This is a genomic window from Bradyrhizobium macuxiense (assembly GCF_001542415.1).
In the GTDB taxonomy this organism is placed as follows: domain Bacteria; phylum Pseudomonadota; class Alphaproteobacteria; order Rhizobiales; family Xanthobacteraceae; genus Bradyrhizobium; species Bradyrhizobium macuxiense.
In genome coordinates this window covers 124,461-182,131 of sequence record NZ_LNCU01000107.1, presented here as the reverse complement: position 1 = coordinate 182,131, position 57,671 = coordinate 124,461, and the positions used below count along the sequence as shown (strand labels likewise).

Here is a 57,671-nt window from a genome sequence, read left to right as displayed (position 1 = left end):
TACTTGGAGAAGTCGAGATAGAGATTCGCAGCGACGAAGCGCTTCGGCCAGGTGATACCCTCGAACTCCAGGCCCAGCTTACTTCGAACCGTACTGCCGGCACCATCAGCACCAACAAGCCAGCCACTGCGGAACTCGAGTTCTCCGCTAGGTCCAACGGCTTGAACCGACACACCTTCGGCGTCTTGTGTGATGTCAGTGACGTTGACGCCCCAGTGAACAGCCGCGTTCGGATAGGCAGCGAGCTTTCGCAGCGCGATCTCTGCGAGCAAATGCTGACCGAGGTGGAGATTATAGGGAAACTTCGTGCGCCCTTCCAAAACATCCAAGCTGTATTCGATACGGTCGCCGGTCAGATATTCAATATAGCAATAGTCCTGCTTTGAAAATCCGACTTGAAGTGCTTCCTCTAGTAGCCCCAACTCCGACAAGCCTTCAAGACAAGACCAGTGATAAGCGATCGCGCGCGGCGACGATATGACACCTTTCGCTCGTTCCAATACGTTGACGGCGATTCCGGACTTCGCCAATCCAAGAGCCGCTAATAGCCCGACAGGGCCAGCGCCGACGATTGTGACGGCTTTTGCAGAGCTCATGATCATGCTCCCCTCTTATGAACTTGGCCCTTCTACGGAATTTACCGTTGCCGAAAAATGTCTTCAGCACAGAACAGACGTTCCAGGGCTGAATGAATGGGTTCGTTGCGCAGATCCGGCGAGACTGGTCCCCGCGGCCAGTCCGCAGGGACTCGAATACATTCTTCCATCGATCACTCTGGAGTCGCCTCGGCGCCGCGCACTGGCCCGAACAATTCCCAGTGCTCGCCTTTGAAGCGCATCATTCGCATCTGCTCGATCGGCGCAAAATCGGTCGGCGAAGTGTTTATTGTGATTCCGGGTAAAAGCGTGTCCGTCGTGAATTCTTTCAGGCTTGCCGCCTGCTTCATGACGTTCGCGCGGGTGAGATTGTCGCCACACATCTCGAGCACTTTAACGAGTGTTTGCGCGACTCCGTAACCGTGGACAATGCTTCCATCGGTTTTGTCAGCGCCCGGCATGTATTTGTCGACGAACGACGACCATTTCTTCATGCCGGGATCATCCTTCCACTGAGGATCAGCTCCTTCTTTGTTGTAAGCAGCCGACAGAACTCCTTGGGCATTCTCGAAGCCGGCGGGCTTCATTACACTGCCAACGAAGGATGCGCCGTTATTGACGATCTGCAACGGCTTCCAGCCGAGTTCAGCGGTCTTTCTGATAGCTTGAGCACCAGACTTAATCGTCGCGAATATGAAAAGAACATCGGGATTGGCCGCTTTGATCTTGACGATGTGAGAGTCGATCGACGGCTCGGTCACCTCGTAGCTTTCTTCCATGATGATCATCGAGGCAGCTTTGGCCCCAAGACCCTCCTTGATGCCCTTTAGGTAGTCCTTTCCGAAGTCATCATTCTGATAGAAGATCGCGATCTTCGCGTCCGGCTTTTCCTTCATCAGCCATTTCGCGTAGATCTGAGCTTCCGTTTGAAACCCGAGCTGCCAACCCATGGTCCAAGGAAAATTACTCGGATCATTCCACTTCGCGGCGCCGCTTGCGACAAAGAGTTGCGGCACCTTCTTGGCATTTAGGAACTTTTGAATAGCGGAGTTGGTCGGCGTACCGAGCGGGCTGAACACGAAGAGCACCTCGTCACTCTCGATGAGCTTGCGAGCCTGCTCGACGGCCTTCGGCGGCGAGTAGGCGTCGTCATAGGAGATGAAGTTGATCTTGCGGCCGTTGATGCCACCATTATCGTTGACCATCTTGAAATACGCTTCTTCGGTCTTGCCCACTATGCTGTAGGGCGACGCCGGTCCGCTATAGGGCATGAGATTGCCGATCTTGATCTCGGTGTCGGTCGCGCCGGTGTCGTATTTCTTTTGGGCCAGAGCTGCGCCGGATGTGAAAGCTGCGAATGTCACCAAAAGAGCGATTGGTAGCCTCATCGAAAGCATCTTGATTTCCTTTCCTAGTTTTAGGTGTTTCTCAATCTTCGCATCAGCTCTAGGCCGATCATCCCAATCTGCCTTGCGCCACGATGCCGCTCGCCGAAGGCGACGGGCAGCGTGATGACGAAGGAGGCCGCGGAGCGCACGCCCGTTGTGCCGACTGCCAGGAAGCAAATGTCGTAAACATCACCATCTCGTCCTTGCCCGAAGTTGAGATGGTCGACTGGTGGTAGAGATCATGACCACCGCGAGCGCCTTACAGGCGTGGATGGCGCCGGTGGCAATCCCAGCCAGGACTTGGTTGGTGAAACGCTCCATCGTGCCGGCTCCTCAGGAGCCCGGACAGGATTTACGGATTTCTTCGTCCTTCGCGATGTCCTTGGCGTTGCCCGCCATCACGATGCGTCCGGTCTCAATCACATAGACCTGGTCGACGAGCTCTAGCGCAAGCTGGGCGTTCTGCTCGACAACCAGGATCGACACCTTGTCCTCGCGGTTGATCTTGCCGAGTATCCCAAATAGGTCGCGCACGATCAGCGGGGCAAGGCCGAAAGTGGGCTCATCTAACAACATCAAGCGCGGCCGCAGCATCAGCGCACGCGCGACCGTCAGCATCTGCTGCTCGCCGCCGGAGAGCGTACCGGCCTGTTGGGTGTGCCGCCGCTTCAGGACCGGGAAATAGTTGTAGATACGCTCGATGTCGGAGCCGATCTGGAATTTGTTCTTTCGGGTGATGGCCCCGAGCTGGAGATTCTCTTGCACTGTCATGTTGATCAAGGCGCCACGCCCCTGTGGGATGTGGGCGATTCCCAGGCGCGCGACCTTCCCAATCGATCGGCCGACAAGCGGCTTACCGTCGAACTCGATCGCGCCGGTGAAGCGCACCATGTTGCAGATCGCTCGCAGCGTCGTGGTCTTGCCGGCGCCGTTGGCGCCGAGCAGCGCCGTCAGCGAGCCCTCGTTGAGCGAGAAGGACAGGCCATGGAGCGCCTGCACCTTGCCGTAATAGGCACGCAGGTCCTTGACGTTAAGCAGCATCGTCATTGGTCCTTGCCCTTGAGATAAGCCTCGATGACGTCGAGCTGCTCGCGAACGTTGAACGATGCACATCGGTTTGGCCATCGCCTAGTCAATCCGATCATCCCAGCCTTCGTCGCCGCGTGGAGGCATCGTTGCGAACTCCAAGAACACCTTAAACCGACGATATCTCAATGATCGACGCAGCGGCATGGCCGCCTCCGAGGAGCGGCGAGCACCTGCCTGAGATCGCCAGGCACCTTGCGGTACTCCCATCGTCGTCCGGTACGCAGCATGGACCTTTGATAAGCTCGTACCAACATCTCCGTATACGTCAACGTAACTGCGGTCGCATCCATCACCGCGACATGATCGAGCTCTCGAATGCCCCAATGCACGGTCAGCTCGTTCAACACGCCCTCTCCTGGAATAATGATGTCCGCCCCGGCCTCGATCGCTCTGCGAGCGGCCATCTCAAAAGCCGCCCTGACCTTCTCAGGCTCGTCAAAGGCGCGCTGTAGATCAAATTCATTGAAGGCCGGATCGAGGCTAGCGATCTCTATGACGCGTGCATTCAGTTTGTGGCGGTCCACACACTCTCTCAGCATCCGCACACCTGCTGGCGAGATCGTCACGATTCCGATCTGCGGGGCAACCGAACAGCCGGCCAGGAGACAACTCTCCATCATTGACGTGACCGGGATATCGAGAGTCGCTCGGGCGTCGCGCAGCGCGAGCTCGGCAAACGAAGCGATCATAACAGCGTCGAATCCTTCGGACTCGGCATGTTCGAGCTGCGCAAGCACAACATTCGCAACACGGCTCCTCTCGCGCGGATACTCGAGAGCCAGCGCGGGAGAGGAGGAGCCATAAGTCCCGATCGGTACTCCATGCAGCACGACCTCGACCCCCGGGCTCGCAACCGCCGCGAAGCGGCGCGACAGCGATTCGGCATAGTGAGGAAGCGCTTCGAGTTCTGTGACGGACTGGTGCCAAATGCGCATCTTATCGCTCGCTACACGGCCACTCGTCAGCGCGTTAGACTCTGTTTGACGCAGTGTCTTTTGAGACATCCCCGCATCGTCTCTACGACCTCTTTGGAGGCCTCCAGGATTGACTTGTGTCCACAGGGAAGGCTCTCAAGCTCGGCATTGGGAATGAGCTGGGCCATCTCGTTATTGATGCTCGGCTGCGCGAGAAGATAATCGTCTCCCGTGATTACGGGGGCTTGCGCCAACGAGCGGTCAGGAATGCCAGCGCAGTTCTGACTAAAGTGTCCTCTCCACGAGCCCGCCCAAGCCGACGGGCAGACGGCCCTCCGCCCGGTGACGCTGTCTACAAGAGACATGGTTAGCCTTTTTGTTTGCTCCCTAACGTGCACATCTCTAGTCGTGCACTCGCCTTCAATAAAGGCTCCAATTGCAAGACATTCTTTCTTGAATCGGACGAATACGAGAGAGCATTACTCGCAAAATTACTGCGTGTAGACGCAACGCGGAGGCTCAATTAAATCCCCAAACATCTCATGGGGAGCCGGCCACCACCTGCTCGGCGACTACTCCATCCATTTTCGCTCGTAGTCGAGCCGAGCGAAGTGCGCGAGGAGAAAGTCCATGAAAACGCGGATTTTGGCAGGCTGATGCTTGCGTGTGTGGCATGCCATGTTGATGACGACGGGAGGCAGCTCCCAATCAGCGAGGACTGGCACAAGGCGGCCCGCCTTGACGTCCTCATAGATCGTATACATCGGTTGAAGCAGGATGCCGCCCCCCTCAAGTGCAGCTGCGCACAGCACTCGGCCTTCGGTGGCCAGCAGTGCCGGCCTGAGGCGTACCGTCTCGATCGTATCCCCCCGCGAAAAGCTGTGCGGATGAAACTCTCGTGAGAAGCCATAGATGAGGGTGGGGTGTTGCTCCAACTCCTTGGGCGTCGTCGGCGCGCCGTACTCGGCGAGGTATTTCGGAGAGGCGACGGGCACGTAACGAGCTCGCGCGAGCTTGCGCACGGTGATGCCCGAGTCCGGCTCGACGGGACGGGTGCGCACGGCGATATCCACGCCCGACTCGATTGCATCCTCATGGTGCTTAGTTGTAATAATATGAACGGAGATGCCGGGATACGAGCGCCGAAATTCGGGAACGACCGGCGCAATATGCATCATCGCAAATGAAGGCGAACTGGTGAGCGACAGTACGCCAGAAGGTTGTGCACTGTACTCGCTGACACATGCGTCGGCGTCCGCGATGCCCGCGAGCAACTCCACGCAATGTTGAAGGTACGCGCGACCAGCTTCCGTCAGCCAGAGTCGACGAGTTGTTCTCTCGAGTAGCCGAGCTCCTAACCTCTGTTCCAGCTGACTGAGACAGCGACTTGCTACCGGATCCGATAGACCAAGTTTTTCTGCTGCGCGCGTGATGCTTCCAAGCTCTACAGCCTGAACAAACAGCTCCATTTGAGTCAGGCGATCCACAGGACTTTTCCAGGCGCGTGAAGCCAACGTGTAGGTGTTGCTTCCAATGTTGCGAACCTCGAAGCTCTTCTGACGTACTGACTCAATTTCTGTCGGTTCTGCGTTTGATCCGGCTGGCACTGATACTTCGCAATCGATCGACGATCGCCGCCGGCGAAGGATACTCAGGGCTCGCTCGGTACTTGACGGTGAAGTCATTTGCAAAGCCTCAATGGTCTCCAAGCCCCACAAGCTGAGAGACAGTCTCGGTCAGGCATTTATGGTACAGCCCGGCCGCTTGATCAAACATCCGCGCCGCCAGTCATAGGCACTGAAGCGCAAGTCCTGCTGCGTCAGCTTGGTCCATATTGGCCTCCTCATCTAGAGAGGCAGCCATCTGGAATCGGAGTCTTCGCCCAATGGGCTAGATAAGGTTGCTTTCGATCTGGAACGAGCGCTAGAGCGATAGCACAGCCCCCTCTTCCAGCCCCTTGCTTCTTTCAGACTAGCTGTCGTCATGACCAAGAACAAATGATACCCGCGAAATACACCCTTTCCATATATGAAAGAATATATACCTTATAATTGAGGCGCGTCTCATGCACATTCAACGATTGTACTATCTGTGGTTTCTATGGATGAACGCCGGGCTAGCAGGCCAGACCTGAAGCTGAGCCCGGACCGGCCAATGTCAGACACCGATCTCCTCCCAAGTCCTTGACAGATGGGCCCAGATCTTGAGAGCGCCACGAAGGTGGGACGCTTCAAAGTGGATAGTGCACCATGTTACGCCATCGTCCGCGTCGCTTTAGCGACTACTAGCAACGATATGCGGTTATCGGGAGCTGTCATTCGGCTCTTGTATTACCGCAACAATCAGGGAAGAATATTTTGCCAAAGAATGCGGCATCTCACGAAGACGTCCGCCGACTCGGATGCGACCGTGCGTAACGAATTAAGTGAACGGCAAAAGCAGTTGGGCGAATTTCTGCGATACATGCGCGAGCATGTATCGCCTGAGGAGATCGGACTTTCTCGTAGCGCCCGCCGTCGCACGCCGGGATTGCGCAGGGAAGAGGTAGCCGAAATTATCGGAGTGAGCACGGACTGGTACGCGTGGCTTGAGCAGGGCCGAGATGTGCATCCGTCGGAACAGGTCGTAAATCGACTTGGTCAAGCCTTCCGCTTAAGCGTCGATCAGATAACGTATCTTGGCCGACTTGCCCGGCCGCGCTCTAAGTCTTTCGAGGAAACGTCGGTTCCCGCGCGCCTCATCGAGTTGATCAATTCCTTCCCGTTTCAGCCAGCTTATATAAGGAATCTTCGCTGGGATATCCTCGCTTCCAACGCGGCGCACAGCAAGGTTTTCGATCACTGTCACAACTCGACGTCCGAACTTCCGAATATGCTCAGGCTATTCTTCACTGACCCCCGCTTCCGCGAAGTCACACTGAATTGGGACGAAATTGCCCAAGAGGTCGTAGCGAAGTTTAGAGCGGACTGGAGCTGGAATCCTGAGGACGAAGGTTCTGTGGAGCTGGTACGGGAATTGGAGGCAAAGAGTCCGGAGTTTTCGAAGTGGTGGACTCAGTATAGCACAAAAGAGAAGCTTACTTATCCCTTAGAATTACAGCATCCAGTCGGAGGACGCATAAGCCTCGATAGGGTTACGATGCATCCAGAAGGCGAGCTGCGACAAAGCGTTGTTGTGTACCTGCCCGCCGGGGCCGCTTCTATGAAGACAATCATAGCGCTCTGCAAGTAGACCTGATTTGTGATGGACTCTGAGGGTGACCGGACCGGTCCAGATCCAGCGATCAGCGGAGTGATCTACGATCAGTCATGCTGGTCCGTATGTTGGATGCTTGCGGCAGCCTCCGCAGGCCGGATGTAAGAATATCGTAGCAGCAGGGCGAAGCAGCAGGTACCCATCTTCACCAAGCGTGGCGCCCCGGTGGCGGCGCCGGAACGAACAGGCTATATGGGAGCCAACATCGAGCGTCCGCGGTCGTCCTGAACTGTACCACACGAGCCGCGCCATCTCTTTGCTTTAAACAGGATCAGATCTTTTGAACCGGACCTTAATGTCGGGAGCCACCCTCCAATGAAGAGCCGCTCCGAGGAAGTTGCCCAGACCTTTCGCCTCTTGAGGGCGTTTCGTTCGTTGCGAAATCCCGCCGACCGGCACCGCGCCGTCGAAATGGTCGAGGCACTGTTGGCAAAAAACGACACTCAGGAGATGCGGTACTCGACTGGCGACCAGACGACCCACGCGTTGGATAAGCTTTGAACTTTTGAGGCAAGGGCAGTAGTTGCCGCCCACCTAGGTTGGTTGACTAGGCACCGAAGTTTGAGTTCTGCGCTGCTTCGCACGATCCATCTTGACGAGGGCTTGGTCAAGCGTTTCTCCTTTGCAAGTCCCGCCGTCGCGGTCCACTTGGTGCCACTACGCTCACGGCGGCGCTAACTGAGGGCGGGAACTGTCTCACTGATCGCCATCTCAACTAGTTCGATCATTTCTTTCACTTGGATATGCCCTGCACCTTGGACCGCAGCTGCAGCTTCTCGAAACATGACAACGTCCTTCGGACAGGCGACAACAAAATACTTCACATCGGGAAGTTCTAATGCCTCTCTCATTCTCTGATGACTTGGACGCTCCTCCGAGCCGGGACTTGCCATCCAGATCCGTCCTCCGCCGGCGCCGCAACAAAAGCTGTTCGAGCGATTACGAGGCATCTCGATCAATTTGATCCCGATCGCCTGCATGATCGCTCGTGGGGCATCCGTCACTTCAGTGTAACGCGAGAGATTGCACGGATCATGATATGTCGCAATGGCGTCCAGAGGATGCGAGATCGGGATACGACCGCTCTCAATAAGTTCGGCAAGAAGCTCCGTATAATGACGCACGCGATATTCACCGCCAAATTCCGGATATTCGAACTTGAGGGTATTGTAGGTGTGCGGATCCGTCGTGATGATCTCTTTGAACCGAGCCTGGCCGAGCGCGGCCAGGTTATTCTCGATCAGCATCTGGAAGAGACCCTCCTCTCCAACCCTGCGAACGTCATTGCCGGAATTCTGCTCTGCTTCATAAAGAATACCGAAATCGACGCCCGTTCTATGCAGGATTCGCGCGACGCTGCGTGTGATTTCCTGCAAACCAGGATCGAACGACGCGTAGTCGCCGACGAACCAGAGATACTCTACCGGCTCTTTTCGGGCGTCCTTGATCCTGAAAGGAAGAGCTTGAGTCCATTTCGCTCTGTTCTGCGCTGCTTCACCGAACGAGTTGCCGGAGCTTCCAATCTTCTCTAACGTTTTCTGAAGATTGGGCTCCATAACCCCCTGTTCGACTAGATTTCGCCGCATCTGAACTATCAGCGGAACATGTTCGATCCCCACCGGACAGGCCTCCATACACGCCATGCACGTCGTGCAAGCCCAGAGGACCTCTGGCTTGATGAGACCACCGCCGGCACTGCCGTCGTGAGCTAGACTCGTCTCATGTAACAGACTCCCGCCGCCCAGCTTCGCTTCAGCCTGCTCCCTAAGATCGAGGATCACATCGCGAGGTGAAAGCTGCCAGCCACCTGCGCGCGCAGGGCACGCAACGTGACAACGCCCACACTTGGTGCAAGCATCAAGGTTCAGCCGGTCCTTCCATGTGAGGTCCTCCAACCTTTGATAGCCTAGCCCAGCTACGTCCTCAGAGATCGCGGGCAATCGCTTACCAGCCACGGGATCGCGGACAAGCAGGTTGGCCGAGTCGACAAGGATGTGGATGGCCTTGGAATATGGGATGTAAGCGATGAACGTAAAGACCAGGATGGCGTGCAGCCACCAACAATAGAAGTGGAGCTGGTTTGCGTCCGCGCGCGAAAGACCAACCGCGCTCAGCCCGTTGGCTAGTTGCCAGCCAACGAACGACCATACTTCGAAGTCCGGCCTGTCGGCCAGGATACGGAGTGCCTCTGTAACGAAGCCGGTTGCACCGATGAGAAAGAGTATCGCCAAGAAAATGGTATCGTCCCGGACGTAACCGAGACGACTGTAGGTACCGGCCTTTCGGTCCGCGCGCGAATAGTCAAACTGGGGCTGGGTGCTCCAGCGTCGAGCCGCCATGATTGCAAGCCCGACCAGGAGTGCTAGGCCCATCAAGTCCAGCGTGGCTGAGAACCACAGATAGAACACGCCTTTCCAGAAATGGATGCCGAATAGCCCCAATACGTCGTGATCGATCCAAATCGTTATTGTGCCGGCTAAGAGAGTGAGAAAGCCGAAAAAGATCAGGACGTGGGCCCACCCCGCCAAGGCATTTCGCTTCCTCAGCTTGGAATGGCTCAACACAACCAGGGCAGTCTCGCGGACTCGGGCCCAAGTCAACCCATGTTGTGCAACCGCCCGGCCCCCGCGATATTTTGCGACGCGTAGCCAGACCCCATACGCGAAGATCCCGACACTAATCAAAGCGGTCAGGTAGAAGATCCCGATCGAAAGGACGGAGAAGTGCCGGAAGATCTCCCGCGCTGGGACGATCGAATATTCCACTGGTTCCTCACCTTCTTAATTATCATCGCGCGATATGCTGCTGTCGTTGGCGCGCCGCGGTTCGCCGGTCGCGGCGGTCAGATATAGACGACCTTCCGCGGCTCGAATGCCGGCCACCACTTCATGTAGCCCAAATCGTCGGCGATCGCGTTAGCCGCGTTGTAGCCGGGCGCGCCAATGGCGAAGCCGCCGGGATGAGCAGATGCGCCGCACAGGTACAGTTTGTCGATGATCGTCCGGTACTTCGACATGCCGGCGAACGGCCGGTTGAAGCCGAGCTGTTCGGGCGTGATCTTGCCATGGCAGATGTCGCCCTGAATCATGCTCGGCAGATAGGTTTCGATGTCCACCGGCGTGTAAGCGAAGCGGCCCAGCACGTTGTCATCGGTCATGTTCGGCGCGTATTCCCGGAACTTATCCATCATTTTGTCCGCCAAATCGTTCGCCACGTCCACCCAACGCGCCGCGCCTCCATCGGCGAGCTCAAACGGCGCGAGCAGGCTGAGGGAAGCAGTGCAACCACCGGGAGGGGCCTGCGACGGATCATGCGTGGAGAAGATACCGGCGGCTAGACCGGTGATGTCGGGAATTCTCCCGGCGCGCACCTGCTCGCCCATCCGCGGAGTATCTTCATCGCGCTCAAACCCGATCCCGTAGCGGAGCCCATCATTAATCATCGGATCGCGCTCGGCGATCTTGAACTTCGGGCGCTCCTTCAACGACAGGAAGACACGGAACAGTGCAAGTTCGCTGAATTGAAGGCCGGCGACCTTTTGCTGCACTTCGACAGGAAGCTTATCGTCACCGACCATGTACAGGAACGTGTGGATCGGATCGATCGAGGACGCGACGAAATGATCGGCACGGAATTCCCGGCCGTCGTTGAGTACGATGCCCTTCGCCGTGCCGTTTTCGACGATGATCCGCTGCACTGGCGCGCCAGTGAAGATCTGGCCGCCGTTTTCCTGAACGACCCGCGCGATCCCCTCCGCGGCGACGCGGGTGCCCCCCCTTACGATCGCTGTCTTCCCTGCCAGCCAGCAGGCGACGTTGCAGAAAACAAAGGGCGGAATGCCCTTAGTCGTGATTTCGTATTCGGACATGATCGTCGAGCGCAGAAATAGGTCGCGGCACAGCGCCGTCTCGAACGTTTCCATCGCGAACTCAAGCGGGCTGTAATCCTTCACGAGCCGGACATATTCGGCGCCGCTCGGCATTTTCTTCAAGTCGTCTTCCCACTGGTCTGGCGGCTTCGGCGCCGAGTAGAGTTCGGGCAGGCCGAAATCGAGCAGCCAGTCCTTCCACTGATAAGCGAGCTTGCGATACGCCGCCGCATCCTTTTTCGAGAACCTGCTAATTGACTCGATCGTCGCTTCCAGATCCTGGTGTTGGACGAAGTAACTGTCATGCTTGACGATGATGTGCCGAGCCTGCGGGTAGATGTAAGAGACGCCATAACGGTCGAGCTGCAGATCGTAATGAATCGGGCTCTCGTGCAACTTGGTGTAGATGGCGTGCGTGTTGTGCTTGAAGCCCGGAACTGACAGTTCCTCGGTCGCGAAGCCCCCGCCGACCGTTAGCTTGGATTCGAATACGGCGACTTTAACGCCAGCCTTTGCGAGGTAGGCAGCTGTGATAAGGCCGTTGTGGCCGCCACCGATGATGATACCGTCGAACCGCGTGTTGCTCATTTTATTTCTCCTGATGTTGCGTGCGCGTCTACGCGGTTCGCGTCGATTTTACTTCCGTTGTAATGAGCGGCAGGAGTTCAAGTAGGTCTCCAACAATGCCAATGTCGGCTATTCTGAAGATCGGTGCATCGGGATCTTTGTTGATCGCGACGATTGTTCCCGATTCCTTCATACCGTGAACATGTTCCACCGCACCGGAGATCCCGCAAGCAATGTAGAGCTTCGGCTTCACTGTGGTTCCTGAAAGACCGACTTGCGAACTCGAGGTGAACCATCCGATGTCTACCAGGGGACGCGAGCAAGCCGACACGCCCCCAACCGCCGCTGCCAATGCTTCGACGAGCGCGAAATTCTCCTTTTCGCCCACGCCGCGGCCGCCGGCCACGACAATATCCGCCTTCGCGATGTCAACCCCCGAACGAGTGGGTGCGATTGTTTTGAGTGGCCGGATCCGGCGATCTTCGGCGTACTCGACCTCAATAGCGATCACCTGCCCGCCCCCCTTTAGATCGGGCTGCCGAGCACCGCTCTGCTGAATTGTCGCGACGATTATTCCACCTTCGACGGCGACCTTCGCGTTGACTCGACCGCGGTACATTGGGCGTAAAAAGTGAGTCGCCCCAGCTTCGCACTGAACATCAAAGCAATTGCTGATCAGGCTTGTGCCTAGCTTGGCGCTCAGCCGAGCGGCTAGATCCATACCGATATGAGTGTGGCCGAATAAGACTGCACAGGGGTCGATCTCCACTACGAGCTTCTGTAGGGCGCCTAGGACCGTAAGCGGATCGTAGTCAGCATGGCGCGGCGCGTCCGCAACTCGCACCTCATCGACATACTGTCCAAGTTCGCCAGCTACCTCGGCGATATCATTCCCGACGAGCAGGCACACAACACGTCCCCCCTGGTTCGCGGCTAGCTTCGCCCCGGCGGTGATCAGCGAGGCGTTCGACGCCTCCGTCTGTCCAGCGCCCGCTTCGCAATAGACAACGACATCGATCGAACCCATTTCAGATGACCCCCTTCTCAACGAGGTTTGCGACAAGAGTTCGCACGGCTTCGGCGGGCGCCCCGTCGAGCATTTGGCATTGTCCGCTATTCTCGGGATACGACAGTTCGGCGATGCTCATACGACTTGCCTGCCGAGACGCAATTTTCATTGCTTCGAGAGACATGGATTCAATCTTCCGCGAACGCGCTTTTACGATCGCCATGATTGACGAGTAGCGCACCGGCCGGATACCGAACTGCACAGTGCACAAGCAGGGCAGGTCGACTTCAAATTCTTCTTTATAGCCACCGCCAAGCTCACGTGTGACGACGGCCGTCTTCTTGTCGGCGCTCACGTTAACCTGCGTTACGGCTGAGATGACGGGAATGCCGAGATGTTCAGCTAGAGCGATCCCAAACAGCCCCTGCAAATCATCATCCGCCTGAATGCCGGTAAATATCAAATCGAAACCCTGCTTCTTCACGACCTCCGCTGCGGCCGCCACGTTGAGGGCTGTATCTGTCCCGTGGGATCCCTCAGTGAGCACGTGGATTCCATGGTCTACGCCCTTGGCGTAAGCGACATGCAGCGCTGCTTGAGCACGCCGCGGTCCGATCGTGACGGCTGTTACGGTGCCCTGGTGAACGAAGCGTTGGTAAAGGGCTTCTTCGATCGCGTAGAGATCCGTCTCATTGGCCTCGTAGGCAAGGCCCTCTTCCTCGATGCCTCTTTTCGTAACTGCGATTCGCGGCGTCGCGCCAGACGACGGCACATGTTTAACGAAAGTGATGATTTTCATGACCACTCCAATCGGTGCGCAGAAAGTTCGAGAAGATCGGCTACCAATCCGCCTACGGAACGAGCGCTCCAAAGCTGACCGGCGCGACCTCGGTGCTCAGATCATCGCCCAGCCACCATCGATGATGATCGTTTGGCCGGTGATAAAAGACGAGTCATCGCTGGCGAGGAAGCTCGCCGCACCAGCTATATCTTCCGGCACTTCATCGCGCTTGATGGACAACGCTCTCATGTTGTCGCGCCGGAAAGCCTCCACCCTCTCAGTCTGCCTGGCGATCCGCTCTGTCAGGGTGAAGCCTGGCGCAATGGCATTGACGGTAATGTTGTCATTGCCGAGCTCTCGCGCCAGTGCTCGCGTGAAGCCGATCATCGCGCCCTTGCTTGAGACATAGTGCAAGAGAAACGGTACGCCCTGATGGAAGGTAGCCGAAACGATGTTGATGATGCGGCCGCGCTTGAGTGTGCGCATTGGGGGTACGGTGGCGCGGCTCAGCATATACGGGCCGAGGGTATTGACATCCATCATGCGACGCCATTCCGCTGGACCGATCTGGTCGAAGGGGCGTGGTGGTGCGGTCATCGCCGCATTATTCACTAGAATGTCAATGCGACCGAAAGCAGAAAGCGCCTGCTCGACGGCCGATTGCACGTCAGTTTCAGACGAGACGTCGGCACGGATAGCAAGTGTCCTGGAGCCGCTGGCTGCGACTTCAGCCGCTGTGACGTCAGAGTCGGAGATATCGACTAACGCGACGTCAGCGCCTTCGGCAGCCAGTCGCATGGCAATAGCTTTGCCGATCCCTGCATTTGCACCCGTGACCAGTGCACATCTACCGCGGAGCCTCATAGTTTCCCCCTTACTGCTGATCGTCTATGCCGCCCGAGCGCGACGATCTCGCCAGCCGGTTTCCCCGCATCTGGCTGGTACAATCGACAATGTGACGCCAGTATGCGCGTTACCTGCGTTCATCAAGTAAGCAGATTGTCCTAGAATACCGCACTCCTAGTCTCCGCAGAGAGCCGCCGGCGCGTGGCAAACGGACCGATTTGCCAAGGGTTGGCGTGCATTTCGCAAAATAGTTTCGGGACTTTCTGAGCCGCTATCCGATGAACTCCGTTAGTCGCGCGATATTGGCTTTGACATGTTCGGAGCGGTTACGGAGATGGCCTATCGGCCGTCCTTGCATGTCAGTTCGCACCGGATCCTGCGAATCCGCAGATTCGGCTCACCCTTGAGCGCGGCGGCCACTCGCTAGCCTAACGCCGCTAATGTCACTCGCCGATCCGTCAGCCATAAGCCTCCCCAAGTGATCTCCGGCGATCCAGCTGTACTTGGCTCACGCTCGTCACCATCAGCTGTCACGCGACGAACATATTTCTAGAGCGCTGCAAAACGAACCTCCCGCTCCGAAGGCCGTTACCCTGCCGGAAACCTAAAAGCCGTGACGAACATTTGCTGCGGCAAACGCTCTTGGGAGGTGTGAGCGCTGGAGGAAGCAATCCGGGATCGAGACCGTCACTGATTTTCGAGATCGCGCGCCGGCAACTGCCGTGACTGTGGAGATCGCAGGCCAGCTAAACAGCGCGCTCGGCCAAAAGCGGATGCCAAGTCGACGGGAGTGCGAGGAAGGTGGTAGCGGAGGTCAGTTACATGGCTAGACACATCCGGCCCGAAGACACTTGTAATAGAGCGTACACGGCTTGTTTCCATAAACCCTGTTATCCACCCGGGGGTCAGCTTAACTCGCAGTCCGGGCGGCAACTGGGCAAAGGAGTGACGGTCATGGATGTCGACAAGCTCTCAAGGCGGTAGGTCCACGTTCACGAATGTGTCGTGTCCGCTCGATGCCCTTTCCGAAAAAACTGAAGTGCGTTGCCGCGCATGATTTGGTCAATAAGGTCATGGGTATTCTCAAGAGCGATCCAGCCCTCAGCGACCAACTGCGAGAGCGCCTGTGCGATTCCACGGCGCGCTACGAACGCGTGGCCATAAATTGGCTCGACAGCGACATAGTCGCCGCCGAAGGTGAAGATCTTGTTGGACGGAACTGCCATCAGAAATTCCTTCAGAAAGCGAACGCCCGCCACAGGATTGATAATCCATGCCCAGCACATGTCGATCGCGGCGTTAGGGTAGTGTTTGGCCAAAGCGATAAACTCGTGCTCGTATGGATAGCCGATGTGCATTAGAACGAATCGGGTTTCTGGAAATTCCTGCAATAGACGGCAGACGTCTGCGGCATTGCTGCGGGTACGACCGAGCTGCATCACGCCGTAGCCAGCCAAAACGCCTGTGTGCAGCTTGCACCGGTAGGCCGCACTCGCCAGCCTCGTCCACGCAATAGCGGAACAGATAATCTTGCAGCGCCTTGAGGTCGTCAGGACCGAGAGCATGTAATGCGCCGACTCGGTCGGCATGGTGGGGAAATAGCCTTGACGCATGTGCTTTGGTGACCGGCTCGAAATCGAGTGCACGCGAATAGGCAATTTGCGATTTTACAGCGACGGCTTTGGCGCCGTATGTTGCGAAATAGAAGTCGATGACGTCGAGCCACTCATCGAGCGTGGTCGGGCGTCTGCCTGTCTCTGCCTCCACCCACGCAAAGTCGGCGGCACTACACCGGCACAATTGAAGGATGCTTATGTCGTGATCGAGTAACTCTGGCTGTTCGGTCTCCATAAAGATGCGCTGTAGCGAATTGACATGACAACCCTTGATGTTTGCTAGGTCGAAAATGCGTGCATAAAAGCCAGGCTGAATGGTTTCACGGTATTTCTCGGCGATGCGGGGCAGGCTCTCGATAGTCAGGTCGTCCTCACCATAAACGCCGCGAAACGTATGGCACGAGTCAGCTTTGCGGAGCTTGATTACTTCATTCCTCCACTTCAAAGAGCCGCCGTGCTCCTTTCCCAAACCATCCTTCAAACGGACAGCGAGGACGAAACACTTGAGGATATTTGAGGAAAAAGATCCTCGGCTCCAGGGCATGGATTTAGCCGGAAACGAATTATCATCTCCTTCGGCAAGTCTTGGCGGCAAGGTCTTCGGGCGCTCACTCCGTCTATTCTCAGAAATTGAAAGCAAAATGCACGGCCATTGCCGAAAACCTATTGGCGAATCGCAACTCACTCTACCTACCCAAGTCGGACCAAGTGGCTCGTTGGGGAGCTGCCGACTCTTGGGGATCGAGGGTCTGCATTAACGCAGCCGCGTAACTAAACACTCCACCTCTTACGGGGCATAGGACCTCATCACGTATCGGACCGTCCAGATGCTCCGGCCCATGTCTTAAGGCTCTCCTGCGCGCGCTTCACGCCAACCGTTGGTTAGAGTCGATACTCGGCTCTGAAGAGAAATCTTGAATGACGCTCCGTTTGCGGATGGTCTACCGTCAACGCGTGGGCGCCCTGTACGAGAGCCTGCAAAGTGAAGGCGAGAGAACCGAGACGGCGGAGGTTTGCGCGCGTTGGTCGATCAGATAACGCTCGTTCCCGATGGCGAAAAGCTAGCGATCGTGTTGCGGGGCGACTTGGCCGCGGTCCTGCGCTTTGCGGCGGGCAAGAAAAACCCCGACTTCTTTTCGGAGACCGGCGCTCTGGATGACTTGCTGTCGCAAGCATCGGTGGTTGCGGGGAGGCGCAATCACGAGACCAACATTGGGTCCAGAATAGGATTCGACCAAGATTGCCGCCGCCAGCTGTTGTTCTCAGACTGCCGACCCCATTTTCTTGTATCTTTCGCGCACAGTTGCTCGCTACTAACCGACCTTGGGCTTCGCCCTGCGAGTTTCACTTACATCAAACCAACGGACCAACTACCTTGCAAGTGTCCAAATGCGTCTGGATGGTGGCCGCCGCGAGTTCGTGACCAATGAAGATGAGGACGGTACGGCGGGNTCAAACGGCCGCCAAACCGTCCCGCCGCCGATTTGAATGGCCCCCTGAACTCCCTGAACTACCAATCTGCTGCGGTGCTGAACCGAATGCACAATGCCCTTGCAGCGCCATAGCCTCGGCCCGTAGAGCGCCAACAGCGCATCGAGCGCCTGGTTAAGCCGATCCAGATCCAGTGGAGCGTCACAGTTGAAAACGCAGGTCGTGAGACCCCGGGTGTGCTTCGCGACGAGCGTTGGACGGAGACGCAGATCGGTACCGCTTCGTTGCAGGGTGCGATTGATCTCGTCGGACGGCACGTGATCGTTCGAAAACCCCCGCACGTCAAACATATGGGCCATCAGCGCCTGGATATCGGAGCGGTGCAGGTCGCCCGCAACGATCAGCGCACGGGGATTTGCGGTTGCCAGTTCCTCCTCCAGCGTTTCCCGCTCTGCTTCAGGTACGAGATCAGACTTGCTAACGATGACCCTGTCCGCATAGCCCAGCTGCGAACGAAACTCTGGCCGTTCGGCCTCGATCTTGGCATTAAGCGCGTCGACGACAGCTACGACGCCATCGAGATGAAATAGGGATTCGATCGCCGTTTCGGCCCTTCTGGGCTCGGCATGGGTCTGATGATAAGTCGTGCGATTGAGCAGGGCAGTCGGGCTGCATGCCTACTAACAATGGTTGCAAAAGGACTATTGGACCGTCAGAGGGCGGAGAACAGTTGGCTATGCGGAAAAAAGCATGAAGGTGGGACCTGGTCGATAATTAGATTGCATCAGAAGGAATAAAGTTCTGAATAAGCGCGCGGGGCGGTCCCATAGCGACGACGAAACAGTCTACTGAAATGCGACGGATCATTGAATCCCCACCGCAGCGCAATGTCGGTGATCGACTCGGCGGATTTCCTTGTCTCCAAGTCCATTCGACAACGATCCAGACGTCGCTGCCGGACCCAATCCGAAAGCGTTGTTCCGTTTTGAGCGAACAGCAACTGCAGATACCGTGTCGAAATGCCAAACGCGGCAGCAACCCCATTTGAACCGATGTCGGGATCTCGGAGATTGTCTTCCAGATGTCGGATGATCCCTTCGAAGAGTACTGAACCGCGATCACTTGAGCAGTCATCGCCTTTTGACCGGATTGCTCGCAACAACAAGTCCAAGCCGGCCTCGACGGCCAATGATGTGTGCGCATCCGACAGGGTATTGACCTGCTGCGATAGGATCTCGAAATAACCGGCGAGCAAGGCGCCGAAACCATGATCGCGTGAGAAATGCAGACCGTCTGCCGAAACGAGATCGGGCCATGCGTTGTAGATGCGATCGATCGGAACAATGATCATCAGCTTGCGCAGGCGATCCATTACCTCGAAGGCTACATCGTGCTGATCATTCCACACGATCGTATCGCCCCGCTCGAATACCGATGCCCCGCGCCGGTCGATTCCCCGCTCCCGCCCCTCCGTGATGAACATTACCACTACAAAACGTAAATCCGTAGCGTGGTGGACACCTTCGCAGCCTCTATCCAGTCGCATGTCGAGGACGCGCATCGTGTTCAGTTGACGCTGCCAATTGCTTGATGGCCGAGAACACGTCTCTTCGCAAGGTTTGAGAGTCCATGCCGAAAGCGGATCGACCTGTGGCTTCCACCCGGCCACCTCCCCGTGCCTCGATGCAATCCCTTCTCTCACGTGTCCTCCAGACATTGCACAACGCCCATTACCGCGATGCGGTGTGTTCAGTTCGCTGCCATACGGTACCGATTGCGCTCCCGTGCGAGAACCTGTACGAGTTCCCGACTATAGTCCCCAGCTGTTCCATCGCCAGAGAACAATGCCGTACATAGGCTCAAGGAGGACTTTAGAATGGCAGATCCAACGTCACCAGCCAAGGACGATATTTCCTTTAAAACCAATGACGGAACCATTCTTCGTGGCTGGCATTTCCACCCGCGAACTCAGGATGCCTCTCCCGCACCTCTCGTTGTGCTGCACCACGGCTTCAGCGGGGTGAAGGAGAGCTATCTGGACCGGTATGGGCGCTTTTTCAGCGATGCGGGTCTTGGTGTCCTCGTCTACGATCCCCGAAGTCTGGGAGAAAGCGACGGCCGCGTACGGCAGGAGATCGACCCCCTCCAGCAACTCGCAGACTTTCAGGATGCGGTCACCTACGCACTGACATTGCCGCGCGTCGATCCGAACCGACTGGGAGCTTGGGGCTCCAGCTACGGCGGTGGAATCGCGATCCAGGCGGCGGCGCTTGACCAGCGGATTCGCTGCGTCGTCGCCCAGGTCCCATTCCTGAGCGGCGGGGCAATCTGGAGTCAGATACCGGTGGAAGCACGCGAACATCTTTCGAAATGGTTCGCCGCGGAGCGATCAGCACGCGCAGCAGGTGAAAAGCCAATGATGCTACCCGTCGTCGCCGAGGATCCGGACAAGACACCCTGCATCCTCGCCACGAGGGATGCTTGGGATTGGTCCATGAAGACGGCTGCCATTTCTCCGACCTGGAGGAACGAGGTCACGGTGCGGAGCTTGGAGCTGACTTTCAGCTTCGAGCCGATCGCCTACATTCATCGCGTGGCCCCCCGTCCCCTCATGCTCATTGGAGCCGAACAGGACAATTTGATGCCGATCGAAGCGACGCGACAGGCCTTGGAACGGGTCAATGGGCCCAAGGAGTTCGTATCGTTAGCATGCGGACACTTTGCGCCTTACACCGAGTGCTTCGATCAGTCTGCTTCGGCGGCGTGCCGCTGGTTTTTGAAGCACTTCGAGCGCCCGTGCTAGGTAGAAATTCCATAGTACGGTAGCGGCTATGGAGACGACGGCCAGGCAGGCCGTCGTCGAAGAAGCCCCTTCCCCCGGAGGTGCCGTTATCTGCTATGGATCGAGCCGCCCAAAGCGGCATCGCTGCCCGGCCAGCTCGGATATGGCGTAATCGTATCCGGTCGACGCTCGGAGCTCTGCCGCGGCTGATTCGTATCGATGGCGAGGCTGCGCTGCTCAGCATTTGCAAGCGACATCGACGGAGCAATGCGGACTGCTCGCCGATCGAATCGTACATCTTCAGCCACGCGACAAGCAGGCTGCTCGCAGTTGTGGGGAAGCTCCCGAGCCTAACGATGGGTTTTCCGGCGCATGCCTCAATCCGCCAGCCCAATATCGAGGCCGCAGTCGATCGTCGCATACCCGCCGCCAAATGTCGTCGCACGAGTATGCCGGCGAATTCCATTTGCAGGCCTGGAAAGTCTTCACACTTAGCGCGGCTTTCAGCCCAAACGTTGACACGCGCTGGGGAGGCGAGTTGCTGACCGCATCGAACCCTTCCAACAGCGCAACCCAGAAGCACAGGCCACGGATCGTCCACGGATGACCGGAGAACGGATCTTGGTTCAGGAACGCGCGAACGTCGACGCTGAGCCCTCGGTCAGAAAGCCCTCTCTCGGCACTGCGTTGTTGACCGAGGCTTCGCCGTTGGAGCCCGCGGCCGTCGACGAGATGTACGACCGCGGGGCGAGGCTGAAGTAACGGAAGGCGAGCCCGGTCAGCATGGTTTGCACCGAGCTGCATGAGCTCGAGGCCGCGATCGCGGATCCGGATCGTTCAACGAGATCATCGCGCGCACGATTTCTCCAAAGCGCGCGCACGGTCGGTAGCTAACGTCCACAAATGGCCTCAAGTCGCTGATCCCGCAGGGGCACTGCGAGCCGCGTCAGCGGGACCGCTGGACTCTGAAACACCCGCCATTCTCGCCGATCATCAAGGACGGCAAAATGTGCGTCCCGAAACATCCGTGGGGCCTCGCTGGGATCGCTCCTACTCGGATCGAGTCTCGTTGCAGGGGCTGACTCTGGCTCACGCTTCAGGTCAGCGGCATGCCCACATAGCTTTCCGCTATGGTCGTCGCTGCCGCGCGCGAGGTAGTGACGAGATCGAGCTCGGCGAGTTGGCGCCTTAGGTCGAACTCGCTTCCATCGTGGAAGCGGTGCAGCATTGAGGTCATCCACCACGAGAAATGCTGCGCCCGCCATACCCGGCGCAAGGCCGTACGCGAGTAATCGCCCAGAGGGTCTGTCGAACCGGTCGCATAGTGGGATGACAAGGCCCGCGCGAGAACATGCACGTCGGCCGCCGCGAGATTAAGGCCCTTCGCTCCGGTCGGTGGGACCGAATGCGCGGCGTCGCCCGCCAGGAAGAGCCGGCCGTGCTGCATAGGCTCACATACGAAGGAGCGCAGAGGAATTATGCCCTTCTGGAAGATGGGCCCCTGCTTCAGCTGAAACCCGTTCCCGACGGTGCGGGCTTGAAGCTCGTTCCAGATGCGGTCGTCCGACCAATTATCGACCGACTCGCTGGGATCGCATTGAAAATACATCCGCTGTACATCGGGCGAACGGGTGCTGATCAGGGCGAAGCCGCGGTCGTGATGGGCGTAGATCAACTCGTCCGCGGAGGGAGGAGCCTTAGCCAGGATGCCGAACCACCCGAATGGATAGACGCGAAAGTAATCCTTCCGCACGTGACTCTCCGGGACCGAGCCGCGGCTGATGCCGTAGCCACCGTCGCAGCCGGCGATAAAATCGCAGTCGAGCTCTCTGGCCTCTCCGTTTTTGGTGATGAAACGGATCTTCGGCCGGTCGGAGGTGATGTCGACGAGGCCGGTGGCCCTGGCCTCGAAATGAATCTCGGCACCTGTGCGTAGGCGCAGCGCAATAAGATCTTTGAGGACCTCATGCTGAGCGTAGACCGTGATGACCCGCCCGTTCGCAAGGTCGTGCAGGTTGATGCGGTGGCTACGCCCCGCGAAGCGAAGCTCGAAGCCGTGATGCACGAACCCCTCGCGCTCCATCCGCTCGCCGGCGCCGATCTCCGTCATGAGGTCGACCGTGGACTGCTCAAGAACCCCTGCCCGGATCGTCGCTTCGATGGCCTCGCGCGTGCGGCTCTCGATGATGACTGAATCGATCCCGAACAGATGAAGCATGTGGGACAGGAGCAGGCCGGCGGGACCCGCTCCAATAATGCCGACTTGTGTTCGCATCCAGTTGCCTCCTATCTTGTAGTGCGACGCGGGCCAAAAAAGTCCGCCGCGTGTGGTCAAACGCTCAATCGTGACCATGAACTTGTCAGGCGCGCCCAGCCAGCACACGCGCGTTCTCGCGCCCGATCCTTGGAAGAAGTCGCGCCGCCACGGCCGCAGCGAACAGCACGCCGCGAACGACGTCTAAATCTACTCGCATCCGGTCAGCAGAACTTCCAAGCGCTTCGGTCAGCGCCCCCTGACTTCGATAGTCGATACCAAGCATCGAGGCACAACAATCAGAGCCCCGGTGAAGCGATCATCTTGCACACCAGTCATCGGCATATGCTGCTTCCGGCCCCCCCTGCCACGCTGCCCCGTGGCGTTCGTGATTAATTGAAGTCTAGCGCACTGTCGTCGCGAGCGTGCGTCCGCAACACGATGATATTCATGCCAGCTTGAGAAGGCGCGCCGCGTTCTCCTTGAGGATCAGCGGACGGATCTCGTCCTTAATCTCGATCTTCTCGAAGTCCGACAACCAGCGCTCCGGCGTGATCATCGGCCAGTCGGAACCAAATAGCACCTTCCTGCGGAGCAACGTGTTGCAGTACCGAACGAGGATCTGCGGGAAATATTTCGGCGACCAGCCCGACAGGTCGATGTAAACATTCGGCTTATGGGTCGCGACTGACAGCGCCTCCTCCTGCCACGGGAACGAGGGATGCGCCATGATGATCGGCATGTCCGGAAAATCGACGGCGACATCGTCGAGATACATCGGGTTCGAATATTTAAGCCGCATGCCGTTGCCGGCGCGCATGCCGGAGCCGACGCCGGTCTGCCCCGTGTGGAACAGCGCAGGCTTGCCGGTTTCGGCGATCGCCTCATAGAGCGGATAGGCAAGGCGGTCGTTGGGAAAGAACCCCTGCATCGTCGGATGAAACTTAAAACCCTGTACGCCGAATTCATTGACGAGACGGCGCGCCTCCCGAGCACCCATCTTCCCTTTGTGGGGATCAATCGATGCAAAAGGGATCAGAACGTCGCTGTTATCGGCCGCAAGTTGAGCCACTTCCTCGTTCCTGTAGCGGCGATAGCCGGTCTCCCGTTCGGCATCCACGGGAAAGATCACCGCCGCGATATTTTGGTGGCGATAGTGTGCCGCTGTCAGCGGAACGGTTGGCGGATGAGTCCATGGCGCGCCGAAATACTTCGCCATGGTCGATTGAAGGTCGTCGTAACCGTCGTCCGCATGACAGCCGCACGGCTCTTCCGCATGCGTGTGAATGTCGATCGCGCGAATTTTTTTGATGTCCACCATGCAGGCTCCCTATAAGCGCACAACTGCGGGATCGTCGTCGTCATAAAGCCGCTCAACCAGCGCCTGTCGGTGCGTCAATATCTTGCGCGCGTTGATACTGCCCTTTGCGGTCAGCTCACCCTCGCTCATCGACGGAGGATTGGCGAGCATTAGCGCCCGCACCACGCGGGTCGATGAACTGGTGGCGTGGTTCGCCATCGCGGCCAGCCGCGGCTGAATCAGGCCGCGCACGGCTTCTGCGCTTAAGGCACCGCCTATGTCGCCGGAATTGAGTACGGCATCGTTTATTGAGCCTGGATGTGGAAAGATGAGCAGGCCGAGCTCGTTGCGGTCTTGACCAGTGACGACGACATCCAGCGCGACATCGGCGAAATGCTTAAGCGCATCGAGACGGACATTTGTTGCCCGCACCCACGTGCCGCTCATCAGCTTGAAGTCTTCCGAGATGCGACCGTCGTAGCGAAGGCCAGCATTCGCGTCCTCCGGGTCAATGAATGTTACCGCATCATTTGTGATGAGAAAGCCATCCTCATCGAAGGCCTCCTTCGTTTTATCCGGCTCGTGGAAATAGCCCTTGAGCACATTGGGTCCGGAGACGCGAAGCTCGTAACGACCCTCCTCGCCTGGGATGAGCTTGGCGGTCACAGCAGGCAGCGGCACGCCGATATTACCGGGGCGGTCGACCGACTGATGCGTCTGTGTTGCGGAAGGCGCGGTCTCCGACATACCCCAACCCGAGAACATTAGCGGCACCTCGCCGCGCACCTCTTTGGCAAATTTCGCAAGCGCTGACCAAATGTCCTGCGTCACCGACGCGGCCGCGTAGAAGATCAGGTCGCAATCGCCGAGATAAGCGCGCTTAAGACTCTCGTCCTTCTCCATTGCTGCTACGAGCTGCGCGAAGCCGATCGGCACGTTGAATGCCAAGTTGCAGGTATGGTCGCGGATGTTACGGATCGAGGCTGCAAATCCAGCCTTAGTCGGCTTGCCTTCGTCGATATAGAGGCTGCCGCCGTTTGCGAGCATCATATTGAAGTTGTGGCTACCGCCGAAGACATGGTTCCAGGGAAGCCAATCGACGATTTTTGGCGGACGCGCGCTGATGACCGGCATGGCCGCGGCCATCTGCGCTTGGTTGACGCACAGCATCCCGTGCGTGGTGAGCACGCCTTTCGGGTTCGCCGTCGAGCCGGAGGTAAAGATAATCTTTGCCAGTGTATCGGGGCCGACGGCTGCGTGCGCCGCGTTCAGATCCACGCTTTTGTCGCCTTTGAGCAGGTCGCCGAATGTTGTCGCGCCCCCGGTTGCGTTGCGCGTTACAACCCTCTCGACGCTGTTCATGAACGGCAGCGCGAGAGCCCCACCGTAAGCGCCGCCATCTTCTGCAAACACCATTGCGGGACGAACCGTCTCGATAGCATATTGCAGGCGCGGATAGGCGTCCGGGACCAGCGAATACTGCTCCGCCAGCGGCACGATTGGCGCGCCGATGTATTGCGCAGCGAGCGCCAGGATCGCGTGATCGACACCATTTCCCGAAATGATGGCGATCGGCTTCTCGGGTCCGAGCCCCCGCGCCAGAAGCGAAGATGCCAAGGCCCGTACCTGCTGCAGCAGCTCGCCATAGCGCAGCTCGCGCCAGCCCTCGCCCGAGCGCTCCGCGACGAACACGCGGTCGGGCGCCGCCCCCGCCCATTGGTGGAGCCATGCGCCTGTGTTGCGGACAACGGGCCCGAGCGGCACGCGCGAGCGAAGAAGTATCGTGCCATCAGGACGATCTTCACGGGCGACGTCATGCGGGATGTAGGTCGGCATGTTCCGCGCTCCTTATGGGAGACCTTCGCTGGCTGCCTTCAACCTCAGCAGCCTCACGAGCGCATCGTCGCGCTGTCGCACCATTTCCACCAAATCGCGCGCGCCGATCTCGTCGGCAACCCCGGCCATGACGCGGTTGCCAAGGTCGCCGTCGACCGACAGACTGCCAAGGTCACGCCACATGCCCTCGGTCGCCTGCCACAGCGGCTTTTCGAACAGCGCGCCAATGCCGTCCTTTCCGCCCGACAGATGCAGGTTGAGGAACGGTCCGAGCAGCGACCACCGCAGACCCGGACCATGGGCGATGGCCGCATCGACGTCCGCAACACTTGCCACACCGGACGACACGAGATGAAAGGCTTCCTGCCAGAGCGCGGCCTGCAGTCGATTCGCGACGTGCCCCTTGCTCTCGCGCCGCAAGCGGATCGGATGCTTTCTCATGGCCCGATAGAACGCGAGCGCCCGTTCAATGGCGCCCTCTGAGGTAAGCTTGCCGCCGCCGACCTCAACCAGCGGGATGAGGTGTGGCGGATTGAAGGGGTGGCCGAGAACGACGCGTTCCGGATGACGCCCGCAAGCATCTTGGAATTCGCCGATGGTAATCGTCGACGCGCTGGTGGCAATCAGCGACTCCGCTGGCGCGGCCTCATCCAACCGGCGGAATAGATCACGCTTGACGTCGAGGCGCTCCGGGCCACTCTCCTGGACGAAGTCGGCTGCGGCAACGGCGTCTTCCAGCGACTCTACGAATCGCAATCGATCGAGCGACGCGTCGGGTGAAAGCCCAATTTGCTCCATGACAACCCATTGCGCCGCCACTGTTCGGCGCAGCTCTTTTTCCGCACCGGTTGCCGGGTCAGCGGCAATCACGTCCATGCCGCGCGCGAGAAAAGCCGTCGCCCAACTCGCGCCGATAACACCAGTTCCGATAATCGCAACTGTCTGGATAGCTTGCGTCATGGTGTTCGGACCTCGTGCACCCCAGATTCGCATCTAAGCGTTGTGCTGGACCTTTGAGGCCTTACCCTCCAAGAAGGCGTGGAGGCGTTCTTTGGCTCCAGCATCACCCTGGGCAACACCCGCCATCAAAGCTTCAAGCAAATAGCCCGCCTCCGGCCCGCTCTCCGCGATACGCGGAAGGGCTTGGATCAGCGCAAAATTCGTGAGTGGGGCGTTGCCGGCCATCTTGTGGGCGAGCTCTATCGCCCTGGCTAGGCCTTCACCTCGGGGGACGACATATTGGGAAAGACCGATCGCGCCGCCCTGCTCGGCGTCATAGGTGCGGCCAGTCAACATCATGTCCATCATGCGTGCGACCCCGATGAGTTTCGGCACGCGTACAGATGCCCCACCACCGACATAAATGCCCCGGATTCCTTCAGGGAGCGCGTAAAAAGCGGACGCCTCCGCTATCCGGATATGCGCCGCCGCCGCGAGTTCCAAACCACCGCCAATGACCGCGCCGTGCAGGACTGCCACGACGGGCAATGAGCCAAACTCGATCGACTCGAAAGCGCGGTGCCAAGACCGGGAGTGCATAACGCCCTCGGCGACGCTACGCTCTGTCAACTCCGACAAGTCGAGCCCAGCGCAGAAGTGATTGCCCTGGCCGGCGAGCACGACCGCCTTGACGCGGCTCGGCGGCGAGCTGAACCAACGTTGCAAAGAAAATACCGCCTCGTCGTTTAGCGCGTTGCGCTTCTCGGGACGCGCGAGGCGTACGATCGCAATGGAATCCTGCAATTCGACTGCAAGGCAATCCAGCCCTGGCAGACGCCCATTTTCGGCTTTGTCCATTGCGTTGACTCCTAGCCCGTTTCGCGACGGTTGGGGTACGGGAACGAGCCCAACCTCGAATTGTTAGTTATGTTTCATAAACAAATTAGTCAAGCGCTTTCACGCTTCAACCTGAGCGCGACGAATGACCAAAATTACGAAAACCTGTCGAGCTTACGCATCAATGCAACGAATATCTTGTACTCAGACGCGGACAACGGCTGAAGAAGAAGCTTGTCAAGCTCGCAATGGACCTCCCACATTTCCTCAAACGCCTTCAGCCCTTCTTTTGTCGCGAAAAGCATACTCGCGCGCAGTTCCTTTTTGTCCCGCCTGCGCTCCACGAACTTATCTGCTACTAGCGCGTTCACGAGGGTGGCGATATTTGACGGCTTGACACGCAACTCCTCCGTGAGCGCGCCCGGCCGCACCCCAGGGTTGTTCACGATTAGCACGAGAACGCTGAATCGTGCTGGCGTCATGCCCAGCCCAGCAAAATGTCGATGGAATCCGTCGAACGCGCTGAGCTGAGCCATGCGAACGAGAAAAGAAGGGCTGTCCCGCAGCGGTGACTGTATAGCGGTCCCGGCGTTCGCGTCCGCCGCTCGGTGCGCGCGAGTAAGACCGCGACGAAGCTTTCGAGCCATGATTTATCCTCTAGAAATCGGTTCGCTTTATATTAGGTTCTGTAGCAGTCAGATAGGTTGGTCGGCTACGTGCGGCGGGCCACAGTGTGCAGAACTGTGAGAGTGCCCGAACCGCAGCAATCAGCGGCGGTGCCTGCATATGTATGCAGGACACTGGTCCCGACATAATGAAATGGATTTTCGAATGCGGAGCGTGCGCAGATTGGGTCGCAGTCGCCAACCTCTCGTTTACTGGCGTTGGCATCACTTGCCAGACCCGGAATTGGACTCTGCTGTAAACCTCGCCCCGGCACTCATCTAACCAACCTAACGCGCCGCTCGCCAGCACCGCCAGGATCCAGAGCGCGATCGCGCCAGACTCATTAGCGCGCATGCCTAGCTCCGAGCTACTTAAGTCATTTCAACGTGGGCGCCAAAAGAGAGGTTATGGAGCGAAGTAAAGACCGAGATCAATCCAAACTGTTCAAACCAACGGGCGCCCGTTTAGACGGGGACTTGATGACATCCGAACGCTCCAATCCCGTTGCCTGCGGAGAAGCAGCCGGTTTGGTGAAGTCGGCGCTCGGCGCCAAGCTAGATACTGATCTCCGCTATCTCCTCATTTGAGCCCGTGGCGCTGGCAGCGCTTCCACAGTCCAGATCGTCCTGTATCGCTCAATGAGGGAGCTTTTTGCCGGCAAGGGTCTTTATCGCGTACTTTTTGCGCACCGGCCCTAGGACACTTCAAGGCCACAGCCTCGTACCCCACATCCAAGATTGTTCGCAGAGACGTATCCTCGTCCAACATGCTGGCGAAAGCGCCCATGAAGGTCTCGCCGGCGCCGGTGACGTCGACGCGCGTAATCGGAGAATACATCACCACGTGTCCACGCACGGCCGCTTGCGTCCTGATCGCGGAGGTGCCGTCGGTACCGACCGCAGCCCAGCCATGATCCAGTGCCGCGTCTCGGCCGGGTCGATTACATCGTCGATCTCGAACGCAGATGCGATCGAGACCGCTTTACCGTCCCCATAGAGCTGCGCGACCTTCTCCTTGAAAAATCGCTCGCGCGCGACCGGATCGGTGATCGCCTGCATTTCCTTGCGAAACCCGAGGCGAACGTAGCCCTCAAGGCCCATGCCGCCGAATTCGGCGGTAGGCCAGGCCACCGTGAACAATGAGGCGTGGAAGCTTCCACCGATCATCGACTGAGCGCCGAGACCGTAACCCTTCCGCAGCACGATGCCGAATAGCGGCACGGTGAGGCTGGCCCCAGTGACGAACATGCGGGCAACATGACGCACCATTGCGGTCTTCTCCGCCTCCGGTCCGACCATGAAGCCCGGCGTGTCGCAGAGTGAGACAATTGGAATATCGAATGCGTCGCAGAGCTGCATGAAGCGTGCGGCCTTGTCGCTGGCCGGCGTATCTATCGCGCCGCCGAGATGCTTCGGGTTATTGGCAATCAGCCCGAACGGCTTGCCTTCGATACGGATGAATGCGGTGATCATGCCGATACCGAAGTCACGGCGGATTTCCAGCACAGATCCCTCGTCAGCAAGCAGTTCGATCACGCTGCGGATATCGTAGACGCGGAGTCGGTTTTCCGGAATGGCGCGGCGCAGCAGCCGCTGGTCGCTGATCTCCCAGTGCTGCGCCGGACCTTGAAAATAGGAGAGATACTGCTGCGCGATGCGGGTGGCCTCCTCCTCGTCCTCGACCAGAATATCGATTACGCCGTTCGGCGCCTGGAACGAGACGGGCCCGACCTCGGCCGGATGGTACACGCCGAGCCCGCCTCCCTCGATCATGGCCGGGCCGGCCATGCCGATGGACGCGTTCCTGGTGGCGATGATGACATCGCAGCAACCTAGCATCGCGGCGTTGCCGGCGAAGCAATAGCCCGAGACGATGCCGACCACAGGAACGAGGCCCGAAAGCTTGGCGAATTCCACAAACGAGAGTCCATCGAGGCATGTCATGCCGAGCCAATCGGTGTCGCCGGGACGGCCGCCGCCGCCTTCGGCATAGAACACCAGCGGAACCCGCCACCGCACGGCGAGCGCCAACATGCGGTCAATCTTCTTGTGGTTCATGAGCCCCTGGGTGCCGGCGAGCACGGTGAAGTCGTAGGCGACGACCATGCAGCGCGCATCCTTGGTACCGACATTGCCGGCGTTGATGGTGGCGATGCCGGTGATCAGGCCGTCCGCGGGGGTGTTCTTGATCAGGTCGTCGAGCGTACGCCGGCGACGCTGAGCTGCGATTGTCAGTGCGCCGTATTCCACAAAGGATCCGGGATCGACCAGGTGGGCGATGTTTTCCCGCGCGGTACGCTGATTGGTCTTGCGCCGTCGCTCCACCGACGTCGGGCGGTTCTCGTCGAGCGTGCTAGCGTGGCGCGCGATCGTTTCCGCCAGATCGGGACGAACGTTGTCGAGGTCGACGATGGTTTCCTCTTCGGTGTGGTCGGCATCGACATCGACCTCAATCGGTTCGAAGAACAGTATCGGGTCGCCGGGCATCAGCGTGACGCCGTCGCCAGCGGCCACCTTGGTGATCCGTCCCCCCTCGGGCGCGGTCACGAGATGCTCCATCTTCATGGATTCGATCACCGCAATCTGCTGTCCGGGTCGCACCAGATCGCCCACCTTGACGTCGATCGCCACCACAGTGCCTTGCAACGGTGTGGGGAGTGCGGCCGCCCCCGCAGGCACCGCAATGATGCTGGCTGCAGCCGCGGACGGCGTCTCCGTCGCGGCAGAGCCCGCCCCGAAGAACAATGGCCGGGCAGCGGCCTTGCTCGCGGCGACGAGTTCAACCACGTGGGCATCAATGAAGCTTGTGCTGATACGGTTCGCCACGAACTCAGGATGCGCCAGGATCGCCTGCAGGAACGGAATGTTGGTCCCGACGCCACTGATGCGGAATTCACGCAGCGCGCGCGCCGCCATCGTCACCGCCTCACGCCAACGCGCGACTGGCGTGTGCACGATCACCTTGGCGAGCAGCGAGTCGAAGGCGACGCTGGTCTTGTAGCCGCTGTACCCGAACGTATCAACGCGCACGCCAGGACCGGAAGGCGGATCGAACACCTCGAGCACGCCGCTGGTCGGCTGTGTCGCACCGGTCTCGTTCATGGTCTCCATGTTGACGCGAAGCTGGATCGCATAGCCACGTGGCGCGGGCACATTCGGTTGGGCGAGACCGAGCGAGGCAAGCGTCGCGCCAGCCGCGACCGCGAGCTGTGCGGCTACAAGATCCATGCCTAGCACTTCTTCTGTGACGGTATGCTCAACCTGCAGGCGCGGATTAGCCTCGATGAAGGCGAAGGCCGCGGCGTCGCCCGAGGTTTCTCCATCGACCAAAAATTCGAAGGTGCCCAGGCTGTCATATTTTGCCGCCGTAGCAAGCTGCTTCGCCGCCTCTAGGATGCGCCGGCGCAGGTCATCGGAAAGCGACGGGCTCGGTGCCACCTCTATGACTTTTTGGTTGCGGCGCTGTACTGTGCATTCGCGCTCCCCAAGTTGGCTGATCATGCCGTGACGGTCGCCGAGAATTTGCACCTCAATATGGCGCGCTTTGCGGATCAGGCGCTCAAGATAGACGCCGTCGTTACCGAAAGCTGCCTTCGCCTCGGACTGGCAACGGGCGTAGGCTTCCTCGAGCTTGGCAGCGTCTTCGACGATGCGCATGCCGCGGCCGCCGCCGCCTGCCATGGCCTTGATCATCACCGCGCCGCCCTTGCCAAGTGACGCAAAGAAGGCTTTTGCATCCGCTATTGTCGTGGGACCGACGGTGCCATCGATCACGGGTACACGATGAAGTTCCGCTAGGCGCTTTGCCGCGACCTTGTCACCGAACAAGTCGAGCGCTTCGGGCGAAGGACCGACGAAGGTGATATTTTCCTCGGCGCAGCGACGTGCCAGCTCGGCGTTCTCGCTGAGGAAGCCGTAGCCCGGATGCAGGGCGTCGCATCCCGTTGCCTTTGCCGCTGTGACGACCGCCTCGATGTCGAGATAGGCTCGCGCGCCGCGGCCGGGGATCTCGTACGCCTCGTCCGCGGACCGCACATGCAGGGACAGCGCGTCGTCCCCGGGGTGGATCGCGACGGTTCCAATGCCGGCATCGACAGCGGCGCGGGCGATGCGAACGGCGATCTCCCCACGATTTGCGATCAGGAGCTTGCGAAATGACCTCACGCTTTCCAACATGATAATTTAGATTTACCTCGTCATCCGAGCCGACGGATCGACATTATCCGTTCAACTCCTGCTTCTTCACCTTGCCCGTTGCGGTCATTGGCAACGCCTCGATGATCCGTACCTCCGGCACCTTGTAGGCGGCCATGCGATCCTTGCACCATGCCTGCAGCTGTTCAGTGGTGATGGTGCCCTTGGCTTCCGGCTTGAGCTGGATATAGGCGACTGGACTCTGGCCGCGCTCGGTATCCTCACGTCCGATCACGCCGGAGCCAAGCACGGCGGGATGCTGGCCGAGCAGCGCCTCGATCTCAGACGGAAACACGCTCATGCCTTTCACCTTCAGCATTTCCTTGCTGCGGCCGAGGAAGTGGATGAAGCCGTCGGTATCGATCAGCCCAATGTCGCCGGTGCGCAGCCAGCCATCAACTAGCGCTTCCGCGGTTTCCTGCGGTTTATTCAAGTAGCTTTTCATTAGTGACGGCGTGCGGATGCGGATCTCTCCTTCGGCGCCAATCGGCACGAGCGCACCCGTCTCGAAATCTGTGATCTTGAACTCGGCACCGGGCACCGGCAGGCCGACAAAGATCGGCTGCGAGCTAAGATCAAGATCATCGTCCTGGAAGCCCGTGGTGAAGGTGTTCGCGGTATGAGTCTCGGTCATGCCCCACCCGATCTCGGCAAGAATGGTGCCCGTCGTTTCCTTCCAGCGTCGGCGGTAGTCAGCGTTCAGCTTCTTCACGAAGGAGACAACCCGGACCTGCCGCAGGGAGGAGAGATCGAACTCCTTGAATCGCGAGTGATCTATCAGCTCGACTGCGCCGTCGACCGGCATCACGGTCAGCGTCACGTTATGCTTCTGGATCGCCGAAAGCACGCCGAGTGCATCCCAGCGCGCGAGCAGCACCAGTGTGGCGCCGGCGAACAGCGGGAAGATCAGTCCTAGGTTTTCACCCGCAATCCAGAATTCCGGAAAGAACGACAGGAAGATGCTCTTTTCGCTAATTTCGAGCGCGATGCCGCAGTTGGCGGCGGCGGTGTAGACCATATCGCGCTGGGTGTGGACGCAGCCCTTTGGCATGCCGGTGGTGCCGCCAGTGTAGTTCAGTGCGGCAACGTCATCGAGCCCGGCTGGCGGTAATGGCGTCACGTCTCCGAGTGCGGCAAGTTCAGGCAAAAGGTCGGTCGCACCGGCAAACGCGAGGCGTGGAGTGCAGATCGAGTCCGGCACCGGAACCGTCGGATTGATGGGAATGACATCGGCAAAGCTCGTGAAGATCACCTCGCGCAGCTTGGTATTGGCCTTGACCTGGTCGATCATTTCAACCAACTGATCGAGCCCGACGATCACTTTGGCGTCGGTGTCGTTGAGCACGTATTCGAGCTCGAAGGCACGCGACAGCGGTGACACCGGCACATACACTGCGCCGAGCTTCAAGATGCCGAAGAAGACAATGTGGAACTGCGGGCAGTTCGGCATGAACACCGCAACGCGGTCGCCCTTGCGGACGCTTTTCGACGCAAGCAACGCGGCAAAGCGGTCGCTCTGACGATCGAGTTCGGCATAGGTCAGCACGTTGCCATAGAAAATGATCGCAGGATGCTCAGGCTGGCGCTTCGCCCAGGAGCGGAGATACTCGCTCAGGGCGATTTCGCCGTACCGATACTGCGGCTCGCGCGGGGTGCCCTTCGGCCACGCCTTGCCCCAAAGTCCGTGAAGCTGTTCTAGATAATCCTTTTCGTCCAAACCAGCCATCATGCTCATCTTCCTTTGCACCGCGTATTCTCAACTTAGTTCGAACATGCCGCGGAATTTGAGATTCCCGAGGCAAGGATTACGGCTTCGCGATTCGATGTCTCTTCGCGCAAAGGCGGTGTGCTGGAATACGTACGGCGGCTCCTCAAGTCCAAAGGGCATCGGCGATGATCCATCGGCTCAAGGAGCTCATGACATAACATCGGCTACATTTCTCTGAAACTAAGAGTCGCGGGTGTACGCAGGAGTGCGTCGAGCGTTGGAGATCGCAAAATGTTTAGGTGCGTCTCATTCCAAGACTTCCACCACCATCAATCGGGATTTGCGCACCAGTGATGTAGCTGGATGCCTGGGAAGCGAGGAACAGCGCGAGCCCCTTCAGGTCGTCAGCGCTACCGATGCGCCCGATTGGAATCATGTCGCCAATTGACTTCTGAATTTGCGGTTGCTTGAGCCAGCCGCCTCCTATGTTCGTAACAATGAACCCAGGTGCGATGGCGTTCACGCGAATGTTGAAATGGGCCAGTTCGAGAGCAGCATTGCGGGCCAGATGCGCCGCACCTGCCTTCGCAGCCATGTATGCGGCCCCCACCATGCCCTCGTTAAGGTACGCAGCAACGGACGTAGTAACGACTATGCTACCTCCACCGCTTCCTTTCATGTGACGCGCGGCCGCGCGAATGGTTGCAAAGACGCCATTCAGATTGACGTCAATGTTTCGATCCCAACGCTCGTCCTCATAATTCTCGATCGCGCCTTCCTGCGACCGGGTACCATCCGGGTTGGAGAACCCAATGCCGGGGTCAATTCCGGCATTGGCAAAAACCACATCAACCTTGCCAAATTCCGCGGCGATGTGGGCGAACGCCTGATCGATCTCTTTGCGATTTGTTACATCGAGTTCACGACCGCGAACATCGAATCCTTTCGCTGATAGACGGTTGACTTGCAAGTTCAAAGAGTTCGAATCCAGATCGAGGATTGCAACCCGGGCGCCGCCTTCGGCCAATGCTTCAGCAAAAGCAAGTCCAATTCCGCTTGCTCCGCCGGTAATGATGGCACCATATCCTTTGACAGAGAACATATCCGACATCGTCGAGTTAGCTTCCCGGGCTATGGCGGCGCTAAGCCGCGATCTATTGAATGTTGGCCGCGACTCTCTTCGCATCAATTGTTGCCTGACGCCGCATGGCTTCAAGGGCGGCACGCTTTGGATCGATCATCTGATTGTCCGGGAATGCATCGATGATCTCCGCGAACGCTTCACGAACTTCGTCTTTGAACTCGCCGTGCGAAAGAATGTAGGCCTCATTGCTGAGAATTCCGGAGACCACGCGCTCGCCTACGTCGAGAGGATCCATACCGGCTTCCAATGGCGACTCACCATCGCCGAACGGGCTACCCGGGTCTTGCGAACCGGATGGATCGAGATGAAGTGTCGTGTCAGCAAGATTACTGCGCACAAGACCGGGGCAAAGCAGGGAGACGCCTATATTATGTGGCGCCAGCGCCAAACGAAGAGCCTCCGTAAGGCCGCGTACCGCGAATTTCGACGTCGAATAGATACCGCCTGGATTGAGCAACGGAAGGATCCCGCCCATGGATGAGGTATTGACGACATGCCCTCCCTGGCCGTGCGCTTTGATGCGCGGAAGAAAAGTAACCGCTCCATTGATGACACCACCCAAGTTGATATTGAGCACGAAATCCCAATCCGCATGGGAGGCTTGATCCATTGGGACTGTGCTGGCCACCCCGGCGTTGTTGCAGAGCACGTGGATATTGCCGAAGACGCGCTCAGCCTCATCGGCCGCGCGCTCGATTGCATCCCGGTCTGTGATATCCAGTCGAATCAGATGGAAATTTTTGTTCGAGCGATCGAGAGCAGCCGCCGCAGCGTCGAGATGCTGTTGGCGAATGTCCGCGATGATGACCTTCATGCCATGAGCGAGGAAGGCGCGTGCCATCCCAAATCCGATGCCACTTGCTCCTCCGGTGATGAAAGCAACCTTATCTTCTAGAACCTGCATGACTTTTCCTCGGATATCAGCGGGAGTTACACGAATATGCCCGATTTTCCGGGCGCAATAATCCCGTTCGGGTCGAGAGCGCGCTTCAACGTTCGATTGAGATTTTTCTGCGCAGGTCCGTAGATGTCAGCCACCTTGTTCATAAACGCAGTGTTGGTTCGGTACACCGCGTAGCCTGCGGCTGCGTTGACTTGCAGCAATTTGTCATAACAGAGATAGGCCCGCTGCATCTCTTCGGGATCGGTGCGGTCAAAGGCTAGTTCGCAGACATGCTCCATATGCCGTCCGCCAATGAGAAAGCCACCCAAGTAATCGAAGCCGAATTCGGCTAACGTGGTCTTCACAAGCTCAACCTGCTTCTTGAAGTCTTCGGAGCGAGCGGGCGCAAGCGGCGCAAACCAGGCGGATCCACCACCCCCGCGGAAGTTATAGATGCCGAATTCAGAAAGATCTGGCCGGCCAGTCATATTTCCCTTCCAATGCTGGAAGACCGGGTTTGGTCCAACCTCCTCTTCACTGAGGACGATTGCGCCGGTCGGTGCGAAGGCTTCCTTCACGATCTTGAAGTTAACGGCGATCTGCTCTTCGGTTCCGTACAGCGTCGCCAAAGAATTCCAAATACCCGCGCCGGCCTTTTTAGCAATTTCCGCCACGACCTCGTCCGGGATCGCGCCTGGACCCTTGTAAAGGGCGTTGCGGGGCACGTCACACGCGACGCCATATAGCAGATGGCCCAACAACGAATTCTCAAGGACGTTGTTTAAGCGCAGATTGCGCAAGACGTTGACGCCCTTAGCTGCGCCCTCGAGATCATTCCAAACCGCAGTGAACGTTTTCGATGCGGATGGCTTGCGCATCAACCACAGTCCCATTTTGGTAACAATGCCGAGGTTGGATTGAGCGAACAAGCCATCAACCCATGGTCCATATCCCCAGCGGTAGGCTTGCCATGCGCTTCCGCCTTTTACACCGCCCATCGCCGTTCGAACGAGCTCGCCGTTCGGAAGAACGACCTCGAGGCCACAAAAGTTGGCAGCGTGTTCGCCACAGCGATTGTAACCAACGCCACGGTCGAGCGTGTTTCCTACCGGCCCGACAATGGGACCAGATGATGGGAAGCTGATCCACAACGGCAGCTTCCGTTCTTCGATGTAGTTGCGCAATTGTTCGTAGGTGACGCCAGGCTCGACCAAGGCGGTGCACATTTCTGGATCAACGTCGATGATCTTGTTCATGCGCCGGAGATCAAGGACGATCTGCCCCGCCGTTGCCGGCGCGGCCGAGCCATAACCGAAATTGCGGCCTGTCGAGATAGGCCACAAAGGCGTCTTGTATTGATTGGCAAGGCTCACCACGCTTTGGACGTGCTCGACACTCAAGGGAATGATCACGGCCGACGGCTGGTGAAGCTTCTCGTCCTCTGGAATCATGATCTTTGCGTATGGGACAAGACGATCGAGATCGACAATTACATTGTCTGCGCCGACGACGCCCCGGAACGCCTCGACGGCTTTTGCGAAGGCGGTCTTCGTTAGACCCTCAGGAAGAATAATGCTGTCGTTCATGGCAACGCCTCTTAGATTTTGCTAACGACGGACACGAGGTCGGTGTCGAACGGAAATCGATACCAGCCCTCCTGCAGCACGCTTGCTGGGACATCCGAGCTACCGCCGGACATCGAGCGCGCCAGGACATACCCCAATCGGAAGGGCCATTCTGATCCAGATTGCACAAGTCGCGGGGGTGCTGCAGACACGCGGCCAAGGCAGATCTCGTCGATCGTGCAATTGCCGACGCCGGCCTCCAAGCTTGAAGCAAAAATACCACCGACACCTGCGCAGAAAGACCCCGTAACGAACCGGTGGGCGTTCGCATTGTGGGTGCCGTAGGAGACGACTTTGGCTCCAACCACTCGCAGACCCTCATTCACAAGAACGGCATCCTCGCCGGAAAGAAGCGCGAACACGGTCGAGCCTCGTGCACCTTCAAGATCGCTCACTACTTGACCGAACGTCGAGCCGGACACGACGGGCGTGAGTGCCGGCGGCGATAACTGGCCGTTTGAGTGATACAAGCCCGCGGCTATTCCGTCGACGAAAGTGGCCGAGACAGTTGAACCGGCAATGCATTGACTTACGAACAGGCGGGTTGACGATATTATTTCGCGCGCCACAAGCGTCGATGCGCGAGATAAGCCCGGAGAGATGGCTGTGCTGGCGGTGAAGGCGAGAGATGCGTTTAAGAGCGAGCGCCGCGATATGCTCATCGTTTCACCTCGGCCGGTTCAGACGGTTTCGCACTATCATGCAACCAACGCGCAAGTGCTTTCAGCTCGTCATCCGAAAAATCGGTCGGCCGGAACGCTGGCATCTGCCGCAAGCCGTTCGTGACAATCGCGACGATCATTCCTTCATCAAGTTGACGTCCTCGAATGGTCGGTCCGATGCGCGCATCGTGGCAGTATGCGCAAACCGACCCATAGATTTGCTCTGGCGTTTTCCATTGACCGGCCGACTGTGCGACAGCCCCCGTGGTCGTTCCCGCAATCACCAAAAAGACGGCAGACGCTAGAACGCTCTTGGTCCGGCGATCTTGAAGGAAGTGCGCCAGTCGGCAACCGATCGATTGAGACGAATGATAGAAGCGAAGCACCCAGCACCTCCCGCGGACGTAATAATTATATTCAGTTCATTTGTAGTTGCTTAGACGGTTGACTTGCCTCGCGCTGTTGCTTGGCCGAAAATGCCACGGCGCGAAGGAGGCGTAACAAACGCCTACGCTTGTTCTTCCACCACGTGCTCCGAGATCCATCTTTCTAGGAAAGCCGCGATTTCATCGCTATTCCTCTCCTGCATCATAAGATGGCCGTTGCCGCGCAGACCGTGGTCTTCGAGCCGCAAATGAGCCGCTTGGACTCCTGCCTGGACGAGAAAATCAACCGTGCCATGATCTTGCATGGACCAGGCTGACGCTTCCGATGTGACGACAGCGACCGGAATGGACGAGAGATTCGGAAGTTGCCTCGCCGGCTCCGTCTGGACGAAGCAGTCGGCCAGCCCAATCTTCGATGGCTTGCGTGTTTCCCGTCCTAGTTCAGTCGGACTTTTCACGGGTGGGCTGAATGTCATCGGAATGGTCGTGAGTCCGTATGAGAGATCTCCGAGTCCCATCGGCAATTGTGCGAAGGGCGGCCCCAAGGGTTCGACGGCGACGATGCCCTTAACAAGCTTGGGTCGAACATCAGCCACTAGCCAGCCGAAGGGACCTCCCATGGAATGTGTTAGCAGGATCGCTGGGCCGATACGGTCGAGTAATTCAGCGCCTGCGTTCTGCATCAGCTGCTGCGTTTGCGCCAGGAAGACGAGGAAAGGACCCTGCCCCGCAATGAATTGGTCCAGAGTCAGATCGCCGATGACACCGGTTCCGGGCCACTGAGTGTGTTTCTGCGCATTTGGCCAGGCGTTCGGCTGCTTGCCAGGCGCGGTGAACAGCGTCATGGCAGGTTCGTAGGCGAGTGGAGGTGTCATTGGACCGAGCGCCTCGGGATGAAGAGGCGAGCGCCCGTGACCTGGCCGGTCGACGACATAGACCGCGTAGCCTTGTCGTAGAAAGTAGGTTGCCCATCCCGGGCGTCCGTCGGGGGTGCCGAGAAAGTCCAATCCCTGCCCGCCACCACCATGGACCATGACGATCGGATACGGATGCAAAACCCGTTCGGGAATTTGGAACTGGACGAACATCTGTCCAGAAGCAATCGTGCCGTTCGGCGTGTGCTGGCGATGGATGCCAGTCCAAAAGAAGCCCTGATCTGCTAAGATCAGCGGAGGCGATTTCGATGGAGCTTGGTTCACGTCCTACCTCTCAAGTCGTTCTCAGAGGTCCAAGAAGCCAGTCGGCAATCCGAGATTGCAGCGAGCGATGTACTTTGCGAAAGTTTGGTATTGAGAAGACATATGTCCTCGATACATCTGGGCGTCACTGAAGTAACGGACCATCTTTGACCCCTTCCGCGACGCGGTCGACCCGGCAGTCTGGAACAGAAGTTCGGTGGCATCGCAGGCAAGTCGCGCGCCGCTCTGCAGCATGCCCCAGAGGCGGAAGTTTTCTTCCGGCGAGGCCGGCACACCCGTTTCCGCCCACCGCCGACAATAATCCATGTGCTTCCGCATGGCCTGAATCAGCACGCCTTCCGCCGCATCGGTCAACGCAATGGCTCGGCCATAGGAGACTTGGAAGTCGGTCTCGAAGAGACGTTTCGTGATCGGTGGCGCGAATGTGTTCTGCGACAGCAGAATGTCCCGATACTCGTCGATCGCGGCGAGCGCAGCACCGACGATAGGAGACGTCAAGGCGGCGTGATAGGGGCCCATGAGCATCCCCAGATACATCGGATTGCCGTGCAGGCGCGTACCGGGCGTACCATCTCGAAGATCCTGCCCTACTCCCATCTTGTCGATGAAAGCGGTCATATGCTCCGGTACGAAGACGTTTTCCAGCTTAACGCTATTCGAGCCAGAGCCACGCATCCCCAAGGTACGGTCTCCGCCCCAATCGCTGAGAACGGTGTACTGCCCGCGCGGTACCAAGAAGTGGAGCACTCTTGGTGGGAACGAGGTCTGAAGCAGCGTCGCACCGAAGAAGTGTGTACTGTGCGGAATTCCAGACGAGTATGGCCACACGCCACTAATGATATACCCCCCCTCAGCCGGCAGGCAGGTGCCGCCTGGCACAGCTCGGTGAGGTGCCGCGAAATGTCCCGATGAACCAAAAATTTCGATCTGCGCGGCTTCCGACCAGTGCGAAGCGATGACCGGCGCATGAGAAGCTGACAACGTCAGGCACCATCCTGCGGCTGGATGACCGCGGGAGATTTCGACCATCACTCGGAAAAACGTTTCATAGTCGAACTCATAACCACCGAACATCTTCGGTTGCAGGATCCGGTAGAAGCCCGCTTCGACAAATCGCTGGTTGATCTCTTCAGAAAAGTAGCCTCGCGCGTCGGTCTCGTCTTGAGTGTCTCGTAGGACGTCGCGCATAGCTGCCGCTCGATCGACGAGATCTTGAGGCGTAATAGCAGGTTCTGGGGCGGGTAACGCCGTCCTAATGGCCTGCACTTTCATTTGGCTCTCCTCAGGCTTCTGAATTGAAATCGTGGCACGAGTCATGCCGGCAAATTGGCGACTACTTTTTTGGTGCGCTCGATTGCGCGCGGGGCTGTCTCGTCCAGCATCAGACAACATAGACCTGCCACGACGCCGAGCGCCGCAGCGATCCACATTGAGCTTGACGGGCCCAGCGTGTCGGCGGCGATCCCGGCCAGGGCGGGTCCCGCAAAGCCGCCGGCAAGCTCACCAACACCCATAATAAAGCCCAAAGCACTAGCGACGTAGGTCGGCGGAATAGTCTCCGACGGCACGGTGGCCATGAACAGCGAGAAACTACCAATCGCGAGATAGCCGATGCCCATAGTTAGCACCATCAAGGGTAGCGGTCCCTCAAAGAGCACGGTCGTGACCGGCGCGATCACGCTAAGGAATGCGAACAGCGAGAGAATGGGACGACGTCCGAACCGATCCGAGAGCGCGGGGACGATGATTGACGAAGCAGCCGTAGCGATGCCCGTCGCAGCTAACGCCACGCTCATCGCGCTCGGCGAGAGGCCGCGGCTCTGCACCAGATAGATCGGGAGGAAAGTAATCTGGATCAGCAGCCAAGCCACCATGAGACAGCTAACGATCGCGCAAATCCAGATATTTCGATACTTCAGCATTTCCGCGAGCGGGATCCGGTTGCCCGAGGGTGTCCGCGAAGGCCGAGAAGGCTCACGGATGAAGACAGCAATCAAAGCAGCAACAATAAAGCCAGGCACCGCTGCAATGTAGAACGCACTTCGCCAGCCGTAGACCTCACCGATCGCGACGAGTGTCAGGGGCGCGGCGAAATTGCTAAGGAGGGCGCTCAGGAAATTCTGTAGAACCCCTTGGTTGAACCCGCGACGGTGTTCGGAAGACTCCGCAGCCATGATCGATTGAGCGATCGGCAGAACTGGCCCTTCGGCAAAACCCATGACGAGACGGGCGGCAAGCAGGGTCAGAAACGAATTAGCCAACCCCGAGCTCACCGAGCAGATTGAAAAGATAACGATCGCACAAATCAGCAATGGCTTACGATTTTGGAAATAGTCCGAAAGACTACCAACGACGTAGCCCGACACTGCCCAGGTGAGGGCCAGGCCAGCCGCCAGTGCCCCGAGTTGGCTGTTATTCAGATGGAGCTCGGGCACAACGAAGGGAGCGAGAAAATTGAGCGCGAGCCGGTCGAAAAATACGAAGCCAAATGCAGTTCCCATCAAAAGAACAACGAGATTCTCATAACTGAAAATGCGTTTGCTCACAGTTCCCTCCCTTTCGTATCCGTTTATCAGTTTATGGATTGCGCTCTATCCGCACTGCGCCGATGCAGTCTCTGGTTCTCGCTCGTCCGTCGACGCCTTGCGGCTTTCAAAGAGTCGCTTCATCCGCGCAAATTCGACGACCTGCTCCGCCACGAAGGCGAGTTGTTGAGCTATGAGCGGATCGTTGCACCCACCATCAGCAGAGAACGGTCGCTGCGCGGAGTTAATCACCGCAGAGAACGGCGTTGGCCAGCCGCGCAGCGCATGAACGATGGCCCGAAGCGTCGCGAGCGTCGCCCCCATGGCCTGAGTTCCATCCGCACAGACAATGGAGCCGACCGCGCGTCCCGCTAGGTACGCACGAGCATCGGCGCGGAGATCCTCGGTGTAATCGAGCGCATTCTTGACCAGGCCGGAGATCGAGCCATGGTAGCTTGGAGTTGCAATGATCACCCCGTCCGCGGCTCGCAACGCCTCAATCATGGAGGTCGCACGCGGCGCTCGTTCCGTGGGATCATAGGGAGGAAGGTGGAGGGATTGTCCCGAGAAGATCTGGGTTTTCGCACCGAGGCGCGCAGCTTCCGTCAATGCGACCCGAAGCGATTTCTCCGAGGTCGATCCGTCGCGTAGCGTTCCGCCAATCCCGACAATGAGTGGAGCCCAGCTCATCGTCGCGCCCCCCTCTGGACTTGCACCCTGCACAGGAGCGAAGGCCAAACCTTGTCGAGCGGATGCATGTCAATTCGGCCGCAAAAGCGGCCTTGCCCGGCATTGAACAATGCCATGCGCGTTTCTCCCTAGCTTCGGCGCCGTCATTACGAGTGACGACCTGCAGCCAAGACTAGGAGATGCGCGGGGGTCCAGCCTGCACAAACAGGACCGGGTTGCAGGAAACTGGCATAAACTGCTCCCGCGGTGGGGAGAGCCTCGGTCGAACTACAGAAGGGAAATAGTGATGATCAATTCATAGAGCGCCGATATGCACCTGGCGTGGCGCCCGTCATTCGACGGAAAGTATTCGTGAAATGCTGCTGGTGCGCAAACCCACACTGGCGCGCAATGTCAGCAAGGCTGTTGCGCGGATCAGTTAGGAGTCGCTTCGCAAGATTAATCCGCAGTCCAACCACGTAACGATGCGGAGACGTACCGAGTGAAGACTTGAACATGCGGATAAGATGTTCTGAGCTTACGCCACAGATCGCGGCGAGATCCTCCAATCTGATGCAATCAGCGATATTGGACTCGACGAATTCGCGAATCGAGCGAAAATTGCGGGTGCTGAGCTGGCGCTGAGCGCCACGCGAGAAGCTCGCTTCCGTTTCTGGTCCATTGAGCAACGTCAATCGATTGGCGATCGCATGCGAGACAGAATCTGCAAGAAGCGAACAAGATGGATCGCCTTCGCGCAACATTTCCTCCAGGACTGCGAGCAGACTACTGGTCACGGGCTCAGGATCTCCCAACAGCGGCGATAGCCCGAAATTCGAATTCCGCGAGTCCCGCCACGGCTGGTAAAACAGCTCGGACCGTAGGTATACATGGATTGTGTTCAACGGCGTGTCCAATGCGACCTCGCAGTCACGATGGGGAGGGAGGAAAAATATCCCTCTTTCCTGCAAATGCTTTGAGATAACGCGTCCGTCGATCCGGTAAGTAACGTCGACTGGCCCACCGCCGGCGGCCGTTACTAACAACGCATTAGCATTAGATTCAAAGCGTCCCCTAAAGGGTTGCTCTCGTTGGAGTGAAGCGAAAGCAGTCGACCAGCCGAGCCCTTCACTAGACATCTCGCCTTTCACCGCGGATTCTCGCAACACGGCGTGGATTTCCCGTCTGTCGAAGGGCTGCGAGGCGCTTGTGGGTTGCTTCCCAGCCACGAACAAATCAGGGCGGTTTTGCATGGTCAGCTGCCTCTCAATTGACGTTACGACGGTATTGCCCAGGGGTCTGGCCCGTCAGTCTGCGGAAGACACGCGTCAAGTGCTCTTGATGCGAGAAGCCGCAGCGCAATGCGACCTCGGCCAAACCCTCCTGCTCTTCCTCAATCAGTCGCTTGGCTCGTTCAATCCGTGCCGCAATCACGTACTGATAAGGCGACTTGCCGGTTGAGGCCTTGAAGATTCGAATGAATGACTTCGTGCTTAGGCCGCACGCGCTAGCCATCGACTCCAGTCGAATCTCACTCTCGAGATTTGTGTCCACGAAATCGCGAAGGCGCTTTAGCTGATGTTCTGCGAGTCCGGCGACGCGAACCTGCCAAGGTTTACTGCATGCGCTGATCGCGCTGATCCTGTTGGCGAGCGCCCTCGCGATCGGATCGACAAAGAGAGCAGAATTGGCCATCTGCTCGCAAAGCGCCAGCTCAATGCTCGTTGCCAAGTGCTGCAGAATCGCATCATTCTCGACGAGCGTCGGGGTAAGCTGGTCCTTCCGCGCACTGTCGAACAGCTCTGAGCGGAGATAGATTTGCAAGGTGTCTAATGCCCCTTGAAGTTCTATCTCGCATGCGTGACCTGCCGGCAGGAAAAAAATGCTTCCCTTGGGGATGCTGCGCGACAAAACGGCGCCGCCCGATCGTAACGTCACCTCTACCGGACCGCTACGGTGTAAAACTACGAGACTATTGGCGATCGCCTCAAATCTTGCGTCAAACGGTCTTTCCCTTTGAAGAGAAGCATACACTGACACCCATCCGTAGCCCTCGCTGGAGGCCCTTACGTCAGCGCCAAACAGCTCCGGTATGCGGTGAGTTTCCGAGCTTCCGAACACCTGCTCAGGTTCCATGTCACGCTCGATGCTGCAGCTGGCGATCGTCAAAAAATCGTTGCAGCGCAAAAATTGGCCGAGATTGCAACAGGATAGCACGCTCCCCCCGGCACGCCATAGCTTTTTCGTGCTCCGGACAAGACGCCGGACAGCTGTTGTTCTCGGGGGCCCATTTGTCTTCGATGGAAAATGCAGCCGCCCCTGTCAAGGGGTCTCGCCGTGCACCGTCGGTGATCGCATGCGACAAGTTGGTCTATCAGTGCTTCTCCCAGGCCATCGACCTTTTGGACGCGAATACCGTTCGACGTAATAGGCTCGCGCGATGCAGGGCAAGAACCTATGTATCTTTTGTCGAGACCGCACCTTGGAACCGGCAGGAGCTCTGCGATCAGCCGCGCTATCGCGGCGTCGGCGCTGTCGTACTGCGCGCGGCGATCGAATTGAGCAACGAGATCGGCTTCAAGAGAAGGATCGGCCTGCATTCACTGCCGCAATCGAACGGCTTTGATGCCAATATCTGCGGTGGCATCTTATTGCGGGGCACGGTTGGGCGGACCGATCTCGGCGAAAGAATTGATTTTGACCGACGACAACGGCGAGGAGCATGTGTTCGCCTTTGAAAGCTTCTTCATAAAATATAAAGCGCTTGCGCTCGGCGCCTATGCGCGTCCCCATGTCCGGATTGTAGCGGCGTAACCCAAAGCGCCGACTGTGGCGTGAGCTATTGCGTAAGCAGCCGATCGCACGACCTCGATCGATGGCAAGACGATTGTAGAGCACAACCAACTGCTCATGGAGAAGTAACATGATCCAATTGCGGCAACCTCATTCCCACGACTACACAGCCCTGCCGGACATCGATGCAACGGATGCCGGCCTTCTCACCGCCGATGATTTCGCCTGTCTGGCTGAAGTCGGGCGTTGTCTGGTGGAGCAGCGCGCCAACCATCGTTTCGGCATGACGCTGCTGCATAGCCACTTTCCGATCCTCGACGACGAAATTCTCCTGGAAGAAACTCAGCTTGACCGGCAGACCGTTAATCTTCGCCCAACGAAAGGCGCGCGCGAGGGTCTGGCTGTGACCAGCCTTTGCTTCGATGTGGCAACGGCGGGGCTCGGACTGGTCGGTCTCGAATTCGTCCATGCGAGCTCGCTTGGGAGCGTCCCTCTTCTGGCCGATGAGGATGCTGGCGTTCTTGGCCAAGTTCACACGATCCTGCAGCAACGCGCGATGCTCGAACGGTTCGGCGTCCGTTTGCTGCATGATGCTCTTGGACTGCAAGACCGCGTCCTGCTGGAGACATGCGACACCGCGCGCCGCCTACTTACCTGCACAACGACGCTCGAAGACGATCTGGCCTTCGTCAACGCTATTCCCACACTGTTTCAATGGGACCTCGCACCGACCGACAACGGTCCGATCACCAGCCAAGGCTGTATGCAGTTCTGCCGAAACGTCCGCAAATGCATACGCTCGCGCGGCGGCCACGAGGCTGGCGGCACGAGCCATGAATCGAGCCACGACGATCGGTTCTGAGCGTTCAATGATCGGTCGCAGCCGATGCGGCACCGCCAGCATCGGCCAATGCTGCGGCAGCAGACTGGCTGCCGCATAGACCCTTAGGCCATGCCGGATGCCTTCGGCGTAGCTTAAGGTATCAGTCGCCGGCGCGCCGAAAGCGCCCGCCGACCAGTCGCCCCACGCGATCATCGTCGGGCCGGTCAACTCGGTTACTCCGCACTGGTCGTTCGAGAAGAGCAGCACGACGACGCCGACAGCGTCGAGGGGCGCGCTCGCATCGCCGGCAACGAGGGAGCCATCACGGCTGCGGTCACGGGCCTCGGCATCGTCATGCCGTCGAGCGGCTCGCTGAGACCCGAGTTCGAAGAAGGCAAGCTGATACGCGTGCCGCCGAATTGGGATCTCGGCACGGTGGAGTTGAGCGCTGTTTACGCGGCCGGTCGGACCATCAAACGCGCCGCGTGCGCATTAACCGACTTTATGATCGAAGCGCTGAAGACGATCTAGCGTGGAGAAGCTCCCATCAAGATTGCGGTCCGGCTCAATTGCCGTTGCTCGACCCGTTTGCCTTGTTGGCGCTGCTGACCGAGTTACCGATCTGCGAAGCGAGATGGCTATTCGAGCTTATCAGCGACGGATCTCCGATCGTGATGATCAAGTCGTGCGTGCGCGTCCGCCCGGTATTGAAGAAAGGCGACGAGCCCGAGTTCGCAGAGAAGCGAACCAGTTTCCAGGTCGGCGTGATGCTTCCGCTCGTCACAATGATGAACTTAATTTCCAGGCTGACCGTATCTTTGTTGCTGGTCACTTGGCTTTCGCCGCCACCTTTGCCCTTGTCGGCTTCATTACCTTTGTCGCCTTTTCTGCTCTTAGCGTCGGTGGCGCTACTACCCCGGAATTGAGAAGGAATAGGACTGGAAGGGAGTGCATTGGCCACGAACATGGCTCCCACTAACCACTCCTTGATGCGAAGGTCGCTCTCGATGATGAAAGGCGAGCTTTGGGCGGGGACCCATCCCTTCCAAAGGTAGTCGTTCTGGATGTACGGCGGCCCACCTGCGCAGATCGAGTTCGGCGCATACGGCTTCAGCAGGTCCTCGACCGAATAATACGGATCGAACTTATCAGTCCTGGTCGCAGTCGACGAAACGGTGCCGCCGAATCCCAAGCTGAAGGACTGCGGCGTAGTGACCGTGTTCGCGATGCCGACACCGAAGACGGTCGCGGCATTTGGGAGAGCCTGATTCATGGCGACGCCGGGATTCAATCCGGACGTTTCGTCCACTTGGAGACTGAGACTTACCTGTGCGCCCCACGATTTCGGTATTTGTCCGGGTTGCTTCACGGTTAACCGATCGACTGTAGGCCCTTCCGTCACAGGCACTTCGTTCGCCGCCTTCACCGCGGCTCTTAGGTCGCAATAGATGCGTTTTTTTATTTCGTATTCGATCTGTGCAGTCGCGGAAAATCCGACTGGCGTGTAGCCGCCCGGCGGCTTGTCGACATCGAACGGTTCGTTGATCTCGGGCGCGGTGAGACCGCAACCGGAGCAGCAGATCACCGCCAACATCGTCGCGGAGGCGCGAAATGCGCGTGCGCGATCACCCGTGCGAGAGAACATGCAGCCCAGCCCCCATCGTGCCGACGACCGCTACTTGGCCAGTTGGCTCTTCGCCGCCTCGACGTTCTCGCTGTGCCATTGCTGAATGGTCTTGACCTGGTCATCGGTCAACAGAGCCCCCTGTATCGTCCTCGGACAGGTCGGGATTCCTCCGCCCGTGCACCCGGTACTTTTCGCGGTGGAGACGCTCAGCGGACGCAGAAAATTCTTGATCCCTCCGGCCCAGGCAGGCGAGGCGAAGAGGAGAACCATTCCAACAGGTATGACCTTCTTCGAAATTATCATGATGATGCCATCCGGGATAACAGATGCGATCCACAATAGACGCAACCATAGACTGCAACGTCGGGACCTGTCCATCCCGACCAGGTGTCGATTGGCATCTTTTCACCGACGAACGCGACGAACCCGATCAAGTCGAGCATGCGGACCGCGATGAACGTGAGGCCAAGGCGTTCAACTACAATCCCGAAGCGCTGGGCGAGCTTCACTCTCTTCCTGGAGCACGGCCGCGTCTGTCTCTGCAAGCTGTTTGGCAGGTTGCGGTGCGAGGGCGTCCCCGCAAGCGATACATTCCGGATATCCTGTCGCGGGCAGCCGACGACATGCTCGCAAATTCCAAAAGTAAGGGTCGATTGAAGCCCAACTAAAGAGGACTCGGGACGGCAGTTTGGAAATCCGTTGGTTAACTCGTCACGCCGTGTTGGGCCCGACGAATCAACCAACAGGGTTATTGTAGGCGCTTTGTAGCATGCGGAACTGAGCCGCTATTTACTCCAACTCATTTGTGAAACAGCGATAGCTTGGGGGGCGACGCCTCTTCCGGCGCCCAGATACGGTAATTCAACTGAGCGAAGACGGAGAAGCCCTTAGCGACCGCGGCCGTATCGATACCTGGAGGACCGGCGGTTCCGCCTGATGCCGTCGCCGACAACTCTTGAGTGCCCCAAAGGCTCACCTGCACGGGACCAAAGTTATATCCGAGCAAGCCGCCGGCCGCCCAAACGTCATACCGGTTCACAAAGATGGTATCGTGATAGAACGCGCTCGACCGATCGCCGGTGATCTGTCCCACATAATAGGCCACCGGTCCTATCGTCCAGTTTCCGATTGTCTTCGTAGCCGTGAACTCGGCGTGGAGTACATCGCCACTCCGATAGTCGGTGATGCTGTTCGCGGTATTGATCTCGTCGAACACATTCGCGGTGAGATTCCAGCCATCTTTTAGGTAGGACACGACAAATTCTGGCTGGAAAGTCCACCACGGATTTCCAACATTAGCGAGGCCATTCGCGCCCTGTTGGGTACCAGTAGGAGCGTACAAACCGAGCCCCGCTTTGATAAAGAAGCCACTGTCCCCAAGCTTCCAACTCAGTTCATTTGCGAAGTATGAGTTGTGCATTCCGGACGAATTGAAATTGACTGGAGGGCCGACGCTGAGCGTAGCAAACGGAACCACAGCCACGGCATCGTATGATGCGCCGAGAAAGGTCCAGCCGGGGACATACACAAATCCATGGGCTGCCGCGGAACTGATAGTGCCAGATGCCGAGCCATCCGCATCTCTTGGTGTTCCTGGACCGACGAGACGTCCTTGGTACGTGAAGAACTGATCGAAGCCGTATAGTCCGGGCGGCGGTGCCGCTGCAGCCGCTCCCAAGGCTACTCCAGGCTTCTGCAACGCAGCAGCAGCGCCAAACTCAAAGGCGTGCGCCCCGGTCGTAATAGTCGGCAAAACAAATGCTGCGACCGCGATAGCGGCCTTCTTTTTCATCCTCATAGCGCCCTCCAGTTCCCTAGGTGATGTTGTCCCCGCTGCGTCAAATGAACAATTGACAGCGCGGGTTTTTATTGAAGCAACGTACAGATACGGGAAAGCCAACGACCTGCACGAAGCCGACCGGATGGCAAAAAACTGACGAACAATTTGAGGAAGCTCTCATACGCCTTATCGCTTAGGCTTCCAGGATCTCTCCGACCAATCCGGCAACCTTTGCGACGCGCATACACCGTTCTCCGGTGCGCGCCCCATCTCGCTCATCCCTTCCCTCTAAGCTAGCTTTTCTTTTGGTTAGCCTTGAGATCCGCAGAACGAAACGGTCAAAAGAGTCATGCGACACATACAAAATACTTATATGGGATCAACCAAAGTTTTTCGCACGAGTTCGGATGCCCCTCATGTTTATCGCTGGTCACTCACCGACTGAGAGGATTCCTCCGCCACGCCTCTTTTGTGCAAGCTCCGCTTCGGTCGTATCGCTTAGACTCGAAGCTGAAGCCAAGTTTCATAGCTCCGCGCCTCGGCGTCCGCGCGGAGCGTTAGGTGATCAGGGGCAGGAAGCGTTCGGTGACTTGCAATTTCTTTGGATGCCGGGGCGCGGCACAGCACGCACGGTCGCTGGGAAATCGTGAAGTCAATGACAAGTGCGGCAGACTACTTCCGCGAACCCAGCCCTGCCAGCACGAAGTCGATCTGATGATCGATCGTCGGCCCTTGCTTGTCGGCGCATTGCGCGATCATCTGCGGGTGAAAGAACCTCATCATGGCGGTGCAGACGCAAAGCGCTGCCGTCAGTACGTCCGTGACGTGAAACTCGCCGGACGCCGCTCCTTGCGCGATCACGCCAGCGATGCTCTCGGTGATCACTTGCATGTGAGCGATGCAGACATGCCAGTTCTCGTCCACGGCGATCTCCACCATCTCGTGCATTTTGGCATCGCCGACATAGCGTTCGGTGTTCATGCGGTTGATGGTCGTCATCATCTCGCGCAGGCGCGTGGCTGGAGATCCCTCCGCCTTCTCGATGGCCTGAGCGGCCGCTTCAACTTCGCCCACCAGCCCGCGCGCTACGCCTTCGTAGATCGCCTTCTTCGAATCGAAGAAGCGATAGACATTGGCCGGCGACATCCGCAATTCCTTGGCCATGTCGGCGACCGTAGTCTTCCGGTAGCCGATCTGCCGGAACAAACGCTCGGCCACCAGAAGAATGCGCTCCCGCGTATCCGGCTCAGTTATGAGTGTCATCGCCATACTCAATGGTCAATTATTCGGCTGCTTCCGCAAGGTGATCAGGGTCATGAACCGCTGGGTCATTTGCAGTCTCTTTGAATGTCTGAGCTCGGCTTGCGCGCGCTGCCGCCGGGAAATGTCGATATCGGCTCGCCACGCGCCCGAGGATACGTGCCAGCACGGGGCTCTATATCCGATGGACCTTCTATCGCGCCGTCTCGAGGATCATGTCGGCTGCCTTCTCGCCAATCATGATAGCCGGAGCGTTGGTATTGCCGCTGACGATGGTTGGCATGATCGAGGCGTCCGCAACCCTGAGACTCGCGATGCCTTTCACCCGAAGCTTGGAATCGACCACGGCATCCGGACCAATGCCCATCTTGCAGGTACCGACAGGATGATAGACGGTGCGCGCCTGCTCCCGCACATAGGCGCGAATGCCCTCATCGTCGAACACCGCTTCGCCTGGCAGGATTTCGGTCAGGCCGTGGCGGGCAAGTTGCGGCTGCTTCAGGATGTCGCGCGCCAGTCGCACACCACGCACCAGCCGCTCCAGATCGCTCTCCGCGCTGAGGAGACCGAGATCGACCAGAGGAGCCCCGTTCGGCGTCGTCCGCGTGACGCTTCCACGGCTTTCGGGCCGCAGAATGCAGGTGTGGAGCGAGACGCCATGGCCGAATTCAATTGTGCGTCCCCGATGGCTCTTCCGCCCGGGAATAAAATGGAATTGAATATCGGGACGCGGCTCCGACGGCCGACTGCGAATGAAGCCGCCGGCCTCGACCATGTTCGAGGAGAGCATGCCGCGGCGGGCAAAGAGCCATGCCAGCCCGTCGCCGACAAGGCGCGGCAGGGCGCGCGCGGATATGCCCCACGGCACGCTGGAGCGGCTTCGGCAGATCACCATCACGTCGGTGTGGTCCTGCAGGTTCGCGCCCACGCCGCGCAGGTCATGGATGACCTCTCCGCCAAAGGCCCTGATCTGTTCGGCGGGGCCTATGCCCGAGCGCAACAGCAAATCCGGCGAACCGATTGCGCCGGCGCAAAGAACGATCTCGCCGCGTGCGCGCACCGTGCGCAAGCGGCCCTCCGGATCGCGATAAACCACGCCGGCCGCGCGGTCATTCTCGACAACGATACGGGAAACATCTGCCCCGCTCACGACGTCCAGATTGCTCCGCGCTAGAACTGGCCGGAGAAATGCCGCGCTGGCGCTGTGCCGGCGGCCGTCACGCTGAGTCACCTGATAGATTCCGACGCCTTCCGGCTGCGAGACGTTGAAATCCGGGCACTGGCGAAACTGCAATTGTTGCGCGGCTTCGAGAAAATCGTGGTCAATCGGATTGGGCTCGGAAAGGTCAGAAACGGAAAGCGAGCCGCCAAACCCATGATGATCGCGATCGATCGTAAGCCGACGATTGTCCTCTGACTTTTTGAAATAGGGCAGCACGGATTCATAGTCCCATCCGTCACAGCCAGCCTTTGCCCAGGCGTCGTAATCGTCACGATGGCCGCGAATGTAGATCATTCCGTTGATCGCGGACGACCCGCCGAGAACCTTACCGCGCGGGATAGAGACAATCCGCCCACCGAGGCCCGCTTGAGGCGTCGATGAGAAGCCCCAGGTGTGTCGCTTATCCTTCGGTAGCCAGACCACACCGAGCGGGATCGAGATCAGGGGATCGTTGTCCTTCCGCCCGGCCTCGAGCAGACAGACACGGTTTCGGGCATCCTCGCTAAGCCGGCTGGCAAGCACCGCGCCCGCCGAACCTCCACCGATGATGATGTAGTCGAATTCAGCCGACATCGCACCTTTCCACCGGTGCGGGTGGCGCACCAGTGACCTCTCTTCCGCGGCCCGTGGGCTGGAATCGAACTGACGTGCCTTTCCTCGGGGGAAGGAACAGGCCTCTCCCATGTGCCTGTTGCGGCACAGATGCGAGGCTAGGGCTGGAAGTTTGGTTTTTGTTTGGTATCCTCGGGCCGTGGAGAGCCGCGGGAGGATGGACTTCGTGAAACCCGAATCAAAGGGTGGCATGAATGCCGCACTGTTCAGGAATACGTCCGACGAGGACTTTGCCTCGTGGTCGCTTGCGCCTTGGCTTGAGGCGCCTGGCTGCTATCTGGTATCGGACGACCCAGGCACGCTGCCGTCGATCGACGCCGCCCATCGCCTGCCTTATCCGGGCTCGCTGCCGGAAACGCCAGAAACATCAAGTGAGACGATTCTTGCTGAACTCAACGCGCAGGTCAAAAGACTGGGCGATGTCGCCTGCCTGATCGTAGACATGCGCTGGGCGCTGAACACTGTGTGGGGTCCGAGCACCGTCGAGCGCTGGGGCGGCATGGCGCAGCGCATCGCCGAGACATACGAGATTGCCGTGGTCTCGCTCTATGACCGTGAAACGCTGGTGGAAGACCAGATGGCGGCGGCATTCCGGGTTCACCAGACCTTCCTGTCGCCGTCCGGATGCTACGACAATCCTCACTGGCTTCCGGAAGCGCTGGTCCATGGCGCAACGCTGGACCAGCAGCTAAGCTTTTTTCTTGGCCGCATCGTACCCGAATTCGCTGAGGAGACCTTCCACCGCACGCAATTGCCTGACGCTGCGCGCGGGGCCACGCCTGCTTGGGTACGCCAGCCGCGGCACAGCGTCGCAACGGACCCTGCGCAGAGCCGCTGGCATATTCACTGTCTCGGTCCGCTAAAAGTCTTCGTCGCCGGCAATATGCCGGTCAAATGGGCAATTCCGGGAAGTGCCCCGAACAAGTCGCGGGCGCTGTTCGCCTACCTGCTGAACCGGGGGGAAGGCGGGGCACATGCCGATCAATTGGCCGAACTTCTTTGGCCGGAGGACGGGTCCGAAAACAGCAAGAGAGCGCGGCTTCGCCATGCCATCGCCATGCTGCGCAAATCGCTCGGCGGGAGCGCGACGGTCCTGCGAACAGGCGAAACCTACAGACTGAACGTGCCCCAGGGCAGTTGGATCGACATTCGCGCCTTCGAACAACTCTGTCGGCGCGGGCTCGCCCTCTTTCGCTACCAGGATTATGACCGGGCAATTCGGGTCTACGAAGCCGCTGAGCGGCTTTATGCAGGCGACCTATTCGGTGATCTTGCGCTGGATTACATCCAGTCGGAATTCGACGACTGGTGCCTGCCAAAACGCGTTTGGCTTCGCGACATGGCCGTCAAGCTCCAATACGACATGTCGAAGGTCCTGCGTCAGCAGGGCCGGCTTCGCGAAGCGCTGGAACATTGTCAGACTTCGTTGCGGCTGGATCCGCTGAACGACAGCGCCAATATTGAAATCATGCGGGTTCTGGCCGGGCAGAAACGCGTTGAGGCCATCCACCGACATTATAGCCAATATGTGCAGGCAATCGGCGAGTTGCAGGGGGAAGAGCCCTCTGAGGATGTCCGCAGCGCTTATCGAGAACTCGCGCCCAAAACAGGAAAGCAGGGCTCCCAAACAAAAACCAAACCGCTGCGGCTAGTTTGACAAGTATTGGGAGGAGGACCGGCGTTCGGCGCCGACCTTTCAGGAGAATCGACAACCGGCCAGACGTTGCGTCCCTCGTGGGCGCGGCAGGATGAGTTTTGTTTTGTCGATCGTCTGCGGGGTCATCCGAAGGTGCGGATCGATCGAGCAATCGGAGCGCTCTGGCAAACGATGACGCTGACAAATCACTACATTCTCGACTTCAGGGATATCCTTAGCGCCGATCACCACCGGGTGGGCGGCAAATGCGCATCTTTGGGAGAAATGACGCAGGCGGGCGTGAATGTCCCGCCCGGATTCGCGGTCACGACCGACGCATTCCAGGCGATGCTCGACGAAAATGGACTGCGCGAGGAAATCGACCGAGCGTTAGCGAATGTCAGCCCCGAGGACACCGCCACTATCGACCGTGTGGCGCAGGCGATCCGCATCCGCATCGGTTCACATCGCCTTCCGAACGCCGTCGAGCACGCTATCCGGGAGGCCTATTCGGCGCTCGGTGAGCAGGTGCCTGTCGCGGTGCGCTCGTCCGCCACTGCAGAAGATCTTCCCGATGCCTCCTTTGCCGGCCAGCAGGATACCTATCTCTGGGTCGTCGGCTGCGATGACGTAGTGGAAAAGGTGCGTGACTGCTGGGCCTCGCTGTTTACGGCCCGCGCCGTGACCTATCGCGAGAAGAACAACATTCCGCATAACGAGGTCCTGATGTGCGTGGGCGTCCAGAAAATGGTCAATGCCCGTGCAGCCGGCGTCGCCATGACGTTGGACCCCAAGAACGGCGACCGGAGCCGGATCGTCATCGACGCATCTTGGGGACTCGGCGAGACGGTCGTCTCCGGCATCGTGACCCCCGATCACTATTCGGTCGAGAAAGTCCTCGAGCAGATCGTCGACCGCAAGGTCTCCGACAAGCATGTCGAGCTGGTGCCGGACGACAAGCGAGGCCATGCCGTCGAGCGCGAGGTTGATGACCATCGCCGGAGGATGCCCTGCCTCTCGGATGCGGACGTTCTCGCGGTAGCCCGGCTCGCCAAGCGACTCGAGAAGCAGAAGAAGTGCCCGCAGGATGTTGAATGGGCGTTCGATGCCGACCTGCCAGAGGGCGAAAACCTGCTGGCGCTTCAAAGCCGCCCGGAGACCGTGTGGTCGCAGAAAGCGCCGCCAAAGCCCGCGCAGTTCCAGACCGGCATCATGGGGATCGTGGGTGCTTTGACCGGCAAATCGTCGAATTGAAAACGAAAAAGATGGAGGAGACCATGGACAGCAAGACCTCGGTGTTCCCGAGCCCTTACGATATCGCAGCTCCGGCCGGCGCCGAAGACTGGCGGGAAATGTATCCCTATTACCTCGTTTTCCAGCCCCACCAGCGCGCGCAGGACGAAGACACTTTCTGGTTCTGCAACAGCCAGCACTGGCCGGTGCCGCTTCGCCCGTTCGATGCGCTGATGCTCGAACACACAGGCAAGACGCTGGGGCAATACAACTCGCGCCATCTGCTCATCCCGCCAGCGAACGGCGTCGAATGCAAGATGATCAACGGCTATGTTTATCTGGCCATGGTGCCGGTCGCGCCCCAGGACATCGAGCCACGCATTCCGGAATTCATGCAGCGAGCCGGGCATTATTTCGGCAACTGGAAGGAGTTGCTGGACAAGTGGGAGGTCAAGGTTCGTACGACCATCGCCGAGCTAGAGACGGTTCACTTCGAGAAGCTGCCGGACGCGGTTCCGCTGGAGTGGGTGAAAAGCGGCCGCGGTCTCGACAACGCGTCCGATCTCCTTGAGAACTTCGACAAGGCGATGACCCTGCTGCATCGCATCTGGCAATATCACTTCGAGTTCCTGAACCTCGGCTACGCGGCCTATGTCGATTTCTTCGGCTTCGTGAAGCAGCAGTTCCCCTCGATCCCGGACCAGGCCATCGCCAAGATGGTGCAGGGCGTCGACAGTATTCTCTTCCGGCCCGACGAGGAGCTGAAGCAGCTCGCCCATATGGCCGTGGACCTGGGCCTTGCCGATATCCTCGCCAAAGGGAGCGCTGATGCTGCGTTTGCCGCAGTCGCCAGTGCGCCAGGAGGCAAGAAATGGCTTGCCGCTTGGGAAGCGGCCAAGGACCCGTGGTTCAATTTCTCGACGGGAAGCGGCCTGCTTTCGACCGACAAACGTTGGAACGACGATCTCAACATCCCTCTCGGCTACCTGCGCTCTTACATAGAGCACGTTCAAGCCGGTGAGACGATCAAGCGCCCGACCGAAAAGCTCCAGGCCGAGCGCGAACGGATCACGGCAGAATACCGCGACATGCTGGATAAGGAGCTGCAAGAGGTCTTCGACGGCAAACTCGGTCTCGCCCGCACAGTCTTCCCTTACGTGGAGGATCACAACTTCTTCATCGAGCACTGGTCCCTCGGCGTCTGGTGGCGCAAGATGCGCGAACTATCGAAGCTGCTGAGTGAAGCTGGCTTCTGGCCTGACAATGACGGCATGTTCTTCGTCAAGCGCACAGAGCTGCGCGACATTCTCTGGGACTATTGCAATGCTTGGGCCTCCGGCACCGGCATCGTGGGCGGCGGCATCTGGCCGTCCGTGATCGAGAAGCGTCGCCGAATGATTGATATCCTCTCCCGCGAAACGCCCATTCCGGCGCTCAACAATCCGCCCGAAACGATCACGGAGCCCTTCACCATCATGCTCTGGGGCATCACAAGCGAGGCCATTGAGCGCTGGAAGGGCAGCAAGGATGGGCAAGGCGGCGAATTGTCCGGCATGGCGGCCTCGCCCGGCGTCGTGGAAGGTCTCGCCCGCGTTCTGCGCGATCCCGAACAGCTGTGCGAATTGCAGAAGGGCGAGATCCTGGTCGCGCCGGTGACCGCGCCGTCTTGGGCTCCGATCTTCGGCAAGATTGCGGCCGCCGTGACCGATATCGGCGG

The 57,671-nt window shown here is 58.6% G+C and carries 47 protein-coding genes and 2 pseudogenes (1 of these 49 only partly in view); 10 read left to right on the top strand and 39 right to left on the bottom strand.

Translation table 11 applies throughout. The features are described 5' to 3' along the window. The 6 genes and pseudogenes from AS156_RS32955 to AS156_RS32930 form a co-directional block, all read right to left on the bottom strand. Positions 1–596, bottom strand: the beginning of a protein-coding gene (locus AS156_RS32955) for an FAD-dependent oxidoreductase (RefSeq protein ID WP_066513610.1). 622 nt of this gene lie to the left of the window's left edge; 596 of the gene's 1,218 nt are visible here — the first part of the coding sequence; it begins with the start codon at positions 594–596; the stop codon falls past the left edge of the window. 173 nt (positions 597–769) lie between these two features. After that, positions 770–1,993 carry an ABC transporter substrate-binding protein gene (locus AS156_RS32950; protein ID WP_066513534.1) on the bottom strand — a complete coding sequence of 408 codons (1,224 nt, stop codon included), beginning with the start codon at positions 1,991–1,993 and terminating at the stop codon, positions 770–772. A gap of 95 nt (positions 1,994–2,088) precedes the next feature. Continuing rightward, positions 2,089–2,305: pseudogene (locus AS156_RS45835) on the bottom strand (branched-chain amino acid ABC transporter permease); the annotation flags it as partial. A 12-nt stretch (positions 2,306–2,317) separates the two neighbouring features. Further along, positions 2,318–3,031: an ABC transporter ATP-binding protein gene (locus tag AS156_RS32945; protein ID WP_066513533.1), complete on the bottom strand. Its 714-nt coding sequence runs from the start codon at positions 3,029–3,031 to the stop codon at positions 2,318–2,320. 164 nt (positions 3,032–3,195) lie between these two features. Further along, positions 3,196–4,008 (bottom strand): aspartate/glutamate racemase family protein, encoded by an 813-nt coding sequence (locus tag AS156_RS32940; RefSeq protein ID WP_066513532.1) that lies wholly within the window; start codon positions 4,006–4,008, stop codon positions 3,196–3,198. Positions 4,009–4,559: 551 nt separating this feature from the next. Then, positions 4,560–5,474 (bottom strand): LysR family transcriptional regulator, encoded by a 915-nt coding sequence (locus tag AS156_RS32930; protein WP_066513530.1) that lies wholly within the window; start codon positions 5,472–5,474, stop codon positions 4,560–4,562. A gap of 922 nt (positions 5,475–6,396) precedes the next feature. On the opposite strand from AS156_RS32930, the gene AS156_RS32925 reads away from it, so the two are divergent. Further along, positions 6,397–7,218: a helix-turn-helix transcriptional regulator gene (locus AS156_RS32925; RefSeq protein ID WP_160331181.1), complete on the top strand. Its 822-nt coding sequence runs from the start codon at positions 6,397–6,399 to the stop codon at positions 7,216–7,218. A 339-nt stretch (positions 7,219–7,557) separates the two neighbouring features. Continuing rightward, positions 7,558–7,743, top strand: a complete 186-nt coding sequence (locus AS156_RS32920; RefSeq protein ID WP_066513528.1) for a hypothetical protein — start codon at positions 7,558–7,560, stop codon at positions 7,741–7,743. Between the two features lie 173 nt (positions 7,744–7,916). Here the strand turns inward: AS156_RS32920 and AS156_RS32915 are convergent, their stop codons facing one another. The 8 genes from AS156_RS32915 to AS156_RS32880 all read right to left on the bottom strand — a co-directional run bounded on the left by AS156_RS32915 (position 7,917) and on the right by AS156_RS32880 (position 18,843). Beyond that, complete coding sequence (locus AS156_RS32915; protein WP_066513527.1) at positions 7,917–10,007, bottom strand: heterodisulfide reductase-related iron-sulfur binding cluster; 2,091 nt, start codon at positions 10,005–10,007, stop codon at positions 7,917–7,919. A 77-nt stretch (positions 10,008–10,084) separates the two neighbouring features. Continuing rightward, entirely contained in the window at positions 10,085–11,698 is a 1,614-nt protein-coding gene (locus AS156_RS32910) for a phytoene desaturase family protein (RefSeq protein ID WP_066513526.1), read from the bottom strand. 28 nt (positions 11,699–11,726) lie between these two features. After that, positions 11,727–12,704, bottom strand: a complete 978-nt coding sequence (locus AS156_RS32905; RefSeq protein ID WP_066513525.1) for an electron transfer flavoprotein subunit alpha/FixB family protein — start codon at positions 12,702–12,704, stop codon at positions 11,727–11,729. A gap of 1 nt (position 12,705) precedes the next feature. Beyond that, complete coding sequence (locus tag AS156_RS32900) at positions 12,706–13,485, bottom strand: electron transfer flavoprotein subunit beta/FixA family protein (RefSeq protein ID WP_066513524.1); 780 nt, start codon at positions 13,483–13,485, stop codon at positions 12,706–12,708. 96 nt (positions 13,486–13,581) lie between these two features. Further along, on the bottom strand, positions 13,582–14,331 hold the full coding sequence (locus AS156_RS32895) for an SDR family NAD(P)-dependent oxidoreductase (protein WP_066513523.1): 750 nt from the start codon (positions 14,329–14,331) through the stop codon (positions 13,582–13,584). Positions 14,332–15,305: 974 nt separating this feature from the next. Further along, the gene (locus tag AS156_RS32890; protein ID WP_245313184.1) at positions 15,306–15,752 is read right to left on the bottom strand and encodes an amidohydrolase family protein; all 447 of its coding nucleotides are present in this window, start codon (positions 15,750–15,752) and stop codon (positions 15,306–15,308) included. A gap of 1,629 nt (positions 15,753–17,381) precedes the next feature. Further along, the coding region (locus AS156_RS46160; protein ID WP_430641827.1) for a GTP-binding protein at positions 17,382–17,959 on the bottom strand (578 nt) is incomplete at its 3' end. Between the two features lie 185 nt (positions 17,960–18,144). Further along, entirely contained in the window at positions 18,145–18,843 is a 699-nt protein-coding gene (locus tag AS156_RS32880; RefSeq protein WP_066513520.1) for a helix-turn-helix transcriptional regulator, read from the bottom strand. Positions 18,844–19,236: 393 nt separating this feature from the next. Between AS156_RS32880 and AS156_RS32875 the strand changes: the two genes are divergently transcribed. Both AS156_RS32875 and AS156_RS43130 read left to right on the top strand, forming a co-directional pair. Continuing rightward, positions 19,237–20,163: an alpha/beta hydrolase gene (locus tag AS156_RS32875; protein ID WP_082747866.1), complete on the top strand. Its 927-nt coding sequence runs from the start codon at positions 19,237–19,239 to the stop codon at positions 20,161–20,163. Between the two features lie 600 nt (positions 20,164–20,763). Beyond that, a complete protein-coding gene (locus tag AS156_RS43130) occupies positions 20,764–20,904 on the top strand; it encodes a hypothetical protein (protein WP_160331180.1) in 141 nt (46 codons plus the stop codon). A gap of 334 nt (positions 20,905–21,238) precedes the next feature. Here AS156_RS43130 and AS156_RS32870 read toward each other — a convergent pair whose 3' ends face one another. The 20 genes from AS156_RS32870 to AS156_RS32780 form a co-directional block, all read right to left on the bottom strand. Continuing rightward, positions 21,239–22,417, bottom strand: coding sequence for a 4-hydroxybenzoate 3-monooxygenase (locus tag AS156_RS32870; protein WP_066513608.1), 1,179 nt, complete (start codon positions 22,415–22,417; stop codon positions 21,239–21,241). Between the two features lie 427 nt (positions 22,418–22,844). Then, positions 22,845–23,717: an amidohydrolase family protein gene (locus AS156_RS32865; protein ID WP_066513519.1), complete on the bottom strand. Its 873-nt coding sequence runs from the start codon at positions 23,715–23,717 to the stop codon at positions 22,845–22,847. 9 nt (positions 23,718–23,726) lie between these two features. Further along, positions 23,727–25,532: a feruloyl-CoA synthase gene (locus AS156_RS32860; RefSeq protein ID WP_066513518.1), complete on the bottom strand. Its 1,806-nt coding sequence runs from the start codon at positions 25,530–25,532 to the stop codon at positions 23,727–23,729. 12 nt (positions 25,533–25,544) lie between these two features. Continuing rightward, a complete protein-coding gene (locus AS156_RS32855; protein WP_066513517.1) occupies positions 25,545–26,492 on the bottom strand; it encodes a 3-hydroxyacyl-CoA dehydrogenase NAD-binding domain-containing protein in 948 nt (315 codons plus the stop codon). 33 nt (positions 26,493–26,525) lie between these two features. Then, complete coding sequence (locus AS156_RS32850) at positions 26,526–27,329, bottom strand: crotonase/enoyl-CoA hydratase family protein (protein ID WP_066513516.1); 804 nt, start codon at positions 27,327–27,329, stop codon at positions 26,526–26,528. 134 nt (positions 27,330–27,463) lie between these two features. After that, the gene (locus AS156_RS32845) at positions 27,464–27,955 is read right to left on the bottom strand and encodes a MarR family winged helix-turn-helix transcriptional regulator (protein ID WP_066513515.1); all 492 of its coding nucleotides are present in this window, start codon (positions 27,953–27,955) and stop codon (positions 27,464–27,466) included. Positions 27,956–28,553: 598 nt separating this feature from the next. Next, on the bottom strand, positions 28,554–28,811 hold the full coding sequence (locus AS156_RS32840; protein WP_066513514.1) for a PfkB family carbohydrate kinase: 258 nt from the start codon (positions 28,809–28,811) through the stop codon (positions 28,554–28,556). Next, positions 28,811–32,137 carry a carboxyl transferase domain-containing protein gene (locus AS156_RS32835; protein ID WP_245313178.1) on the bottom strand — a complete coding sequence of 1,109 codons (3,327 nt, stop codon included), beginning with the start codon at positions 32,135–32,137 and terminating at the stop codon, positions 28,811–28,813. The genes AS156_RS32840 and AS156_RS32835 overlap by 1 nt, the downstream gene beginning before the upstream one ends. 55 nt (positions 32,138–32,192) lie before the next feature. After that, positions 32,193–33,896, bottom strand: coding sequence for an AMP-binding protein (locus AS156_RS32830; protein WP_066513607.1), 1,704 nt, complete (start codon positions 33,894–33,896; stop codon positions 32,193–32,195). A gap of 274 nt (positions 33,897–34,170) precedes the next feature. Beyond that, complete coding sequence (locus AS156_RS32825) at positions 34,171–34,986, bottom strand: SDR family NAD(P)-dependent oxidoreductase (RefSeq protein WP_066513512.1); 816 nt, start codon at positions 34,984–34,986, stop codon at positions 34,171–34,173. A gap of 43 nt (positions 34,987–35,029) precedes the next feature. Further along, the gene (locus tag AS156_RS32820) at positions 35,030–35,923 is read right to left on the bottom strand and encodes an SDR family oxidoreductase (RefSeq protein ID WP_066513511.1); all 894 of its coding nucleotides are present in this window, start codon (positions 35,921–35,923) and stop codon (positions 35,030–35,032) included. 26 nt (positions 35,924–35,949) lie between these two features. Beyond that, the gene (locus tag AS156_RS32815; RefSeq protein WP_066513510.1) at positions 35,950–37,488 is read right to left on the bottom strand and encodes an FAD-binding oxidoreductase; all 1,539 of its coding nucleotides are present in this window, start codon (positions 37,486–37,488) and stop codon (positions 35,950–35,952) included. An 11-nt stretch (positions 37,489–37,499) separates the two neighbouring features. After that, complete coding sequence (locus tag AS156_RS42520; protein WP_136626561.1) at positions 37,500–38,189, bottom strand: hypothetical protein; 690 nt, start codon at positions 38,187–38,189, stop codon at positions 37,500–37,502. Beyond that, positions 38,186–38,575: a c-type cytochrome gene (locus tag AS156_RS41470; RefSeq protein WP_082747865.1), complete on the bottom strand. Its 390-nt coding sequence runs from the start codon at positions 38,573–38,575 to the stop codon at positions 38,186–38,188. Before AS156_RS41470 ends, AS156_RS42520 begins: the two co-directional genes overlap by 4 nt. 122 nt (positions 38,576–38,697) lie before the next feature. Next, entirely contained in the window at positions 38,698–39,774 is a 1,077-nt protein-coding gene (locus AS156_RS32805) for an alpha/beta hydrolase (protein WP_201456142.1), read from the bottom strand. 21 nt (positions 39,775–39,795) lie between these two features. Next, positions 39,796–41,046 (bottom strand): acyl-CoA dehydrogenase family protein, encoded by a 1,251-nt coding sequence (locus AS156_RS32800; RefSeq protein WP_160331179.1) that lies wholly within the window; start codon positions 41,044–41,046, stop codon positions 39,796–39,798. A 41-nt stretch (positions 41,047–41,087) separates the two neighbouring features. Next, positions 41,088–42,320: an MFS transporter gene (locus tag AS156_RS32795; RefSeq protein ID WP_136626559.1), complete on the bottom strand. Its 1,233-nt coding sequence runs from the start codon at positions 42,318–42,320 to the stop codon at positions 41,088–41,090. Positions 42,321–42,365: 45 nt separating this feature from the next. Further along, on the bottom strand, positions 42,366–42,989 hold the full coding sequence (locus AS156_RS32790; RefSeq protein ID WP_066513605.1) for an NADPH-dependent FMN reductase: 624 nt from the start codon (positions 42,987–42,989) through the stop codon (positions 42,366–42,368). A gap of 290 nt (positions 42,990–43,279) precedes the next feature. After that, positions 43,280–43,765 carry a helix-turn-helix domain-containing protein gene (locus AS156_RS43125; protein WP_160331178.1) on the bottom strand — a complete coding sequence of 162 codons (486 nt, stop codon included), beginning with the start codon at positions 43,763–43,765 and terminating at the stop codon, positions 43,280–43,282. 469 nt (positions 43,766–44,234) lie between these two features. Beyond that, a complete protein-coding gene (locus tag AS156_RS32780; RefSeq protein WP_136626558.1) occupies positions 44,235–45,104 on the bottom strand; it encodes an AraC family transcriptional regulator in 870 nt (289 codons plus the stop codon). Between the two features lie 164 nt (positions 45,105–45,268). Here AS156_RS32780 and AS156_RS42515 point away from each other — a divergent pair, with 164 nt between their 5' ends. From AS156_RS42515 to AS156_RS45240, 3 genes are all read left to right on the top strand, one after another. Further along, positions 45,269–45,706: a hypothetical protein gene (locus AS156_RS42515; RefSeq protein ID WP_136626557.1), complete on the top strand. Its 438-nt coding sequence runs from the start codon at positions 45,269–45,271 to the stop codon at positions 45,704–45,706. A gap of 185 nt (positions 45,707–45,891) precedes the next feature. Then, positions 45,892–46,623 (top strand): hypothetical protein, encoded by a 732-nt coding sequence (locus tag AS156_RS42510; protein ID WP_136626556.1) that lies wholly within the window; start codon positions 45,892–45,894, stop codon positions 46,621–46,623. 120 nt (positions 46,624–46,743) lie between these two features. After that, positions 46,744–47,115 (top strand): LysR substrate-binding domain-containing protein, encoded by a 372-nt coding sequence (locus AS156_RS45240; protein ID WP_082747863.1) that lies wholly within the window; start codon positions 46,744–46,746, stop codon positions 47,113–47,115. 34 nt (positions 47,116–47,149) lie between these two features. Here the strand turns inward: AS156_RS45240 and AS156_RS32765 are convergent, their stop codons facing one another. The 5 genes from AS156_RS32765 to AS156_RS32745 all read right to left on the bottom strand — a co-directional run bounded on the left by AS156_RS32765 (position 47,150) and on the right by AS156_RS32745 (position 53,046). After that, positions 47,150–48,229, bottom strand: a complete 1,080-nt coding sequence (locus AS156_RS32765) for a hypothetical protein (protein ID WP_136626555.1) — start codon at positions 48,227–48,229, stop codon at positions 47,150–47,152. A gap of 281 nt (positions 48,230–48,510) precedes the next feature. Continuing rightward, entirely contained in the window at positions 48,511–48,720 is a 210-nt protein-coding gene (locus AS156_RS42505; RefSeq protein ID WP_136626554.1) for a hypothetical protein, read from the bottom strand. A 290-nt stretch (positions 48,721–49,010) separates the two neighbouring features. Further along, positions 49,011–50,003 carry a SphA family protein gene (locus tag AS156_RS41460; RefSeq protein ID WP_160331177.1) on the bottom strand — a complete coding sequence of 331 codons (993 nt, stop codon included), beginning with the start codon at positions 50,001–50,003 and terminating at the stop codon, positions 49,011–49,013. Between the two features lie 660 nt (positions 50,004–50,663). Further along, complete coding sequence (locus AS156_RS32750; protein WP_066513604.1) at positions 50,664–51,254, bottom strand: TetR/AcrR family transcriptional regulator; 591 nt, start codon at positions 51,252–51,254, stop codon at positions 50,664–50,666. Between the two features lie 190 nt (positions 51,255–51,444). After that, positions 51,445–53,046 carry a GMC family oxidoreductase gene (locus AS156_RS32745; protein WP_066513603.1) on the bottom strand — a complete coding sequence of 534 codons (1,602 nt, stop codon included), beginning with the start codon at positions 53,044–53,046 and terminating at the stop codon, positions 51,445–51,447. A 196-nt stretch (positions 53,047–53,242) separates the two neighbouring features. Here AS156_RS32745 and AS156_RS32740 point away from each other — a divergent pair, with 196 nt between their 5' ends. From AS156_RS32740 to AS156_RS32730, 3 genes and pseudogenes are all read left to right on the top strand, one after another. Next, positions 53,243–54,742, top strand: coding sequence for an AfsR/SARP family transcriptional regulator (locus AS156_RS32740; RefSeq protein WP_066513499.1), 1,500 nt, complete (start codon positions 53,243–53,245; stop codon positions 54,740–54,742). A gap of 171 nt (positions 54,743–54,913) precedes the next feature. Then, positions 54,914–55,975 carry a PEP/pyruvate-binding domain-containing protein gene (locus AS156_RS32735; protein ID WP_066513498.1) on the top strand — a complete coding sequence of 354 codons (1,062 nt, stop codon included), beginning with the start codon at positions 54,914–54,916 and terminating at the stop codon, positions 55,973–55,975. 11 nt (positions 55,976–55,986) lie between these two features. After that, positions 55,987–57,671 (top strand): annotated as a pseudogene (locus AS156_RS32730) (PEP-utilizing enzyme); the annotation flags it as partial.

Coding starts and splice junctions, on each gene's coding strand:
- AS156_RS32950 (WP_066513534.1), bottom strand. CDS start 1,993: ATGCTTTCGATGAGGCTACCAATCGCTCTTTTGGTGACATTCGCAGCT.
- AS156_RS32750 (WP_066513604.1), bottom strand. CDS start 51,254: ATGACACTCATAACTGAGCCGGATACGCGGGAGCGCATTCTTCTGGTG.
- AS156_RS32790 (WP_066513605.1), bottom strand. CDS start 42,989: ATGAGCTGGGCTCCACTCATTGTCGGGATTGGCGGAACGCTACGCGAC.
- AS156_RS32745 (WP_066513603.1), bottom strand. CDS start 53,046: ATGTCGGCTGAATTCGACTACATCATCATCGGTGGAGGTTCGGCGGGC.
- AS156_RS32900 (WP_066513524.1), bottom strand. CDS start 13,485: ATGAAAATCATCACTTTCGTTAAACATGTGCCGTCGTCTGGCGCGACG.
- AS156_RS32865 (WP_066513519.1), bottom strand. CDS start 23,717: ATGGTGGACATCAAAAAAATTCGCGCGATCGACATTCACACGCATGCG.
- AS156_RS32830 (WP_066513607.1), bottom strand. CDS start 33,896: ATGATGGCTGGTTTGGACGAAAAGGATTATCTAGAACAGCTTCACGGA.
- AS156_RS32735 (WP_066513498.1), top strand. CDS start 54,914: ATGACGCTGACAAATCACTACATTCTCGACTTCAGGGATATCCTTAGC.
- AS156_RS32870 (WP_066513608.1), bottom strand. CDS start 22,417: ATGCGAACACAAGTCGGCATTATTGGAGCGGGTCCCGCCGGCCTGCTC.
- AS156_RS32840 (WP_066513514.1), bottom strand. CDS start 28,811: ATGTATTCTCCGATTACGCGCGTCGACGTCACCGGCGCCGGCGAGACC.
- AS156_RS32910 (WP_066513526.1), bottom strand. CDS start 11,698: ATGAGCAACACGCGGTTCGACGGTATCATCATCGGTGGCGGCCACAAC.
- AS156_RS32945 (WP_066513533.1), bottom strand. CDS start 3,031: ATGACGATGCTGCTTAACGTCAAGGACCTGCGTGCCTATTACGGCAAG.
- AS156_RS32765 (WP_136626555.1), bottom strand. CDS start 48,229: ATGTTCTCTCGCACGGGTGATCGCGCACGCGCATTTCGCGCCTCCGCG.
- AS156_RS32850 (WP_066513516.1), bottom strand. CDS start 27,329: ATGGACAAAGCCGAAAATGGGCGTCTGCCAGGGCTGGATTGCCTTGCA.
- AS156_RS32820 (WP_066513511.1), bottom strand. CDS start 35,923: ATGCAGGTTCTAGAAGATAAGGTTGCTTTCATCACCGGAGGAGCAAGT.
- AS156_RS42515 (WP_136626557.1), top strand. CDS start 45,269: ATGGAAAATGCAGCCGCCCCTGTCAAGGGGTCTCGCCGTGCACCGTCG.
- AS156_RS32780 (WP_136626558.1), bottom strand. CDS start 45,104: ATGGAACCTGAGCAGGTGTTCGGAAGCTCGGAAACTCACCGCATACCG.
- AS156_RS41460 (WP_160331177.1), bottom strand. CDS start 50,003: ATGAAAAAGAAGGCCGCTATCGCGGTCGCAGCATTTGTTTTGCCGACT.
- AS156_RS32845 (WP_066513515.1), bottom strand. CDS start 27,955: ATGGCTCGAAAGCTTCGTCGCGGTCTTACTCGCGCGCACCGAGCGGCG.
- AS156_RS32740 (WP_066513499.1), top strand. CDS start 53,243: ATGGACTTCGTGAAACCCGAATCAAAGGGTGGCATGAATGCCGCACTG.
- AS156_RS32905 (WP_066513525.1), bottom strand. CDS start 12,704: ATGGGTTCGATCGATGTCGTTGTCTATTGCGAAGCGGGCGCTGGACAG.
- AS156_RS32800 (WP_160331179.1), bottom strand. CDS start 41,046: ATGAAAGTGCAGGCCATTAGGACGGCGTTACCCGCCCCAGAACCTGCT.
- AS156_RS42510 (WP_136626556.1), top strand. CDS start 45,892: ATGATCCAATTGCGGCAACCTCATTCCCACGACTACACAGCCCTGCCG.
- AS156_RS32860 (WP_066513518.1), bottom strand. CDS start 25,532: ATGCCGACCTACATCCCGCATGACGTCGCCCGTGAAGATCGTCCTGAT.
- AS156_RS32880 (WP_066513520.1), bottom strand. CDS start 18,843: ATGTTCATCACGGAGGGGCGGGAGCGGGGAATCGACCGGCGCGGGGCA.
- AS156_RS32825 (WP_066513512.1), bottom strand. CDS start 34,986: ATGTCGGATATGTTCTCTGTCAAAGGATATGGTGCCATCATTACCGGC.
- AS156_RS32895 (WP_066513523.1), bottom strand. CDS start 14,331: ATGAGGCTCCGCGGTAGATGTGCACTGGTCACGGGTGCAAATGCAGGG.
- AS156_RS32875 (WP_082747866.1), top strand. CDS start 19,237: ATGGCAGATCCAACGTCACCAGCCAAGGACGATATTTCCTTTAAAACC.
- AS156_RS32920 (WP_066513528.1), top strand. CDS start 7,558: ATGAAGAGCCGCTCCGAGGAAGTTGCCCAGACCTTTCGCCTCTTGAGG.
- AS156_RS32815 (WP_066513510.1), bottom strand. CDS start 37,488: ATGAACGACAGCATTATTCTTCCTGAGGGTCTAACGAAGACCGCCTTC.
- AS156_RS42520 (WP_136626561.1), bottom strand. CDS start 38,189: ATGAGCATATCGCGGCGCTCGCTCTTAAACGCATCTCTCGCCTTCACC.
- AS156_RS32855 (WP_066513517.1), bottom strand. CDS start 26,492: ATGACGCAAGCTATCCAGACAGTTGCGATTATCGGAACTGGTGTTATC.
- AS156_RS32940 (WP_066513532.1), bottom strand. CDS start 4,008: ATGCGCATTTGGCACCAGTCCGTCACAGAACTCGAAGCGCTTCCTCAC.
- AS156_RS32890 (WP_245313184.1), bottom strand. CDS start 15,752: ATGCAGCTCGGTCGTACCCGCAGCAATGCCGCAGACGTCTGCCGTCTA.